Annotated in this window: 42 protein-coding genes and 1 pseudogene (1 of these 43 running past the window's edge); 11 read left to right on the forward strand and 32 right to left on the reverse strand. The window is 59.9% G+C overall.

Features of this window, described 5'->3' with window-relative positions:
• Together V8V93_RS15990 and V8V93_RS15995 are read right to left on the reverse strand one after the other, a co-directional pair.
• Positions 1–217, reverse strand: the 5' portion of a protein-coding gene (locus tag V8V93_RS15990; RefSeq protein WP_338667603.1) for an ECF transporter S component. It extends 377 nt beyond the left edge of the window; only the first 217 of its 594 coding nucleotides appear in the window; the start codon lies at positions 215–217; its stop codon lies beyond the left edge, outside the window.
• A 3-nt stretch (positions 218–220) separates the two neighbouring features.
• Positions 221–649 carry a PPC domain-containing DNA-binding protein gene (locus V8V93_RS15995; RefSeq protein ID WP_338667604.1) on the reverse strand — a complete coding sequence of 143 codons (429 nt, stop codon included), beginning with the start codon at positions 647–649 and terminating at the stop codon, positions 221–223.
• 560 nt (positions 650–1,209) lie between these two features.
• On the opposite strand from V8V93_RS15995, the gene V8V93_RS16000 reads away from it, so the two are divergent.
• Complete coding sequence (locus V8V93_RS16000; RefSeq protein ID WP_338667605.1) at positions 1,210–4,302, forward strand: VCBS domain-containing protein; 3,093 nt, start codon at positions 1,210–1,212, stop codon at positions 4,300–4,302.
• Positions 4,303–4,449: 147 nt separating this feature from the next.
• Here the strand turns inward: V8V93_RS16000 and V8V93_RS16005 are convergent, their stop codons facing one another.
• The 5 genes from V8V93_RS16005 to V8V93_RS16025 all read right to left on the reverse strand — a co-directional run bounded on the left by V8V93_RS16005 (position 4,450) and on the right by V8V93_RS16025 (position 10,215).
• Positions 4,450–6,063 (reverse strand): NADP-dependent glyceraldehyde-3-phosphate dehydrogenase, encoded by a 1,614-nt coding sequence (locus tag V8V93_RS16005; RefSeq protein WP_338667606.1) that lies wholly within the window; start codon positions 6,061–6,063, stop codon positions 4,450–4,452.
• 163 nt (positions 6,064–6,226) lie between these two features.
• The gene (gene ybaK / locus V8V93_RS16010; protein ID WP_338667608.1) at positions 6,227–6,691 is read right to left on the reverse strand and encodes a Cys-tRNA(Pro) deacylase; all 465 of its coding nucleotides are present in this window, start codon (positions 6,689–6,691) and stop codon (positions 6,227–6,229) included.
• A 53-nt stretch (positions 6,692–6,744) separates the two neighbouring features.
• Positions 6,745–8,319: a DHA2 family efflux MFS transporter permease subunit gene (locus tag V8V93_RS16015; RefSeq protein WP_338667609.1), complete on the reverse strand. Its 1,575-nt coding sequence runs from the start codon at positions 8,317–8,319 to the stop codon at positions 6,745–6,747.
• 2 nt (positions 8,320–8,321) lie between these two features.
• Complete coding sequence (locus tag V8V93_RS16020; RefSeq protein WP_338667610.1) at positions 8,322–9,557, reverse strand: HlyD family secretion protein; 1,236 nt, start codon at positions 9,555–9,557, stop codon at positions 8,322–8,324.
• A gap of 88 nt (positions 9,558–9,645) precedes the next feature.
• Positions 9,646–10,215: a TetR/AcrR family transcriptional regulator gene (locus tag V8V93_RS16025; protein WP_338667611.1), complete on the reverse strand. Its 570-nt coding sequence runs from the start codon at positions 10,213–10,215 to the stop codon at positions 9,646–9,648.
• A gap of 288 nt (positions 10,216–10,503) precedes the next feature.
• Between V8V93_RS16025 and V8V93_RS16030 the strand changes: the two genes are divergently transcribed.
• The gene (locus V8V93_RS16030; protein ID WP_338667612.1) at positions 10,504–11,916 is read left to right on the forward strand and encodes a sensor histidine kinase; all 1,413 of its coding nucleotides are present in this window, start codon (positions 10,504–10,506) and stop codon (positions 11,914–11,916) included.
• Positions 11,913–13,244, forward strand: coding sequence for a sigma-54-dependent transcriptional regulator (locus V8V93_RS16035; RefSeq protein WP_338667613.1), 1,332 nt, complete (start codon positions 11,913–11,915; stop codon positions 13,242–13,244). The genes V8V93_RS16030 and V8V93_RS16035 overlap by 4 nt, the downstream gene beginning before the upstream one ends.
• A 4-nt stretch (positions 13,245–13,248) precedes the next feature.
• Here V8V93_RS16035 and V8V93_RS16040 read toward each other — a convergent pair whose 3' ends face one another.
• Positions 13,249–15,318, reverse strand: coding sequence for a S16 family serine protease (locus V8V93_RS16040; RefSeq protein ID WP_338667614.1), 2,070 nt, complete (start codon positions 15,316–15,318; stop codon positions 13,249–13,251).
• 563 nt (positions 15,319–15,881) lie between these two features.
• Between V8V93_RS16040 and V8V93_RS16045 the strand changes: the two genes are divergently transcribed.
• From V8V93_RS16045 to nhaB, 3 genes are all read left to right on the forward strand, one after another.
• Positions 15,882–16,490 (forward strand): universal stress protein, encoded by a 609-nt coding sequence (locus V8V93_RS16045; protein ID WP_338667615.1) that lies wholly within the window; start codon positions 15,882–15,884, stop codon positions 16,488–16,490.
• 45 nt (positions 16,491–16,535) lie between these two features.
• Positions 16,536–18,335 carry an SLC13 family permease gene (locus V8V93_RS16050; protein ID WP_338667617.1) on the forward strand — a complete coding sequence of 600 codons (1,800 nt, stop codon included), beginning with the start codon at positions 16,536–16,538 and terminating at the stop codon, positions 18,333–18,335.
• Positions 18,336–18,516: 181 nt separating this feature from the next.
• A complete protein-coding gene (nhaB, locus tag V8V93_RS16055; RefSeq protein ID WP_338667618.1) occupies positions 18,517–20,139 on the forward strand; it encodes a sodium/proton antiporter NhaB in 1,623 nt (540 codons plus the stop codon).
• A 110-nt stretch (positions 20,140–20,249) separates the two neighbouring features.
• Here the strand turns inward: nhaB and V8V93_RS16060 are convergent, their stop codons facing one another.
• Entirely contained in the window at positions 20,250–20,714 is a 465-nt protein-coding gene (locus V8V93_RS16060) for a methylglyoxal synthase (protein ID WP_338667619.1), read from the reverse strand.
• A gap of 264 nt (positions 20,715–20,978) precedes the next feature.
• Here V8V93_RS16060 and V8V93_RS16065 point away from each other — a divergent pair, with 264 nt between their 5' ends.
• Positions 20,979–21,512, forward strand: coding sequence for a ferritin-like domain-containing protein (locus V8V93_RS16065; protein WP_338667621.1), 534 nt, complete (start codon positions 20,979–20,981; stop codon positions 21,510–21,512).
• Positions 21,513–21,593: 81 nt separating this feature from the next.
• Here the strand turns inward: V8V93_RS16065 and V8V93_RS16070 are convergent, their stop codons facing one another.
• Complete coding sequence (locus tag V8V93_RS16070) at positions 21,594–22,958, reverse strand: NAD-dependent succinate-semialdehyde dehydrogenase (protein ID WP_338667623.1); 1,365 nt, start codon at positions 22,956–22,958, stop codon at positions 21,594–21,596.
• A gap of 333 nt (positions 22,959–23,291) precedes the next feature.
• Between V8V93_RS16070 and galE the strand changes: the two genes are divergently transcribed.
• Entirely contained in the window at positions 23,292–24,317 is a 1,026-nt protein-coding gene (gene galE / locus V8V93_RS16075) for a UDP-glucose 4-epimerase GalE (RefSeq protein ID WP_338667624.1), read from the forward strand.
• 32 nt (positions 24,318–24,349) lie between these two features.
• A complete protein-coding gene (locus V8V93_RS16080; protein ID WP_338667625.1) occupies positions 24,350–25,504 on the forward strand; it encodes a glycosyltransferase in 1,155 nt (384 codons plus the stop codon).
• A 31-nt stretch (positions 25,505–25,535) separates the two neighbouring features.
• Here V8V93_RS16080 and V8V93_RS16085 read toward each other — a convergent pair whose 3' ends face one another.
• From V8V93_RS16085 to V8V93_RS16125, 9 genes are all read right to left on the reverse strand, one after another.
• Positions 25,536–26,648 (reverse strand): glycosyltransferase, encoded by a 1,113-nt coding sequence (locus tag V8V93_RS16085; protein ID WP_338667626.1) that lies wholly within the window; start codon positions 26,646–26,648, stop codon positions 25,536–25,538.
• 174 nt (positions 26,649–26,822) lie between these two features.
• Positions 26,823–27,776 (reverse strand): hypothetical protein, encoded by a 954-nt coding sequence (locus tag V8V93_RS16090; protein WP_338667627.1) that lies wholly within the window; start codon positions 27,774–27,776, stop codon positions 26,823–26,825.
• A 2-nt stretch (positions 27,777–27,778) separates the two neighbouring features.
• Entirely contained in the window at positions 27,779–28,900 is a 1,122-nt protein-coding gene (locus tag V8V93_RS16095; protein WP_338667628.1) for a polysaccharide pyruvyl transferase family protein, read from the reverse strand.
• 158 nt (positions 28,901–29,058) lie between these two features.
• Positions 29,059–30,822 carry a thiamine pyrophosphate-binding protein gene (locus V8V93_RS16100; protein WP_338667629.1) on the reverse strand — a complete coding sequence of 588 codons (1,764 nt, stop codon included), beginning with the start codon at positions 30,820–30,822 and terminating at the stop codon, positions 29,059–29,061.
• A gap of 6 nt (positions 30,823–30,828) precedes the next feature.
• Positions 30,829–32,370 carry a lipopolysaccharide biosynthesis protein gene (locus tag V8V93_RS16105; protein WP_338667630.1) on the reverse strand — a complete coding sequence of 514 codons (1,542 nt, stop codon included), beginning with the start codon at positions 32,368–32,370 and terminating at the stop codon, positions 30,829–30,831.
• A gap of 25 nt (positions 32,371–32,395) precedes the next feature.
• On the reverse strand, positions 32,396–33,490 hold the full coding sequence (locus tag V8V93_RS16110; protein WP_338667631.1) for an NAD-dependent epimerase/dehydratase family protein: 1,095 nt from the start codon (positions 33,488–33,490) through the stop codon (positions 32,396–32,398).
• Between the two features lie 458 nt (positions 33,491–33,948).
• Positions 33,949–35,088, reverse strand: coding sequence for a glycosyltransferase (locus V8V93_RS16115; RefSeq protein ID WP_338667632.1), 1,140 nt, complete (start codon positions 35,086–35,088; stop codon positions 33,949–33,951).
• 132 nt (positions 35,089–35,220) lie between these two features.
• Entirely contained in the window at positions 35,221–37,131 is a 1,911-nt protein-coding gene (locus V8V93_RS16120) for a DUF4091 domain-containing protein (RefSeq protein WP_338667633.1), read from the reverse strand.
• A 349-nt stretch (positions 37,132–37,480) separates the two neighbouring features.
• A complete protein-coding gene (locus V8V93_RS16125) occupies positions 37,481–38,608 on the reverse strand; it encodes a glycosyltransferase family 4 protein (protein WP_338667634.1) in 1,128 nt (375 codons plus the stop codon).
• Between the two features lie 133 nt (positions 38,609–38,741).
• Between V8V93_RS16125 and V8V93_RS16130 the strand changes: the two are divergent.
• Together V8V93_RS16130 and V8V93_RS16135 are read left to right on the forward strand one after the other, a co-directional pair.
• Positions 38,742–39,409: pseudogene (locus V8V93_RS16130) on the forward strand (transposase); the annotation flags it as partial.
• Positions 39,410–39,680: 271 nt separating this feature from the next.
• Entirely contained in the window at positions 39,681–39,995 is a 315-nt protein-coding gene (locus V8V93_RS16135) for a hypothetical protein (protein ID WP_338667635.1), read from the forward strand.
• Positions 39,996–40,808: 813 nt separating this feature from the next.
• Here V8V93_RS16135 and V8V93_RS19510 read toward each other — a convergent pair.
• The 13 genes from V8V93_RS19510 to xrtA all read right to left on the reverse strand — a co-directional run bounded on the left by V8V93_RS19510 (position 40,809) and on the right by xrtA (position 57,479).
• The gene (locus V8V93_RS19510; RefSeq protein ID WP_422394422.1) at positions 40,809–40,964 is read right to left on the reverse strand and encodes a glycosyltransferase; all 156 of its coding nucleotides are present in this window, start codon (positions 40,962–40,964) and stop codon (positions 40,809–40,811) included.
• A gap of 91 nt (positions 40,965–41,055) precedes the next feature.
• On the reverse strand, positions 41,056–42,240 hold the full coding sequence (locus V8V93_RS16140) for a glycosyltransferase (protein ID WP_338670200.1): 1,185 nt from the start codon (positions 42,238–42,240) through the stop codon (positions 41,056–41,058).
• 14 nt (positions 42,241–42,254) lie between these two features.
• The gene (locus V8V93_RS16145; RefSeq protein ID WP_338667636.1) at positions 42,255–43,031 is read right to left on the reverse strand and encodes a glycosyltransferase family protein; all 777 of its coding nucleotides are present in this window, start codon (positions 43,029–43,031) and stop codon (positions 42,255–42,257) included.
• 238 nt (positions 43,032–43,269) lie between these two features.
• On the reverse strand, positions 43,270–44,508 hold the full coding sequence (locus V8V93_RS16150; protein ID WP_338667637.1) for a glycosyltransferase family 4 protein: 1,239 nt from the start codon (positions 44,506–44,508) through the stop codon (positions 43,270–43,272).
• Positions 44,505–45,647 (reverse strand): glycosyltransferase family 4 protein, encoded by a 1,143-nt coding sequence (locus V8V93_RS16155; RefSeq protein WP_338667638.1) that lies wholly within the window; start codon positions 45,645–45,647, stop codon positions 44,505–44,507. Before V8V93_RS16155 ends, V8V93_RS16150 begins: the two co-directional genes overlap by 4 nt.
• 55 nt (positions 45,648–45,702) lie before the next feature.
• A complete protein-coding gene (locus V8V93_RS16160) occupies positions 45,703–47,013 on the reverse strand; it encodes an O-antigen ligase family protein (protein ID WP_338667639.1) in 1,311 nt (436 codons plus the stop codon).
• A complete protein-coding gene (locus tag V8V93_RS16165) occupies positions 47,010–48,224 on the reverse strand; it encodes a glycosyltransferase (protein WP_338667640.1) in 1,215 nt (404 codons plus the stop codon). The genes V8V93_RS16160 and V8V93_RS16165 overlap by 4 nt, the downstream gene beginning before the upstream one ends.
• Before the next feature lies 1 nt (position 48,225).
• Positions 48,226–51,030 carry an SIS domain-containing protein gene (locus V8V93_RS16170; protein ID WP_338667641.1) on the reverse strand — a complete coding sequence of 935 codons (2,805 nt, stop codon included), beginning with the start codon at positions 51,028–51,030 and terminating at the stop codon, positions 48,226–48,228.
• Between the two features lie 53 nt (positions 51,031–51,083).
• Positions 51,084–52,487 (reverse strand): mannose-1-phosphate guanylyltransferase/mannose-6-phosphate isomerase, encoded by a 1,404-nt coding sequence (locus V8V93_RS16175; RefSeq protein WP_338667642.1) that lies wholly within the window; start codon positions 52,485–52,487, stop codon positions 51,084–51,086.
• Between the two features lie 59 nt (positions 52,488–52,546).
• Entirely contained in the window at positions 52,547–53,908 is a 1,362-nt protein-coding gene (gene prsR / locus V8V93_RS16180; protein WP_338667643.1) for a PEP-CTERM-box response regulator transcription factor, read from the reverse strand.
• 24 nt (positions 53,909–53,932) lie between these two features.
• The gene (prsK, locus tag V8V93_RS16185) at positions 53,933–55,993 is read right to left on the reverse strand and encodes an XrtA/PEP-CTERM system histidine kinase PrsK (protein ID WP_338667644.1); all 2,061 of its coding nucleotides are present in this window, start codon (positions 55,991–55,993) and stop codon (positions 53,933–53,935) included.
• A gap of 3 nt (positions 55,994–55,996) precedes the next feature.
• Entirely contained in the window at positions 55,997–56,638 is a 642-nt protein-coding gene (locus V8V93_RS16190; RefSeq protein WP_338667645.1) for an exosortase C-terminal domain/associated protein EpsI, read from the reverse strand.
• Complete coding sequence (gene xrtA / locus V8V93_RS16195) at positions 56,628–57,479, reverse strand: exosortase A (protein ID WP_338667646.1); 852 nt, start codon at positions 57,477–57,479, stop codon at positions 56,628–56,630. The genes V8V93_RS16190 and xrtA overlap by 11 nt, the downstream gene beginning before the upstream one ends.
• Positions 57,480–57,671: the final 192 nt, after the last annotated feature.

Genomic DNA, 57,671 nt, shown 5'->3' on the forward strand with positions numbered 1-57,671 from the left:
TCACGCCCCAGATCAGGTTGGTCAAAAGCCCGGTCAGGCCGCCCGCCCAGGGCCCGGCCAGCACGCCGACCAGGACCGTGCCGATGGAATCGAGAAAGACCGGCAGCTTGAGCAGGGAGACGAGTTGCCCCACCACGATATTCAGGACGATGGACACGGCGATCAGGACGAAGGTGAACGTGCTGAATTCCTTCTTCAGTTGCTCGGAAATACTCATACCCTACTCCTCTTCCGGTTTCATGGTTTCCACGGCCAGCTCCGGGTACCCGGTCTGCGGGTCGAACGGCCGCGAGAAGCGCACGCCCGGTAGCAGGCCGACCACGAGCTCCGCCGTGGTGTAGGCCCGGCAGCCCTCCATCAGGTGCCCCCCGGTGGTCCTGCCCGTGCCGTCCGAGACGGCGATGTGGCAGTGCGCCCCATCCGGCGACAGCACGCCGGTCAGCGATACGATCTCGAAATGCCCCGTGAGGGTGGCCGACTCCGGCCGATCGGCGAAACGGATGACCGCCGTGGTCAGGCTGCCCACGCAGGCCAGGACGCAGCCCGCCGCGGCTCCGCTCTCCGCGAACAGCCGCTCCAGCTCCGCGAGCAGGTCCTGCCCCGGTGTAAGCCGCGCCGCTACCGTGGCCATCGTCGTCGCAAACCCCATCGTCGCCCCCTCCAAACGGTTCGATTGAACCGGCCCGCCGGGGCTGCGCCCGGCAGAGCCGTATGACAACCCCTTACTATTTCAACAGTGAATCCTGTCAATATATTTTATCTATTTCAAGTTTGGCACTACCCCAGCCAATCTCACGACGCCGAAAAACGCCGCTTTCTCAAGGGCCGAAAGTGGAGAAATCGAAAGGCGTTTTTCCCGATACGACACGTTATATTCCGTATTGGGAAAATACGGTTGTAAATTCAATGTGATAATTATTATCAACTAGACACGGGACAGTGCAAAACTCATTTTTCCCATTTTTGTTTTCCACAACAAAATGTTTAAAGGGCTGTTTAATCCCCACCTTCAAAGGCTGAAATGGCGGTTTCGGAGACCGCCCTCCCCCTTCTCTCCGCGGCGTAATTAATGCAGTTATCCACAACATAACATACCAGTATATAATATTTAATAACTGTGTTCCCCCTCACAGGCATCACGTATATTAAAGTGGACCAGAAAATTAAGCACGAGCTTGACATATTTTCACACCTTCAAGGGAGGACATCATGACCGCCACCAGCACCACCCAAGCCCCTGTCATCCAGGTATCACTGCCTGGTGCGGGCCGGTCCGTGTCGTATCGACTGACGCCGGACGCATTGGTACGGTTCACCTTTGATCTCGCGGATGCGGAATTCATCGGTAACGGCAATAACCTTGAACTCGTCGTGGAAGACGGCGGGACGATCATTCTGCAGGACTACCTGCCCCTGGCCGAAGCGAACACCCTGCCCGTATTCGAGATGCTCGACGGCCAGCAGGTGGAAGGCGGGGTCTATCTCTTCGCCTTCGAGGGCAACCAGCCCGTGACCGAACAGGACATCGAGACCGCGGCGGCCGGAGCCACCTCCGGTTCGGGCGCCGGTGAATACACCGACGACCCCGGCACCCTGTTCGACGGCCTCAACGCCTTGGGCCCGCAGGTCGACGCGTACGACGGGCACCTCTTTCCGACCATTGACCCCATCGTCACCGACCTTCCCGAAGCGGCGGCGATTCCCCCGGTGGCCGTGGGCGATGTCAGCCGCATCGTCGAGAGCGGCACCAACCGCTCCGGGGGCGAAAACGGACACTATGACGCAGGCCAGGGGCTGTTCAGCTCCGTGACCGGCAACCTGCTGCTCAACGACTATGACGACGACAATGTGGACTACCCCGAAACGGGCGGGGCCGACACCGAGCTGTCCGTCCTGACCATCGACTTCCCCGGCCAGGACTTCACCGGGAACAACCCCGGCCCCGAAGAGGTTTCCGGCACCGGCACCCAGGTCAACGGCCAATACGGCACCCTGACCGTGCACGCCGACGGCTCCTATGAATATGCATTGGACGAGACCCTGGCCGACCCCTTGCGCGAAGGCCAGGAAGTGACCGAACAGTTCCTGTATACGGCTGTGGCCCCGGACGGCAACGAGAGCAATACCGCCACCCTGACCATCACCGTGGTCGGGACCAACGACCCGCCCGAGGCCCTCGACGACGTCTCCGCCGATGTCGTCGAGCAGGGCTCCGAAGTGGCCGGCATCGCCATAGCGGCGGGCAACGTCCTGCACAACGACGCCGACATCGACAACGTGGGCTACGAGGACCTGGCCCCGGCCTACAAGGACCAGCTCCCCACCGACCCGGACGGGCTTATCGAACTGGGCGTGACCAGTATCTACAGCTACGGCACCAGCCAGTATGCGGGCACCCCGGACGGCAACGGCAACTTCACCGTGAACGGCACCTACGGCACGCTGACCATCAATGCAGACGGCGCCTACGAATACGCCCTGGACCAGGACAAGGCCGATCCCCTGAACATAGGGGACAACCCGACCGAGGACTTCGGCTACTCCATGTGGGACGGCGAGAAGTACGACTACGCCTACCTGCGCATCCCGGTGCTCGGCTCCAATGACGCGCCCGTGGCCGACGCGGACGTGAACGCTTTCACCGAAGCGGTGGACGACGCGGCCCCTGCGGACGTGCTCGGCGCGGTGCTGGCCAACGACACCGACGTGGACAACACGGCCGCCGAGCTGTCCGTCGCGGACATCCGGTACTCGGGCGACGGCACCCCGCCCGTGCGGGTCAGCGAAGCCTACACCGCCGACCACGTAATCGAGGGCCGGTACGGCACCCTGTACCTGAACAACGACGGAACCTACCACTACGTCGAGGACAAGACGGCCACCGATCCGCTGAACACGAACAACGCGGCCGTGACCGACGTGTTCACCTATGACGTGACGGACAACCAGGCGGGCGGCGCGCTCAGCGACACCGCCACCCTGACCATCACCATCGACCCGGCCAACGACTCCCCGGTCGCGGTCCATGACGGCTCGCACGGGATCTTCATCACCAACACCGTGGAAACCGTCATCGACGACTGGAGCGGCGTGTCCGGCTCGGTCATCTACCGTCCGGGCTACACCGTGACCGCCGAGTCCTTCGACGCGAACGGCGACCCGATCAACGACGTCCAGTTCACCACCTGGGGCAACGACCAGCACTTGGGCATCCACACCAACGGCACGAGCGACAGCCAGAAGGTCGACGACCTCGACGGCCGCGAGCAGATCACCTTCGAGTTCGACGATCCGCAGAGTTCGTTCAGCACCGAGTTCATCGCCCAGGGCAACAACCACGTCAACGCCTGGGTCTACCCCATCGGCGGCGGGGTTCCGGTCATGTTCGAGAACGTGGGCAACGCGGTCCACATCACCCCGGGCTTCGACTTCGACACTATCGTCTTCATCCCGGACGGTTCCTTCGGCATGGAAAGCCTGACCACGGTCACCGGCGGCGAAAACCTGCTCATGGGTACGGCCGGAGGCAACGTGCTGGCCAATGACTACGACGTGGACAACGTGACCTTCGACGACGCGACGGCAAGCGGCGACATGGGCGCCATGGAGTTGTCCGTGTCCGACATCGACTCCGGCAACGTGCCCGGCAACGCCCCGAGCACGGGCACCGACCTGGACGGCGACTACTACACCGTGGACGGCGAGTTCGGCTCGCTGAAGATCTACGAGACCGGCGAGTGGTCATACACCCCGCACGAGGCCGTTGGCGGCGAAGGCGGCTGGCAGAACCTGGACCACAGCGCCACCGACACCTTCGTGTACACCGTGTCCGACGGCCTGGGCGGGACCGACACCGCCGCCATCGAGGTCTCCCTGAACGTGAACACGACCAGCGCCACCGGCGGGACCGGCACCCTGTCCGGCACCGACGGCAGCGACGTCCTCTTCCCGGCGGACGGCGACTCCGTCTCCTCAGGAGCGGGCAACGACGTCATCGTCATCGTCATCGACCCGGTCTACCTGGGCGGCGGCGCGGCCACGATCGACGTCACCGACTTCAGCGACCACGACCGCCTGGCGCTCGGCAACATGGAAGGAGCGAGCGTGGCGATAACCTCCAACAGCAATGATGTCAGCCTGGTCTTCTCCGACATCGACGGCAGCGACGACATCACGGTCAACCTCCTGGGGGTTGCCCCGGTGCACGACGCGGTGGATCAGACGGTGGGAATCACCTCCAGCGCCGATCTGAACCAGCTCATCCAGACCATCATCGACTCCGGCAACGCCAGCATGGCTTAGTCGTTCCGGACAGGTCCCCCCTGTCGATGCATGGAGAGCAATCCGGATGAGCCCGCATCCGGGCGAAGACCCCGTAAAAGAGAGGCTTGGAAGTCCCCCTTCCAAGCCTCTCGATTCGTTGTGGCGTTGCCCGGACGGGCCGTCCGTTTACATGATGAAGTCCGTGCTCAGGAAGTTCGACTTGTGTGTGCGGGCGATGTCCGAGAGCAGGGTCTTGTTGCGCGGGGTGCCCTTGGCCGCCACCAGGGTGCGGATGGAGAAGCAGCGCAGGGCGTCGCCCACGGACAGGGTGCCCTCGGCCGAGTCCTTGCGCCCGGTGAACGGGAAGACGTCCGGCCCGCGCTGGCACAGGCAGTTGACGTTCACCCGGCAGACCTGGTTGACCATGGGGTCCACCAGGGAGGCCACCTCGGCCGCGTCGTCGCTGAAAATGGACATCTGCTGCCCGTAGCGGGACTCGATGATATAGCGGATGGGGGTCTCCACGTCCTTGAACGGCACGATGGGCACCACCGGGCCGAACTGCTCCTCGTGATAGACCTTCATCTCCCCATTCACGGGATAGAGCACCGCGGGATGGAACAGGGACCGGTCCACGGCTCCGCCGCCGGGGTTGACCACCCTGGCGCCGTGCGCCTCGGCGTCGGCCACCAGGTCGGTCAGGTACTCGATCTTGCCCGGCTCGGGCAGGGGCGTGATGCGCACGCCCTCGTCCCAGGGCATGCCGATGGTCATGGTCTTGAGCCCTTCGTTGAAGCGGCGGATGAACTCGTCGACCACGTTTTCATGGACAAAGAGGATCTTGAGGGCCGTGCACCGCTGGCCGCTGAAGGACAAGCTGCCGGACACGGCCTCGGACACGGCCAGGTCCATGTCCGCAGACTCCATGACCACGGCCGCGTTCTTGGCCCCCAGGCCGAGGATGCAGCGCAGCCGGTTGGGGCTGGGGTGCAGCAGCCGCATGGCGTTGGCCGCCTCGCTGGAGCCGATGAAGGCCAGGACGTTGATCACACCGGATTCGAGGATGGGCTTGACCAGCCTGCGGTTGCCGAAGACCAGGTTGACCACGCCCGCCGGGAAGCAGTCGCGGAAGGCCTCCATGAGCGGCGCGAAGAGCAGCTTGCCGTGCCTGGGCGGCTTGATGATCACCGGGTTGCCCATGAGCAGGGCCGGGATGAGCGTGGCAAAGGTCTCGTTCAGCGGATAGTTGTACGGGCCCATGCACAGGGTCGGCCCGAGGGGCGCGCGGCGGATTTGGGCGTAAATCCCGGATTCGATGACGAAACGCGACGAGGCGCGGTCCAAGTCCTTGAGGGCGTCGATGGAGTCGCGGATGTACTCGATGGTCCGGTCGAACTCCACGCAGCACTCCTTGTAGGGCTTGCCGATCTCCCAGACCATGAGGCGGACCACTTCATCGCGCGCCTCGATCATGCGGTGGGTGAAGTCCTCCACGTGCTTGATGCGCGCGTCCACGGACAGGGTCGGCCACAGCCCCATGCCGTTGTTCCAGGCCCTCTTGGTAGAGGCCACGGCGGCCGCCCCGGCCGCCTCGTCCATGACCGGGCAGGAGCCGAGATGCTTGGGGGCATAAACGCCGTCAACGGCGGTCTCTATGGCGGATTCGATCCGTTGCAGCTCGCCTTCCCAAGGTTCGAGGCGGCCGTCGAGCAGGTACTCGGAGACCTCCAGGGGGGTGTCGATGCGGAACGGGTCGGGGATGGCGGATTCTTCGGAAAACAGCGTGTTCGATGAGCTCATGATGTCTCTGACTTCCAGGTTTGCCAGGACATTTAATTATGTCCGGATGGACACAATATGAAAGGCGGGCACGGATGACAACCGCTTTTTCGGACCCCCAAAAAGGTGCCGGGGAGAAAGACCGGCAGAGGCCCGGAGCGCCCCGGACCGGCTGGGAGCGGGGCTAGCGGGCCACGGGCGCAAAGGACGCCCGGGTCAGCGCGGCCAGGTCGGCCGGAGCGAGTTCGATGTCCAGGCCCCGTCGGCCACCACTGACGAACAGGGTTCCGAGCCCCTCGGCGGACGCGTCGACCACCGTGGGCAGCCGCTTCTTCTGGCCCAGCGGGGAGACCCCGCCGACCACGTAGCCGGTGGTCCGCTCGACCACCTTGACGTCGGCCATGGCCGCCTTCTTGGCCTTCAGGGCCTTGGCCATGGCCTTGAGGTCGAGCTTGAGCAGGACCGGGACCACGGCCACGGCCAGGCTGCCACCCGCGTCCACCACCAGGGTTTTGAAGACCCGCTCGGGCGGGACGCCGAGCTTTTCCGCCGCCTCCACCCCGAAGGACGGGGCCGCGGGATCGTGATCGTATTCGTGGACCGTGTACTTGATCTTGGCCTTCTTGGCCGCGTTGATTGCGGGAGTCATGTGCAGTTACCTAGCGGAAGCGGGATGTGCGGGCAAGGGGCGCTTGGGCGGCTTCATCGGCTTCCCTTTCCCGTCAGCACGAGAATGGCCGCCCTGCCGGGCAAGAAAAACACCATGGGCACCAGGACGAAGAACAGGCAGCCGAAGACGAAGGAGATGTCGTTGTAGGCCAGCATGGTGGCCTGGCGCATGACCTTGTGCTCCAGCAGGCCGAGGGCCAGCGGAAGGGCCTGAGTCGCCCCCACGCCCTTGGCCAGCAGGGCCTGGACCGACTGGGCCAGGTAATCCTGGGTGACCTGGCTCAGTTCGCTGATGTGGGAAGTCAGATAAACGCGGTGAATGGCCTCGCCCCGGTCCAGGAGCACGGCGGCCAGGCTGTAGCCGATATTGCCGCCCACCCGCCGGGCCAGGGTGTATATGGATGAGGCGTCCGTGATCATGCTCTTATCCACCGAAATGAGCGACACCGTGGACAGGGGCACGAACATGAACGGCATGCCGATGCCCATGACGATCAAGGGCGGGATGAGATCCAGGTATCCGGCCGACGTCGAGAGCTGCATGAGCTGGTAATAGGAAAAGACGATAACGCAAATCCCCCCCAACAGAAGGGGTTTGGCCCCGATCCGCTGGAAGGCCCAACCGGCCAGGGGCATGAACAGGAGCAGGGTCACCGCGCGCGGGGCCAGCACCAGGCCGGACTCGAAGGCCGGGTAGCCGAGGATGTTCTGGGTGAACTGAGGCAGGACGAAGGTCGTTCCGAACAGGGACACGCCGAAGACCAGGCCCATGACCGAGCCGAGCACAAGGTTGCTGTCCTTGAGCACGCGGAAATTGACCACCGGCTCCTTGCTGCGCAGTTCCCAGAAAACCAGGACGAACAGGGAGGCCACCGAGGCCACGGTCCACCAGACGATCATGGAGGAGTCGAACCACTGCTCGTCGTTGCCCCGCTCCAGGACCACCTGCATGCCGGTCAGGCAGACGGTCAACAGCCCGATGCCGAGCCAGTCCACGGACTGGATGCCGCGCCGCAGATACGGCGGATCGTGGACGAAACGCATGGTCAGGAGCATGCCCAGGGCGCAGACCGGCACGTTGATGTAGAAGATCCACGGCCAGCCCCAGGCGTCGGTCAGCCAACCGCCGCAGATGGGGCCCAATGCCGGAGCCAGCACCACGCCCATGCCGTACAGGGCCATGGCCGTGCCCTGCTGGCGAGGGGGAAAGGTCTCGCGCAGGATGGCCTGGGACACCGGAATGAGCGCCCCGCCGCCGATGCCCTGGATAACCCGGTAGATGATCATCTGGTTGAAAGTGGTGGCCGTTCCGCAAAAGATGGAGCCGACCGTGAACAGGGCGAACGAAGCCAGATAGAAGTTCTTGCGCCCGAGCAGCGCGCTCCACCAGCCGGACATGGTCACCATGATGATCTCGGCGATGGAGTAACTGGTGGCCACCCAGGTGATGGACGACAGGTCGGAGCCGAAGCTGCCCATCATGTGCGGCATGGACACGTTGACCACGCTGGTGTCCATGACGGACATGAAGGCGCCGAACACCACCGTGAAGGCGATGGTCCAGCGTTCGGCCGGAGACATTTCCTCCGGATCCTTGTACATGCTCATGGCTATTGCATCGCGGTTTCGCGGCCGGTCCGAGCCCCGGCGAGGCCGTCACCGGCGGGCCCGTCGGCCAGGTCCACGTTCGGGATGACGGACATGCCCGGGGCCAGGAGATAGCCACCCTCGCCGTTCGGATGGTTCAGGACAATCTTGACCGGCACGCGCTGGACCACCTTGATGAAGTTGCCGGTGGCGTTCTCGGGCGGCAGCAGAGTGAAGCGCGAGCCCGTGCCCCGCTGGATGGAGTCCACGTGCCCCTCGAAGGTCACTCCGGGGTAGGCGTCGACCTCGATGTCCACGGACTGGCCCGGCTTCATGCCGGAAATCTGGGTCTCCTTGAAATTGGCGACGACCCACACGTCGCGCCCGACCACGGCCAGGAGCTGCTGACCGACCTGGACATAGGTTCCCGGCTCCACGGCCTTCTTGGTCACGAAGCCCGCGCACGGGGCGGTGATACGGGTGTAGGACAGGTTCAGTTCGGCCTGGCGGACCTCGGCTTCGGCCTCGCGGGCCTCGGCCACGCGTTTGTCGACCACAGCCTGGGCCTGGCGCAGCCCGTCCTCGGCGGCCTGGGCCGAGGCCACGGCCTGACGGATCTGGGCCGACTGGGTGTCGATCTTCTTCCGGGCGGACAGGAGCTTGGCCTTGGAGACCGCAGCCTGGGCGCGTGCGTGGTCGTATTCCTGGCGGGACACGGCCCCTGCCTCGACCATTTCATCCATGCGCTTGAAGTCGTTCTCGTCGCGATTGTGTCCGGCGGCGTATTCGTCCACTCCCGCCCTGGCCTGGTCCAGCTCGGACCGATTGGAAGACAGGGCCGCGTTGCGCTGCACCACCAGGGAGCGGGCGGCCGCGACCTCGGCCTCGGCTTCCTGCCTGGCCGCGTCGGCGGACTGCAAGCGCGCCTTGGCCACGTCCAGGGCCACCTCGAAGGGGCGCCGGTCCACCTGGACCAACAGATCGCCCTTTTCCACCCACTGGTTGTCGTGCACCGGCACCTCGGCCACGTGACCGGCCACGCGCGGGCTCATGGAGACCACGTGGGCCTCGACAAAGGCGTCGTCCGTGGATTCGTGCGTCATGATCCGCACGTACAGGGGGTAACCCAGGACCACGGCCAGAACCAGGACCACCGGTCCCAGGACGAGCAGGGTCTTCCTGGACCCCAGGCTCTTGCGTTTTGCGGCCAGCCTCTTCAGCTTGGAGGCGGCGTCGTTGCTCATGTTTTCGTTACTCATTGATCTCCCTCAATAAAAAAAATGCTCACTGAAAATATCGTATCCTGCGGCGTCCCGGCAGGGCCGGGCATGGGCATCCGCCGCCGCGTCATTGTTTCTTGCCGAGCCCCCGAAGGACGAACTCGCTGGCGTGGCGGCAGACCTCGTCCAGCCCGGCAGCGCCGGGCGCGAACAGACAGACCGCCCGGACCAGGCCGGATATGTACCGGGCCGTCAGGGCGGGGTCCTCGTCCCGGAACAGCCCCTGCTCGATGCCGCTCCGGATAATCCCCTCGAACAGACTCCACAGGTCGGCGCGCAATTGCTTCCACTCGTCGGTCACCGGGCAGGTGACCACGAAGCCGAGCAGCTCCATGTTGAAGGCCCTGGCGTAAAAGTGCTCGGCCAGGATACGGACCACCCCTGCCAGCTGCCCGTCCGGGCCCAGTTCGGTCTCGTCCAGGAAGCTGCGCATGGAATCGATCAGACTGGAGAACTCCCGGAACAGGACCGCGAAATAGAGATCGTCCTTGCTCTTGAAGTAGAGGTACAGGGTTCCCTTGCCCACCGCCGCCGCGCGGGCCACGTCGCTCAACAGGACCTTGTGGAAGGGCTGCCGGGAAAAAAGCTCGGCCGCCGTGTCCAGAATGCGCTGTTCCTTTTCGCTGTCTTCTTTCATTGGGCTGGCTCCCGTTGGAATTTCAAAATGCGCGGGGCCCCCCGGCCATCGGCGGGGTCCTGCGGACGCTTCAGTACTGACCGGTCAGTATTGAGAGAGATGAACTACGCCCCAATTAGTTGCACTGTCAACTACTGACTCCGGGTTCTGAGATTTTTTCGCATTTCCCTGTCGGGCCCGCGCCGCACGGTGTGCGCCCGCCCCTCGCGCCCCGTCCCCCTTGCCTTTTCCGTGTCCGCGGCATAGTGTCAAAAACACATGCAAATCATGCGGATGAAGGGAAGCGGCATGGTCAGACCCAATCTGAGACATACCATCATACTCGGCATAGCCATCTTCACCCTGGCCTTCGGCAGCATCGCCCTGCTCTCCCTGTCCAACCTGAACAGGCTGCAGGAGGCGGTCCTTCTGGTGGAGCGGGCCGACGACCTGCGCAACCTGATTCTTGAAATCCGCCGCGAGGAAAAGAACTTCTTCCTCTACCAGGACGGTTCCCTGTTTTCCGTGGGCCGCGAGAACCTCAACCGGGCCGGAACCATCCTCGCCGAGTTGTCCGGCGAGGTCGTCCAGCTCCACGGCGAGACCCACGGCACCGCCCTGGCCCAGGGCATGAGCCGATACGGCGAACTGCTCGCCCGGCTCAGTTCCGATTCCGGCGACGTCGGCGAGAACAGCCCGGCGGCCCACGCCCTGCGCGAGACCGGCCAGAACCTGGTGGAGCACTCCAGGGCCATCGCCGAGTTGGAGCGGGACAACATCCTGAACATCAACCAGCGGCTGCGCATGACCCTGTTCATCTCCATGGGCGTGGTCGCCCTGGTGGTCCTGGCCCTGGTTTTCTTCGTGTCCAAGGCCATCCTCGGGCCGCTGACCCAGGTCCAGGCGGCCACGCGGCGCATCGCCCAAGGGACCTTCGTGCCCCTGGCCGTGCGCGAGGACGGCGACGAGATCCAGCAGGTCTTCGTGGCCCTCAACTCCATGGTGGAGGAGCTCAAGAAGCGCCAGACCCAACTGGTCCAGGCCCAGAAGCTCTCCTCCATCGGCACACTGGCCTCGGGCATCGCCCACCAGTTGAACAACCCCCTGAACAACATCTCCACCTCGGCCCAGATCCTGGCCGAGGAGACCGGCGGGCAGGACGAGTTCGCGGACAAGATGATGACCAACATCACCCAGGAGACCCTGCGCGCCCGGGACATCGTCAAGGGGCTGCTCGAATTTTCCCGGCACAAGGACTTCTCGCCCGCGCCGTGCAACCTCAAGGAGGTCCTGGAAAGCGCGGTACGCCTGGTCTCGGGCCAGCTCGGGCCACGCATAGGCGTGGACATCCGCGTGCCGGACGACGTAACCCTGTACCTCGACCGGCAGCGCTTCCAGGAGGCCCTGCTCAACCTGATCATCAACTCCATCCAGGCCATCGGTGACCGGGAGGGGACCATCAGGATAGCGACCTCGCGGGAGACGGACCACAAGGTCCTGACCATCTCCGACAACGGGCCGGGCATGCCCCCGGACACCCTGCAACGCATCTTCGACCCCTTCTTCTCCACCAAGGAAGTGGGCCAGGGCACGGGGCTCGGCCTGTACATCGTCTACGGCATCATCGAGGAGCACCGGGGCTCCATCCGGGTCGACTCCACCCCCGGCGAGGGGACCGCTTTCACCATCAAACTCCCCCTTGAGCCCGAGGAGAACGCATGACGGCCGCGTCCATTCTGGTCATTGAAGACGAACGCATCGCCCGCGAAAACCTGACCCACGTCCTGACCGGGAGCGGCTACGCCGTCACGGCCATTGCCTCCGCCGAGGAAGGGATGCGGGAGCTGGACAAGAAGGAATTCGACCTGGTCATCACCGACCTGATGCTGCCCGGCATGGACGGCATCCAGATGCTCGAACACATCCGCGCACACCATCCCCTGACCATCGTCATCGTGGTCACGGGCCACGCCACCGTGGCCAACGCGGTCAAGGCCATGCAGAAGGGGGCGCATTCCTACATCGCCAAGCCGCTCAAGCTCGACGAACTCCGGCTCCAGGTGGAGCGCGCCCTGGAGCAGCACGCCCTGTCCGTTGAGGTCCGGCGGCTGCGGGAGATCATCGCCCAGGGCAAGCGCGACCTGCCCCTGGTCGGCGAGAGCGACGCCTTCGTGCAGCTCAAGAAGGACGTCCGCCAACTGGCCCAGATGAACTGCAACGTGCTCATCCAGGGCGAGACCGGCACCGGCAAGGAACTGGTGGCCCAGGGCATCCACATGCTCTCCACCCGGTCGGGCGAGCGGTTCATGGCCATCAACTGCGGGACCTTCACGGCCGAGCTCATGGACAAGGAGCTGTTCGGCCACGAAAAGGAGGCCTTCACCGGGGCCAATCGGGGCCAGAAGGGCATCCTGGAAGCGGCCGACGGGGGCACGGTATTTTTCGACGAGATCGGCGAGCTGCCGCTGAACATGCAGGTCAAGCTGCTGCGGGTGCTGCAGGAGCGCAACTTCCTGCGCGTGGGCGGGACCAAGGAGATCCCGGTGGACATCCGGGTCATCGCGGCGACCAACTGCGACCTGCACGAACTGGTGGAAAAGGGCGAGTTCCGGCAGGACCTCTACTACCGCCTGAACGTGGTCACCCTGCACGCCCCGCCCCTGCGCGAACACCGCGAGGACATCCCCATCCTCATCGGCCATTTTCTGGAAAAGCACCGCCAGCCGGGCCAGACCATCAACTCCATCGATCAGGACACCCTGGACATCCTCATGTCCTATCCCTTCCCCGGCAACGTGCGCGAGCTGGAGAACATCGTCCAGCGGGCGCTGGCTCTGGGCCAGGGCACGACCTTCACGCCCGAACTGCTGCCCGCCGAGATCGCGGAGACCGAGACCAAGGCCCCGCTCCCCACCCTGGAAGACATGGAAAAATCCTACATCAGGAAGGTATTGGCCTCATCGGCCGGGAACAAGACGCAGGCCGCGCGCATCCTGGGCATCGACCGCGTCTCCCTGTGGCGCAAGATCAAACGCTACCACCTGGAGTAGCCGCTCACCCCTCGGACGGGGCCGCTTCGCCCAGGGCGATATCGGCGGCCTCCTCCATGGTCGACACGTAGCGGATGTCCAGCCCCTCGACCACCTCGTCCTCGATGGACTTGACCGCGGCCTCGCAGCCCTGCGGCAGGATCACTACGGGGATGCCCGCGCTCCGTGCCGCCATGAGCTTCTCGCGGATGCCGCCCACGGGCAGGACCTCGCCGAGCAGCGACAGCTCCCCGGTGGAGGCCACGTCCTGACGCACCGGCCGCCCGGTGAGCAGGGAGAGCAGCGCTATGGTGATGGCCACGCCCGCACTCGGCCCCTCCTTGGAAACCGCGCCCGCCGGGATGTGCACGTGGATGTCCGAGGTGGCGTAGAACTCCGGGTCGATGCCGAAACCGTCCGCGTGGCTGCGGCAGTAGCTCAGGGCCGTCTGGGCGGACTCGCGCAGGACCTCGCCCAAGGAGCCGGTCAGGATGAGCTGCTTGCTGCCCCGCATGCGGGCCGCCTCGATGAAGATGATCTCGCCCCCGATCTCGGTCCAGACCAGGCTGGTGGCCAGGCCGACCCTGGGCTTGGCCTGGGCCGGGGTGGAGGTGTAGGGCGGGGCGCCGAGCAACTCCTGCAACATGGGTTCGTCCACGGTGACCGCGCCCAGCCCCTCGGACAGGACCCGCTTGGCCAGCTTGCGGCACAGGGAGGCGACCTGCTGCCGGAGCTTGCGCAGCCCGGATTCGCGGGCATAGCCCTGGATCAGCCGGGCCACGGTCGCGTCCGGGATGGACACCAGCTTGTCGTCCAGGCCGTGCTGGGCCATGACCTCGGGGATGAGGTAGCGGGTTGCAATCTGCAACTTCTCCCCCGGCGTGTAGCTCGGAAATTCGATGACCTCCAACCGGTCGCGCAGCGGGGCCGGAAGGCGCTCCACCCCGTTGGCCGTGCAGATGAACAGGGCGCCCGACAGGTCGAACGGCAGCCCGAGGTAGTGATCCACGAAGGCGGTGTTCTGCTCGGCGTCGAGCATCTCCAGCAAGACCGAAGTGGCGTCGCCCTGAAAGTCCTGGACCGCCTTGTCCACCTCGTCGAGCATGATCACCGGGTTGCGGGTGCCGACCTTGCGGATGCCCTGGATAATCCGACCGGGCATGGCCCCCACGTAGGTCCGCCGGTGCCCGCGCAGCTCGGCCTCGTCGCGCAGCCCGGCCAGGGACAGGCGCATGAACTTGCGTCCCAGAGCCTCGGCGATAGCCTTGCCGATGGAGGTCTTGCCCATGCCCGGAGGGCCGGTGAAGCAAAGCACGAAGCCGCGCAGGTGCCGGGCCCGCAGGCTCTGTTCCCACAGTTCGGCCACGTACTGGCGCAGCTTGGTCAGGTTGACCGGCTTGCCCAGATACTGGTCCGCGCCCCGGCGCATGGCGTCCACGGCCGTCTTCACCGTTGCATAGCCGGTGATCATGATAACCTTGGTGTCGGGCCAGCGCTTGCGCAGGACCTGGAGCAGCTCCATGCCGTCCATGCCCTCCATCTTGAGGTCCGAGACCACGATGTTGGCGGGCTCGCGCTCCATGGCGGCAACCGCCTCCAGCCCGTTGCCCACGGCCTCCACCTCGTAGCCGTCGGCCTGGAAAACGATGGTCAGGTTCTCGCGGGCGATGAGCTCGTCGTCCACCAGCAGGATGCGCGGGTTGCGCCGCGAGCACAGGCTCTTGACGGCCAGAAACTCGAGGATACGGTCCTTGACCCGTTGCAATCCGTAATGGCGGGCATTGAGCACTTCCTCGGCCCGGGTGATGTCCAGATTGTCGCGGGTGGCCGTATTCCACGGCAGCGAGAGGATGACTTCCAGAAAATTCAGGCTGATGGCGTATTCCGGCGAGGCCGGGTCCAGATTGTCCATGCGGTCGCATTCGACCCTGGCCGCGTCCAGGATTTCAGGGGGAAGCCCGGCGGATTCCACCTGCTCGCGCAGGGAATCGTGGGCCGGTGCGGGGGGCGGCGAGGGCCGCGACTCGGGAGTTTCCGCCGGTACGGGCTCCGCTTCTCCGGTAATGGAAGACCTTCGTTTGCCGAACCAGCCCATGACCGTTGCCTCCTGCTGGCCTGTGAGAAAGAGATATATCTCCTTTTCACAAGCATTGAAGTCATATTGCCCTATAATACCTATCTATCACGCTACTTTGAACTTGTTAAGGTTGCAATACGCAACGTCGGTTAATTTCGCCCCGCCCAGGGCCGTCTTCTCTTTTTTTTCGGCCGATATTTCTTGCAAAATTCCCCATAACCGTACGGTATTCCATATTTTCAACACCACAACCCCAAAACCGGCGGCGACCCGGCCCTGAGCAAAAGAACCCCTTTTCCATAGCTAAGTCCCTACTTTCTCCCCTTGCCCACGCCACCGTTGCAAAGTGCATCACACATCAAAACCACCGAATCGCGTCATATGGCGATCTTTCCGCCGGGAATCAGGCTGCCAGCGTTGCATTTAGCATCACACTGAGTGTCACTACAAGGTTTGTTTTTTGATTAATCCTTGTTTTTCAATGTGTTAACAAAGTTACCCCACTTGGCATGTGTTTTGATTCACAAGCCTGTATACAGGGGCGAAAAAGCAATCTCCAAACCTGCAGCAAGGAGTGAGACATGGCCCTCTTCAATTCGGTCAAGAAAGTGGTGGACAAGCATTATGCGGCCCAGGCCGCGGCAAACTGCAACACGTGCAGTGTGGGCACGTGGGTCGTCTGCCATGAAAATCATTTATTGGAGAAATCGGGAGGCTCTTCGATGAAGGCATTTTTCAAGCGTATCACCGGCACCCGCCGCGAAACCGTCACCCCCGCGCCTGCCGCCGCCACGGCAGCCGCCGAATGCGTCTGTAGCGAAAAGCAGCAGTGCAAGATCCTCATCGTCTGCAAGGGGCAGAAATTTTCCCAGGGCATCGCGGACTACGCGGTGGACATGGCCTGCAAGACCCGCAGCTCCCTGGTGGCCCTGAACATCGACGAGTCCGGCAAGGACTTCGACGGATTCCGCAGCCAGGCCGAACGCAATATCGAGTACTTCAACGCCAAGGCGGCCGACGCAGGACTGACCTTCCGGCACGAGATCCAGCAGGGGGACGAGAACGCCATCGTCGCCCGGATGCACGAAAAGGACCCCAGCTTCCGTTACGTCATGGACGACTCCGCAGCCGTCTGCAAGAACAGGAGCAGCATTCCCGTGTACACCCGAGCTACGTTGCGGGCGAAATAAGCCCCGCCCGCAACGTAGAAACCTCACGTTTCCCAAGGACGCAAAATGACCCCAGAAATCATAACGGTTCTGGCCGTTCTCGTATTCGCCGTACTCCTCTTCATCTTCGAATGGGTCCGGGTGGACGTGGTCGGCATCATCATGATGGTGCTCCTGCCCCTGCTTGGCCTGGTCACTCCGAAACAGGCCATCAGCGGATTGAGCAGTAACGCCGTCGTCTCCATCATCGCCGTCATCATCATCGGCGCCGGGCTGGACAAGACCGGCGTGATGAACTCCATGGCCCGCGTCATCCTGCGCTTCGCCGGCAAGAGCGAATCACGGATCATGACGCTCATTGCGGGCACCGTGGCCATCATCTCCGGCTTCATGCAGAACATCGGGGCCGCGGCCCTGTTCCTGCCCGCGGCCAAACGCATCGGCAACCAGACCGGCGTGCCCGTCGGCCGACTGCTCATGCCCATGGGCTTCTGCGCCATCATCGGCGGCTGCCTGACCCTGGTCGGCTCCAGCCCGCTCATCCTGCTCAACGACCTGATGGTCGTGGGCGGCAAGAAGTACGACGCCTTCGGCCTGTTCAGCGTGACCCCCGTGGGCCTGCTGCTCATCGCCGCGGCGCTGCTCTACTTCATCCTGCTCGGCCGGTTCATCCTGCCCACCCGATCCGAGGACGAGAGCTCCGGCCCCATGTCCTCGATCCTCACGGGCACCTATAACAACGTCGGCTCCCTGTTCGAGCTGGCCGTGCCCGCCGACTGGACGAACGACGCCCCGCTCAAGGCCCTGGACCTGCGGCCCATCTACTTCTGCACCCTGGTGGCCATCTGCCGGGAGAACGGCAAGCAGCACATCTTCGCGCCCCTGCCCGATGAGACCGTCCGGCCCGGCGACGAGATCGTGGTCGTGGGCCCGCAGGAGTTCGTGGAGCACATGGCCGAGGACCTCGGCTGGGAACTCAGGCCCGAACTGACCACCTTCGCCGAGGAGCTGTCCCCGAACAACGCGGGCATCATGGAGGGCATCGTCACGCCCCGCTCCGAGTTCATGGGCAAGACCATCGCCGAACTGCGCATCCGCGAACGGTTCCAGGTCTCCCCCCTGGCCATCTTCCGGGGTGAAAAGATCTTCGTCAGCGGGCTCTCCGACATCATCATCGAATCCGGAGACGCCCTGCTCCTGCACGGCCGCTGGGAGATGTTCCACATGCTGAAGGGGTTGCCCGACCTGGTCTTCACCGAGACCGTCAAGGGCGAGTTGCTGCGCACGGAAAAGGCCAAGATCGCGCTCATGTGGCTGGCCGTGTCCCTGGTCATGATCCTCGGCTTCCACGTGCAGTTGTCCATCGCGCTGCTGACCGGCGCGCTGGGCATGGTCCTGACCAAGGTCCTGACCATCGACGAGGCCTACCAGTCCGTGGACTGGATGACGGTCTTCCTGCTCGGCGGACTTATCCCCCTGGGCATGGCCTTCGAAAACACGGGCGCGGCCAAGTTCATCGCGGACACCATCATGGCCGCCCTGGGCACGCCGTCGGCCCTGGTCCTGCTCACGGTCATCGGCATCCTGACGTCCTTCTTCACCCTGGTGGCCTCCAACGTGGGCGCCACCGTGCTCCTTGTCCCGCTGTCCATGAACATGGCGCTCAATGCGGGCGTGGACCCCAGGGTGGCCGCCCTGACCGTGGCCGTGGCCGCGTCCAACACCTTTGTCCTGCCCACCCACCAGGTCAACGCGCTGATCATGCGTCCGGGCGGGTACCGGACTATAGATTATGTCAAAAGCGGGGCCGGGATGACCGTGCTATACATGGTTGTCATGATATCCGCCTTAATGCTATTCTATTAATCGCCGACGGGGCGCCGGTAGCGGTTACCGGCGCCCTTTTTTTGGCAATTGAGGAAACAGACCCCTATAACCCCTAGCCCGCAAAGGATTTTTTCATCGACGCTACGCCTCGGCCCGGCTGAACTTTTGTTCGCCGACACGGCCGCTCGGGGCGTTTCGCCGTATTGAAGGAGAGAAACGAATGAAGACACCGTTGTCGAAAACCTTTGTCGAAACATTCCTCGGGAACGCCCCGGGATGGTACAAGCTGACCATCATCGGCTTTCTCGTGCTCAACCCCGTGCTCATTCTCACGGTCGGCACGTTTATAGCCGGATGGGCACTCATCGCGGAATTCATCTTCACCCTGGCCATGGCGCTCAAGTGTTACCCGCTGCCCGCAGGCGGCCTGCTGGCGCTAGAAGCCGTGATCCTGGGCATGACCTCGCCCGAGACCGTGTATCACGAAGCCCTGAAAAACTTCGAAGTCATCCTGCTGCTGATCTTCATGGTCGCGGGCATCTACTTCATGAAGGACTTCCTGCAGTTCACCTTCACCCGCATCCTGGTGCGCGTCCGCTCCAAGAAGGTCATCGCCCTGCTGTTCTGCCTGGCCGGCGCCTTCCTGTCCGCCTTCCTGGACGCCCTGACCGTGACCGCCGTCATCATGGCCGTGGCCTTCGGCTTCTACAACGTCTACCACCGCTTCGCGTCCGGCACGGGCGCCGCGGACTCCCACGACCTGGTCAACGACGAGAGCGTCAAGGAGACCAGCCGTGAGGAACTGCTCGAGTTCCGGGGCTTTTTGCGCAACCTGATGATGCACGGCGCGGTGGGCACCGCGCTCGGCGGCGTCTGCACCCTGGTGGGCGAGCCGCAGAACCTGCTGGTGGGCGGCGAGATGGGCTGGCACTTCGTGCCCTTCTTCCTGCACGCCATGCCCGTGACCCTGCCGGTCCTGGCCGTCGGCCTGCTGACCTGCCTGGCCGTGGAGCAATTCCACATCTTCGGCTACGGCTTCCAGATGCCCGGCAACATCCGCTCCTTCCTGCTCGAAACCGCCGTGCAGATGGAGGAAAAACAGGGCCAGAAGGGCAAGCTCAAGCTGGTCATCCAGGCCTGCACCGGCATCTGGCTGGTCCTCGCCCTGGCCTTCCACCTGGCCGCCGTCGGCCTCATCGGCCTGTCGGTCATCATCCTGCTGACCGCCTTCACCGGCATCACCGAAGAACATCAGCTCGGCCACGCCTTCGAAGAGGCCCTGCCCTTCACCGCCCTGCTGGTGGTCTTCTTCTCCGTGGTCGCGGTCATCCACTCCCAGGAGCTGTTCGCCCCGATCATCGAGTTCGTGCTGAGCCTGAAGGGCCAGGACCAGTTGGCGGCCTACTACATCGCCAACGGCCTGCTCTCCTCCATCTCGGACAACGTCTTTGTGGCCACGGTCTACATCTCCGAAACCAAGCTGCACTTCATCCACGTGCTGGGCTCCATTCCCCATATCGGCATGACCGGCCAGGCGCTCATGGACAAGCTGACGGATCCCCACATCGCGCGGGCCGACGTGCTCGCAACGCTCCCCCAGGATGCGGCCATGCGCGTCAAGGAGACGATGGAACACCTGGACAAGCTGGCCGTGGCCATCAACACCGGGACCAACATCCCGTCCGTGGCCACCCCCAACGGCCAGGCCGCCTTCCTGTTCCTGCTGACCAGCGCGCTCGCGCCGGTCATCCGCCTCTCCTACGGAAGAATGGTCATGTTGGCGCTGCCGTACACCATCACCATGTCCCTGACCGGGCTGATGGCCGTGTACGTCTTCCTCTAAGCACCTAGAAAACATAGCCTTCCAACAAGCAAGGGCTCCCGAGACCATCTCGGGAGCCCTTTTTTTGTCTCGGTGCGGCCGCGGGTTCCGGCGGTCGGCCTCCCCTTCGCCTACTTCAGCTCGCGGTCGGCGTACTCGAAATAGCGCCCCGGCTTGATGCAGAACTCGTGGTTGAAGAAGGTCGACGAGATCAGGAACTCGGCCGAAGAACGGTTGGAGGCCGTGGGGATGTTGTAGAGCACGGCCAGGCGCAGCAGGGCCTTGACGTCCACATCGTGGGGCTGGGGCTCCATGGGATCCCAGAAAAAGAACAGGATGTCCACCTTGCCGTTGCTGATCAGGGCCCCGAGTTGCTGGTCGCCGCCCAGGGGGCCGGACTTGAGCCGCTGGACGCGCTTGTGCTCCCGGCCCGCGACCTCGCCCTCGGCCAGAAGGTCCTCCACCAGGCGCCCGGTGGTCCCGGTGGCGATCAGGCTGTGCGGGGCCAGGGCCTCGCGGTTGCAGTCGATGAAATCGAGCAGTTCGTCCTTGCAGTTGTCGTGGGCGACCACCGCGATATTCTTGATCCTGTCCATGTCGTCTCCTGGCTTGAGGTTGGGCTCGGCCGTACCGACGGCCGCTCCCCGTCAATACCATCAGCGGATGCGGGGAACAAGCCGGAGGGGCCGCCCGGAGACAGTCTCGAATTGCGCGGAACCGTCTTGACGAGAACCAGGCGGATAGTTACCATTCACGCAATCTGGGTATACCGTGCGTATAACCAATTGAGACAATGTAACAACTATGTCGCACGGAGCCGCATGTTGGCGGCCCGTCACGGCGATGCAAAGGAGAGAATCATGGCTACCAAGGAAGAAAGGCGTGAGAAAGTCATCGAGGTATTGAACCAGGCCCGATCCATGGAATTGCAGGCCATTCACCTGTACATGAACCAGCACTACAACCTGGATGACATGGACTACGGCGAGCTGGCCTCCAACATGAAGCTCATTGCCATCGACGAGATGCGCCACGCCGAGCAATTCGCCGAACGGATCAAGGAACTGGGCGGCGAGCCCACGGACAAGAAGTCCAAGAAGGTGGAACGCGGCCAGAAGATCGACGTCATCTACGGCTACGACTCCACCGAGGAGGACGACACCATCGACGCCTACAACCAGTTCCTGCTGGTCTGCAGGGAGAACGGCGACTCCATCAGCGAAAAACTGTTCGAGACCATCATCGACGAGGAGCAGGCCCACTTCAACTACTTCGACGCCATCAAGGGCCACATCGAGAAGTTGGGCAACACCTTCCTGTCCCGCATCGCCGGCACCCCCTCTTCCACCGGCCTGGCCGACCAGGGCTTTGTCATCAACGCCCAGAACGCCTAGGACCGCGCCCACCCTCAACACATGAAAAAGGCCCGGCCAGTGTACACTGGCCGGGCCTTTCCGTTTGATTCAGTGCAGCCGTCAGTCGCGGATGACCGACTTGATGTTCACGAACTCGCGGATGCCGAAGGAGGAGAGTTCGCGGCCGAAGCCGGAGCGGCGGATGCCGCCGAAGGGCATGAGCGGATCGCTACGAACCAGGCCGTTGACGACCACCTCTCCCGCCTCGATGCGCCGGGCCAGTTCCAGGCCGCGCGTACCGTCGGTCGTCCAGACCGAGCCCCCCAGGCCGAACGGGGTGTCGTTGGCCATGGCCACGGCACGGTCCTCGTCCCCGGCCCGGAAGACCAGGGCCACGGGACCGAAGAGCTCCTCGCGGCAGACCTCGGCGTCAAAGGGCGCGTCCGCGATGATGGTCGGAGGGTAGAAGGCGGCCTCGCCCTCGGGCAGGACCCCGCCCTTGACGATCCTGCCGCCCGCGGCCGTGCAGCGCTCCACCTGGCTGTGCAGATCGGCGCGCAGGCCGACGGAGGACATGGGGCCGATCACGGTGTCCTCGTCCATGGGGTCGCCCATCTTGAGACCGTCCATCTCCCGGCCCAGGGCGGCCAGAAACTCGTCGTAGACCTCGTCCATCACGATAAACCGCTTGGCCGCGATGCAGGTCTGGCCTGCGTTGGCGCAGCGGGACATGGCTCCGACCTTGGCGGCCTTGGCGATGTCCGCGTCGGCCAGGACCACGAACGGGTCGCTGCCGCCCAGCTCCATGACGCACTTCTTGAGGCGCGCCCCGGCCGCGGACGCGACCTTGCTCCCGGCCCCTTCGCTGCCGGTCAGGCTCGCGCCGATGACCGAATCGAAGTCCAGCACGGACTCCACCTGGCGTGCCCCGATGAGCAGAGTGCGGAAGACGTTGTCCGGGAAGGCGGACTCGCGGAAGGCGGCCTCGATGGCCAAGGCGCACTGGGGCACATTGGAGGCGTGCTTCAGGACCACGGTGTTGCCGGCCATGAGCGTGGGCGCCGCCACGCGCAGTACCTGCCAGAAGGGGAAGTTCCACGGCATGACCGCGAGCACCGTGCCCATGGGGGCGAAGTCCACATAGGCCTCCTGTCCGCAACCGGCCACCGGCTCGGACGTGAGCATGGCCTCACCGTTTTGCGCATAAAATTCGCACACGCCCGCGCACTTGAGGGCTTCGGCCCGGCCGAAGCTCACGGGCTTGCCCATCTCTTCGGCCATGATCGCGGCGTACTCGTCCGCCCGGGCCCGGAGCACCCCGGCCAGGCTGAGCAGGCACTCGGCGCGGCGGGCGAAGTCGGTATTCTTCCAGGAAGCGTACCCTTCGGCCGCCGCGCGCACGGCATCGGCGGTCTGTTCGGGCGTGAACTCGTCAAATTGCATCGTGACCTTGCCGGTCAACGGATTGAGGCTCTGCAGGGACATTTTCTTCTCCGAAAATAGGCTTGAAACACTCCGGGACAGGGCTGCGGAGTGCGATAACCGGTTTCCAATCATGCGGATTGCCGCCGGGTCGAATAGACCGTCCAGCTCAAATTCCGGGCTTATGTCAGATTACCGGGGTTGTCCAGCATCAAGTCCACGCGAGCATGACTCTCCGGGAGAAACACCATGTCAAGGATGCGTTTCAACTGCCATTTGGGCTGGACAAAAGGGGTGGATTCGTTGAGTCTGTATACGCTGAGATTATCGGCCGAGAGCACCCGGCCGGTCAGACCGTCTGCTTGGACGGTGGACTAGACAGACAAGGATTCTGCCATGAATATCCAAAAAGTATTGGTCTCCGGAGGCGCCGGATATATCGGTACCCACACCTGCATTGAGCTCATTGCCGCCGGGTACGGCGTGATCTGCGCGGACAATTTCTGCAACAGTTCGCCCGTGGCCATGGAGCGGGTGGAGCGGATCACGGGCACCGCCATTCCGGTGCACCGCATGGACTTCTGCAACCTGGACGAGGTGGAAGCCCTGTTTCGCGAGGAAACCATTGACGCGGCCATCCACTTCGCCGGGCATAAGGCCGTGGGCGAGTCCGTGCAAAAGCCGCTCAAGTACTACGAAAACAACCTGCTCAGCCTGATCAACCTGTGCAAGGCCATGGGCGCGGGAAAGGCCAAGAACATCGTCTTCAGCTCTTCGGCCACGGTCTACGGCCTGTCCGACAGGCTCCCCCTGACCGAGGAGACCCCGACCAGCGCCTACAACCCCTACGGCCGGACCAAGCTGTACATCGAAGAGATATTGAAGGACCTGCACGCGGCCGAGCCGGACTGGAACATGTCGATCCTGCGCTATTTCAATCCGGTGGGCGCGCACCCCTCGGGGCTCATCGGCGAGGACCCGGCGGACATCCCCAACAACCTCATGCCGTACATCGCCCAGGTGGCCGTGGGGCGGCTCAAGAAACTCAGCATCTTCGGCGACGACTACGACACCCCGGACGGCACGGGCGTGCGCGACTTCATCCACGTGGTGGACCTGGCCCGGGGCCACGTGGCCGCCCTGCGCAAGCTTGAGGAGGAGCCCGGCTACATGGTCCACAACCTGGGCACGGGCAAGGGGTGCAGCGTGCTCGAACTGGTCCACGCCTTCGAGCGGGTCAACGGCGTGCCCATCCCCTATGAGATTGTCGGCCGCCGCGCCGGCGACGTGGCCGCCAACTACGCTGCCACGGACAAGGCCCGACGCGAGCTGGGCTGGGAGGCCACCCACACCATCGAGGACATGGTCCGCGACACCTGGCACTGGCAGTCCGAAAACCCCAAGGGATACGCGGAAGACTAAGCCAGCGATCGACAGCGCATACGAGGCTCCCCATGACCATCCTGGCCGCACTCTCCCTGCTGCTCCTGGCGTACACCATCGCCGGGTACCCGCTGGTCCAGGCGTGCCTGGCCCGGCTCCGGCCCAGGCCCGTGGACGCGGCCGACCCGGCCGATACGGGCGATCCGGTGTCGGTCATCATCTGCGCCCGCGACGAGGGGCCGCGCATTGCGGCGCGCATCGCCAACCTCCTGGCCATGGACTACCCGGCCGAGCGCCTGGAGGTCATCGTGGTCTCGGACGGCTCCGTGGACGGCACGGACCAGGCGGTTCTCGGTTACGGCGATCCGCGCGTCCGGCTGATCCGCCAGGACCACCCCATGGGCAAAGCCGCCGCCCTCAACGCGGGCGTAGCCGCCGCTGCCCACGAACTGCTGCTCCTGGGCGATGCCCGGCAGACCTTCGCCCCGGACGTGGCCCGCCTGCTCCTGTCCCATTTTCACGATCCCTCGGTGGGCGCGGTCTCGGGACGCCTGGAGATACGGCCCGAGCACGGCTCGGGTGCGGCTTCGGGTGTGGGGTCATCCTACTGGAGTCTCGAGGTCCGGCTGCGCGCCGCCGAATCTGCCGGCGGCTCGGTCATCGGCGTGACCGGGGCCATCTACGCCCTACGCAAGGCCTGCTTCGCCCCCCTGCCCGAAGGCACGGTCCTGGATGACGTGCTCATCCCCATGCGTGCGGCCCTCAAGGGATACCGCATCCTCTACGACACACGGGCCGTGGCCGTGGACGCCAAGCCGGTCTCGGACGCGGGCGAGACGACCCGCAAGGTGCGCACCCTGTACGGCAACCTGCAACTCCTGCGCCTGGCCCCGGAGCTCTTTCTCCCATGGAAAAATCCGCTCTGGTTCCGATTCATCTCGCACAAAATCCTGCGTCTCTTCCTGCCGCTCTTCTTTGCTGGCGCGCTGGTCTTCAGCCTTGCGGCCGGTGGATGGCTGAGCGGGTTCGGCGCGCTCCAGGCGATGGGCTGGCTCGCCGCCTGGTACGCCTGGAAAACAAAGAACGGCTCCCGGCCTGGCAAAGCCCTGTCCGCCCTGCTGCTCCTCAACCTGGCCGTGATCCGGGCCTGGGTTCGCTTCCTGCACAATGACGAACAGGTCTGGACCGCGGCATCGTCCAACCATCCCGGCGACCGGGAGGGTTGAACCCCACGCACCGTCCCGATGCCTGATGCCGCTACTTGGCGGCCAAAATGTCGTGGTACAGGGTCTCGTAGGTGGTGACCATCTTTTGCAGCGAGTACTCCGCAAGGGCATGGCCACGTCCCCTTTCCCCCATGATCCGCCTGAGATCGGCCGAATCGGCCAGATGGCAAAGCGCTTCGCCCAGAGCCTCGCTGTCCGCCGGGGGCACCAGCAGGGCGGTGTCACGGTCCACCAGGACCTCGGGGACGCCGCCCACCGTGGTGGCGACAATGGGCAGTTTCGCCAGCATGGCCTCAATCATGCCCAAAGGGAGCCCCTCCCACAGGGAGGGGAGCACGTAGATGTCGAAGGCCGGGAGGATTCGCGAAACGTCGCTGCGGTAGCCGGGGAACAGGAACACATCATCCACCCCCAGGGTCCGTGTCCGGGTCGCAAGATCGTCCCGCAGCGGGCCCTCGCCGATGACCAGGAAACGTGCGTCCGGGAACCGCTCCTTGACCGCCGGGGCGGCCGCGACCAGGTATTGCAGCCCCTTCTGCTCGTTGAGGCGCAGGGCGGTCCCGATGACCAGCTTGCCCTCCAGGCCGAACTCGCGCTTTAGGGTTTCCCCGTCCTCCGGGTGGTCGAACAGGCGCACGTCTATGCCGTTATGGATGACCAGGGAGCGCTCGGCGGGCAGGCCGACCGGGTCCGCCCAATATTGTTGCAGGTGGCGGCTGACCATGACCATGGCGTCGGTGAACCGGGCGAACAACCTGCCGATGTGCTGATGCTTCCGGCTCATGGACAGGATGCTGGAATGCTCGGTGTAGACCTTGGCCAGCCCGCGTTTGCCCAGGCAGCCGAGGGTGGTATAAAAGAAAGGCTTGTAGTCGTGGCTGTGCACCACATCGATACCGTGTTCGTTGATCACCTTGCGGATGGCCAGGGCCAACCCGGGATGAAACCCTTCCCCGTAGCCGAGGTCCAGCACGGTTGCCCCGGATGCTTCCAGCTTGTCCCGGATGACGTCGGGCGTGCTCAGGCACAAAATGAAATATTCGAACCGCTCCCTGTCACCCTGGCGGACAAGGTCCAGCATGACGTTCTCAAGCCCGCCAAACCCGTTGCCGATGATAACGTGCATGACGCGGAGTTTCTTCATAGCCGATCCAGATTCCTTTGCCTGCGTTTCCACTGGGGTATAAGCGCCTTACGATTAGCCCCCAAGGGTGCTCCGGGAGTTGCCACTGCTCGAAAACGGTCGGGATACTCCCGGCCCCGAATCAAATCTCGCGTGACGTGACACAGCGCGACTTGCAATCGGAAACCATTCATTTTAGGGCTGTCCCAATATTCTGGACCAGGCGGCCCTACACGCTTCCTCACCATACTGTTCCGAAGCGATTTTCATTACCACATGAGGATCAACATAGTCGATGGACTTGATGACGTCTTGCAATTCTCCGGGCTTATAGACAGAAACAAAGGGATGCCTTTGCTGGCAGGTCCTGGCAAATGCGCCATCCCTCAGTATGATATTGGCCCCAAACGAAATAGCATGATAAAATGCGCCGCTCACTATCATCGTTTCGTCCAAATGCGGAAGAATAACAAATTTTGATCGCGATATATGATCGTTCAATTCATCATCACTGACAAATTCATTTCTCCACTCGACGTCCAAATCCCTCTCAACAATGGCTGCATTAATCCTTTTCTTTAAATCAGCATCATCACATCTTCCTAACAGAATCAACTTCTTATCGCTCGGCCATTCTCCCAACAAACGATCAATCCCTTTGTACTTTTTGATTACCCCGAAATACAACATATCAATATCGCGTATCGTATCTGCGGGCTTTTCTCCTGAATACAAATGATGTGGTATTATTGTCGAATTGTGTACCCGATCGTTTTCCGCATGGGTGACGACGACATCAGACACGGCCGTCAGTATCTTAACCAGAGTATTATATAATTTGGTTGCCCGCACCAAATCATGCGGCTTCAGATTATGCCTGACCCATATCATCTTCTTCGTCTTTATCTTCAACGCCGACAGAATAATGATGCATTTAACAAATGCCACCCAGGGATTAACATCTAAAAAGCCAACATTATCTTCAAGCCAACTTATAACACATATGCCGGAACGGAATTTGAAAGATTTCAGTGCCACTTTCCACGGCAAAACGTCGAAGCCCAGACTGACAAAACATTCGCTCAATCTATGCAGATATTTATTTTTATCCGAATTGGAACATGCTGGATACAAATACAGCTCATTCATATTCAAAAGCCTTCATCCGCTTGGTGTCGTTCACCACTCAAAGCGTCGCGCAAGAAATTGAATGAGATATTTCTCTTTACATTCAACTTGTTATCGACCGATTCCCAATCTACTTCTTCCAACCACAGGTTCGGGTCAACATCATCCAGACTTGCGATCATCCTATTTTCCAGCCCCACCATCTTCAGGACTGAATTGAAACGAGCCAATCCTCTCATTCTATTTCCATATACTATAAATGGCTTATGGAATAGAATCGAAAAAATGCAACCGTGAAATGAATCGGTGATAACAAACTTTGCGTGGTTAAATCCCTCAATCCAGGATTGCACAGAAGGGTAAACCATATCTTCAATACGCTCGCTATCAGTATTTATCGAACCAACTTTAAACACATCATATGAAAGATCTTTCGATACAATATCTACTAATTTATTTTTTTCATCACTTTCATCCAGTATATATGTCAACAGTTCACCACTATAGTCAGCAGCATTACTGTTATCCAATAAGCTTAGATAACGAGTCTTGTCTAAAAGAGCTGTGGGATCCAAAACATGTGTAGCATCTCTATTTAGATATTTCCTACAAAGCTCAACACCGGAGTCTTCTCTAACGGATACAGCTCTAAACTTTGCCAGTTGTTCCCTGAACTTTAAAGTTTCAGCTTCTGTATAATCCCATGTTTCAACACCGAATGATGGCGCGTATGAAAAAAATATTGGATCTCCAGTTTCGACAAACCCGAAAAAAGCATAATCTATATATCTAAATAAGCGAGCGCGCCAAACTTGATCACTACCAACGACATACGCATCATAATTATTTTTTGTAACCCTTAAAAAATCTTTCTTTGTGCTTAGGGGCTTAGTCTTAGGATTTATTTTTTCCTCGACAAATTCATGCAACTTTTTATATTCACTCTCCCGTTTGGCAAATTTGCCCATAAACTTGGATAGAATATACTTTTTGATCAGGCGCTTCCACCCCTTCACACTTCCTGTCTTTATATAAAGCAATTCTGGACTATGTCCCAAATCACTTAACGTAGTCATTAATGCATACGCTTGGAGGATTCCCCCGTAATTTTGACCAATATTATATGTTAAAAGAGCTATTCTCATCTGCATACCCTTATATATTACATGATAAATTACCGATGATTACGACAAATCCTACTTTAAAACATTATCATCTAGTTCATGTTTGCAGCTTACCAACATCTGATCAATCAGCAAGAATCCCTGCTCCCAAAAGGATACTCATCCACCAGTACTATTACTTATTTGCCTAAAAGTTTTTTCACAAACCTCACTCCGGAATCCCCAAGAAGGTTCTTAGCAATTTCTTTGGCTTGACCTTCCGCCGTAGTTTCAAGATTCTTCAATATTTTCAATGCGTCGCTTTCATCCTGCGAATCCGTGAAGACCTCCAGGAGCATCGGCCTGCTCGTGAGCTCCGGCGTCAAAAAGCGTTCAATCACGGAGACGAATTCCTCTTTGTTCGAAGCGCAGAGATATTCAAACCCGAGCGCCGAAGCATAGCCCTTGACCAACTCCGGCGATTTGTTCCCGAAGTGTCCGGCCGCCGCGACATAGAGGTCCGCGTCCTCCCCCATCAGCCGTTGACCTGGATGCGTATAGAGGCGAAACTCCGTCCCGCGCCCATTGTTCACGAGGAGAATCCGCACGTTGTTGCCGACATGGCGATTGCCCAACGAATTCATGTCATAGAAAAAGGTCAGATCACCCATGACCCCGAAGTGGAGGACTTCCGGATTCACCAGGGAGGCGCCGATAAGGGTCGAGAGTGCGCCGTCGATTCCGCGACACCCGACATTGGCGCTCGTCACCACGGAACGGGGCACATCGAAAAAGGTCCACGAACGCATGGTGTTGCTGACGCCAAAGTGCAAAACACAATGTTCGGGAATCCGCGGCGCGACGTTTTTCGCAATCCAGCCGTTGGATAACGGCATTTCCGGAATTTTGGCATACAGCCGGGCGTATTCGGCGAGGCACGCATTCAAATACTCATCTTCCGCCATCGACTCGGAAACAGGATTCTTAGCGTAATGATCAAAGAAGGCCTGCTCATCCATATCGAAAATGTAGCGCAAATTGCGGAAGGTGTCCCGCACCTCGCCGTCCAGGCTCACGCGCCAGGCTTCCCGCAGGCTCATCATACGTCCGTAGGTATAATAGTCTCCCGACAACTCGCCGACATGGATCAACAGGTCCGGGAAGCAGAGCGGCGATGCATATTGGTCCTGCCCCGCGACGAGTGCAAACAGAACACGATATTTACCTTTGTATCCACTGCTATGATCGCAAAATACGATCGCATCATTGCGTGCGCAAAACGCATCGACGGCCTTTGTTTGCGCCTCAGTCCACGGAGCATGCGAGCAAACATAGATCGCAATTCGTTTTGCATCCTTGGGAAGTTGCGGAAACTCATCGTTACAGGTGATGCGGTTGATAACACGAACAGCCGGAAGCTCCTTGACGGGGAAATCTCCCCGGAGAGTCGCCAGATTTATGTGAACGGGACCGCCTCCGTTCCGGTGCAATTCCAATATCGCCGTATTCATTTTCAATTCCGCAAAGCGGAAATCCGCGTCGTCCTTGATGTGCGGAAGTTCAATCTTATACCGCACGGTATCCTTTGGCGAAATACTCCGATCAACGACTTGGGGCTCAAGATTCCCGATACCGTAATAACTGACGAAAAAGGTCACAGCCAGAATAGGCAATTTACGATAAAATGCTTCCGACAGTCCGGAAAAATAATTACGCGACGCTGTTGCACCGGTGCAGGTAAGGACCACCGGTTCTCCTGACTCTCCCGCCAATCCACAAGCCATGTAGGCCGCCGAGCGTTCATCCACGCAAGAGTACATCTCAAACCATGGATCGTGCTGGCAGCTCCCAACTAATGCCATATTGGTTGTTCCCGGGGAAGCAACCACTTTGCGAATACCGTGGGCCTTCAAGAGCGCGACAAGAATCTGGACATTTTTATCGTCAGAATAATACGTTTCCATAGTGTATTATACCTTCAAAAATTTGTTTTTAACTTGTTGAAGTTTTCCTAAAGCGAAAACTCGCTCATCCTTGGTCAACCCCCAAAAGAAAACGATGCCAACCGTTGTGGGAACACTAACAGCCGTCATCAATACAACCCGCAAAAAAGACGGCGAGATCGGCAACAAAAAGACCAATAGCGGTAGGACAAAAGCCAAAATCGAAACGGGAACTATTTTATAAAAAACTTCTTTCACATATAGAATAGGGCTGAATGCCATCATCCCCTTTAGCAAAACTACCCGTATTATAATCAACAGTATACGAATAACGAATTGCACACAATACGCTGTCGCTGGCGGGTATCCGAGGGAAAAAAACCCCCACGTGATGATAAAGACAAAAATACTTACGCTATTTACGGCCAGGGCATAACGACGGATATTCCCCGTCGCCATCGCCCCCGTGAATAAGACTCCACCGAGTACCTGCGGTAACATCGCCAACAAAGTCAGTCGCACGAAAAGCGTCGCATGCGCGGGAACTTCTCCCAACCAAACCCGCAACACCGTATCCGCCTCAAGGAACAAAGGAACCACAAACATCAACGCCAAAAAATACGCAAGCTTGCTCCCGCGGCAAATCAGCTGAAACATATAATCCTTGTTGTCGGCCGCATAGGATTTAATGATCTGCGGATTCAGCGACATCGTAAAATTACCAATGAAACGCGACAGGGATGTCTGCACCTGCATTGCGATCCCCCGGGCCGCATTGAGCGCGACCCCAAAAAACATATTCGTCAGGATATTTATGCCCTGCGAATTTATCATCCCGACAGAATTGCTGAAGAAAGCCCACCCGGCGAAGCCAAACATCTCCTTTATCAAGCCTTTGTCCCACACAAAACGTAAGCGGCTCGCCTTAAAGTGCATCCGACAATAGATGCTAACAGTCAGCTGAATGACAATGGTAACGCACGTCGACAATAACGCATACGTCTTCAACTTATCGAACGAAGATGCCATCAATAAAAAAACTATCCCTAGTTTCAGCACTACGTCCAGGATGCTCACGTAGGCAAATGTCTTCATATGTTCGTGTGCGATAATCATCGCGTTATACGCAACGCTGATTAACCCGACCCCAAAGCTGCCGGCGGAGCAGATCAAGACCCAGTTCGCGGCATCCATGCGCTCTGCGGGGATGTTCAGCTTCGCATTCACGAACCAGCCGCCCCCCACCAAGACAAGGGAGACAAGGATTGCCGCAAGTATCAACTGAATCAAAACGCTTGTCGAAAAAACCGTGTTCAGGCGATGCTTGTCCCCCCGCCCAAGCTCAAACGTGAGGAATCGGCTGATCGCCCCCGACAGCGCCCCGGAAATGCTCGCGAACATCCCTACCACGCCGCCGACGACATTAAAAATACCGAAGTCGTCGACCCCCAACGTCGCCAAAACCACCCGGCTCGTGTAAAGGCTGACCAGCAAAGTCACGATCGACCGCAAATACAAAAAGATCGTATTCTTGGCGATTCGGCTACTATTTCCTGCATTAGAGGACATGATATTTCAGCTACTTAAAATAAGATTAATGGAATAAATGCCGAACTTTTCTGAGCAACTTCACAACGAACGAAAGCCGGAATCGTTCCAGCGCATATACTATTCTCAACTTTAATGAAGGGATTTCACTCAAAGGAGTATACTCTCCTGCCGCGCGGTCATTCATTGCCTCAAGTGTCCAATTTATACCACGAAAAGACGGGCTCTTTAAAAATACCCCGAGACAATGACGCAATCCTTCCTCTGTTTTCCTGAAAGCATCCACATCAACAAATTGTTTTACTTTACTGTTATCAAACCGACGATTAAAATAGCGGCTATATATCACCTGGTATTTGCTGATATACAAATTTGATGATTTTTTGGTCATAACAACTTTGGGGCGGGCTCCAAGATGCGTCTCCAAGACATCCAAATAAAGCTCCAAGATCTCATCCCAACGGAAGGCCTCCTCCGATGTAATCTGGAAAATCTCCCCCAGCGCTTTGGCGTTTCCCACAATAGATGCAATGCCTTTGGCAACATCCAACCCATACGTCATTGCTGTCAGTTTATCTGCAATATCATCCGAAAACACAATGCTGCGCCCGTGCAATACACGATAAAGCCACGACTCTTTCTCTAGCACGCCTAACTGCAAACGCGTTTCGCTAAAGGTGATACTCGGACGAATCACAGTCCAGTTCCGATATCCTGAATCACACAGAAGATCCTCCTGCCGCGCTTTGGCTAGAGCATACTCATCTGTTTTTAAATAAACCTCGTCTGTCGAAACATCCAATAACCGTGGCGTATTCTCCGTTATCGGAACATCGGATTCGGAATAAACACGAGCGGAGCTTATAAAAACATACTGCGATGTTGCGCCGAGCAACAAATCGATCCGGGATTTGAATTCGCCAGTCTTGTAAACCATAAAATCAATTATCACATCCCAGGAATCTTTCAGAATTTCAACAAGAAAGCCATTGTCCCGAGCATTTCCCTGCAAATATCGGATTCTTCCATGATCTGAATGCTTAGATCTAGATGTCACGAAAATTTCAGTAGCTTTTCCGTCAAGGAGCTCCACCAAATGAGTTCCCATCGCCCCTGTTCCACCTAAAATTAAAACATTCATACTAATTGATCCTTTTACATGAGTCCTCATCTTGAATGGTCAGAGATATGGCAGGAGCTCGTTGTGATAAGACTTGTGAGGTGGTTTACATCAGGAATTTTTTACAGGCGAGTCGTTGACGCGGGCGAACAATCTGTCGATCCAGGGATGCAGCCTGCCCATGGGCAGGATAGTGAAATGCTCGGGTAGCCCTGACCAGCCCGTTTCCATCGGCAGCCAAGGGTTGTATAGAAACAGGATTTGCAGTCATGGCTGTGAAAACCCCGTGACATGTTCATTGAAGGTCTTCCGGATGCCCAAGGCAACCCCGCAGCCGAGATCCGGAAGCCGCCGAAACCGTTGCCGATGTTAATACGCATGATGCGAAATTTCTTCATGGCCGATTCAATCCTTTGCCTACGCATTTCATTGGCTATCTGGCATCGTTCATCGTTTCTCCCAATCAATGGCTGATGCAGCTAGAGTCGGGATATCAAATCGAAGTAGCGGCGGGCCGCATTCTCGACGCCGTGACGCTCCAGGACCATTTCCCTGGCATGTTCCGCCCTCCCTGCGGCCCCATCTTGATCCTTGAGCACCATCAATATCTTTTCGGCCACCTCCCCGGTATCCTTGCATTTTGCAAGCAGACCGTTGACATTGTCCCCTATGTAGTCGGGTGCCGTGTAAAACTCGGTACAAACCACGGGCCGGGAAAAAAACATGGCCTCGGCCAGAACCATGGGGGATGCTTCACCGTGAGTCGAGGTCAAGGCGAACATCCTGCAGCGGGAAAGGTAGGCATAGGGATTGGCCACATACCCGACCAGATCCACCTTGTCGGCAATTCCCCTGTCGTCAATCATAGCCTGGAGGTCGTTGCGTTTCGGGCCGTCGCCGAGAATGACCAGCCGGGCGTCCGGAACATCCTTTCTGACGATGTCAAAGGCACCGATCAATGTCGGGAAATCCTTCATGATGTCCAACCGGCCGATGGACAGAATGGTGTTGTTGTCGGGAGTGAGCCAGGGGTGACCCGGATCATCCTTGGCCAGATCCGACAGTCTGTCGTCCACCGCCGGGTTGTAGTACAAATCGAATTTCTGTCCATAATAGGCCTCGCAGCCTGGGATGAGGCGCGGGGCCACGGTGATTCGGGTATCCGAACACCGGGCGACCCCCACCAGCAGCGAAGAGAGAAACTTCCCCTTGTAGCCTTTCTCGCGGTCGAACCCCGGCGACTGGTTGTGAACGGACAAAACCCATCTGGGCCGCTTCGACTTGGGATACAGGCTCAGCAGCAGCCCGGCTACCAGGTTGGGCAAATGCCAGAAGGAAAAGAGGATGTCCGGTCTGAATCGGTCCACATATCCCTTCAATTTGTACACATTCTTCGGGAGGTAGCGGTTGGCCATCATGTCGATGCCGGGCGCGTCGAACAGTTCCGCCTTGTCGCCGAGGCGCTCTCTGCTCAGGATGCTGTTTTCCTCCAACCGCTGGCCGGAAACGCAAAAGTCCACTCTATCGTGCAATTGATCGATAATATGTTCGATGACCCGCTCGATTCCGCCCTGACCTATCGTCGGAAGATAAAACAGCACTCGCTTCTTTTTTTTCATACAATCCTCGAATTCCCTGATACGACACACAGCAGCTGTAATTCAAATCCCGCCGCACTTCGCGCCAATCAATTCCTTTTGCTCATGGCTATCTGCGCCAATTCCCTGCGGGCATGCTCCCAGTCATCCGGGTCAACGGACCAGCTGATACCCTTTATGGATATATGTAGGGTCATTCTTGTTCGAAACGCCAAGCTCCCACAGACTTTCAGGAACCATCTTTTTGACCAGTGCTTCCACAGCCTGAGGATCGACCTCGTGAGCCATCCTGAGGTATTCGTAATCCTGCAGACCGCGCCGCCATAGTTTCAGACGCAGGCTGGCGATAGGGCCAAGAAGACCGTAGCTGTCCTCCGGATAGACGGTATCCGTTCCCGGATAAAACAAGAGGCCGTCACCGTTGCCATACCCATTACCCCATTCGCCGTATTTGGAATGGATACTTCCTTTTTTTCGACCAAAGGTACATGCCTCACGAAATACGTTGGTCTGATATCTTACCGTACTGGGATTATGATAGTTGGTACCAGCCCAGAAAAACCATCTATCTATGTTGTGTTTAAACTGTATCCAGCCATTCACTCGTAGGGCGACACCATCATCCTCGATCATAAAAGTGCCGCTTGAAGGACGCCAACCATTGCAGGTCATCACTTTGCCCTTCTCGGCCTTCAACTTGGCCAGCGCCTTTTGATATACATCTTTTTGTCCCCACCCTTCCAAGGCGATATCGACATCCGACATATATTGCTGCTTGACTGGGAGCGGAACAGTGCAAAAAGTCTTCAAACGGTGTCCCGAACCCGGATTGGTCTTTATCCACTGCGCCCATTGCTCGACCTCAGCAAAAGCCTTTTTCCCGTGGGGCTCGTCCTTCAAATAAATGAAATACTCCACGTCCGGGTAGCTCTTCTCCATAGAATCAACGACATGGTTGGAGAGCTTCCACATGGCTTCCTTGCTCTTCTGAGCCGAACTGCGCAGCATTCTCCAAATACCATAGGTACCTACGGAATAGATGTCGGACGGGACGCCGTAACCGGGGCCCTCGTAATCATGCTTATGGGTAAACAACTCTCCATCGAACACCTTGCCCATCCGGGAAAACCGTTCCTTGCTGAAAAGTTCCACCCCCTGCGTAATCATGTGGACCCTATGCCGCTTGGCCATCTGCATGTATCGGTACCAAGCCGTGTCCATGGTCTTCCGAATCGCTGGGGTCACACTGCCCGCGTCCCTCCACTTGATCCCGGTAAACCGATAGTAGATGTCCTCCGTATTCATCCAGACCATGGTCTTGGCATTGAACTTGTCAGGCATGTCCAAGGGCAACACCTCCAGTTCGATGGGCAGTTCGAGAGGGCTGCCGCCCCCCTCCGCCACGGTCAGAGTCCCCTTGTAGATACCCGGCTTGGCGTCACGCGGAACATAGATGTCCGTCCAGATGCTTTGATTCTCGCCCTTGGGGATGGAGAAGGAACCTACGGCTTCGATGGGCACGGCGATGTCGGGATAAAATTTGAAGGCGTTGGGGCGATCCTTGAACTCGCCGTGGGATTTTGCCTTGGACCAGGACAGGGTGTACGGCAATTGCAGCTTCTCGGGCACATGCCGCTCATCATAGGTGGGGGAATAGGCCAACTGCGACAACCCGACAATCTGGAGATAACGGACGAAAAACAACTCGATGTTCCTGCCGCGATAGTCGAAGACTCCATCGCCTTCAGCCTTACGCGACGAAATTTTGCCGTCGTCGGATACCAGGTCGCTGACGGAGACCCGCACGTCCTGGGCCTTGCTCGAAGCACTCTCGATCACCGTGTTGAAATTGACCACTTCGTTCCGGGCGGCGAACAGGTGGATGGTCCTGCCGTCCCATACGCTGTTCGCCACGTCCGCTCCCTTGGATGCGCGCAACTCATCCTTGACGACCTTGTCCTCGCCGTTATTGACCCAAACGGCCGTTATGGACCCGGCGCGGGCATTGACGCCCCACGCAACGATAAACAGGATCGCAAGAACCGCATAATACAATTTCTTCATAAGCCCCACCTTTCTCCGCCGTTGAGAGAATCAAGCCAAATCTTCGGGCATAGTTGAAATAAGGAACCCACCCTGAGTGCTTTTCCCGCCCGATACAACATCGGCTCCAACATGTCCTCTCGTTTCGTTTACAATAGTGTCCAGCCATTAAGAAAATTATTTCAAATTGATAGATGACATACTGATGCCCAAACACAAGCGCAACAGCCCACCCTTCATCGCCCCTGCCCCATGAATACCCACGAGAGAAATACGCCCCTTAAACGGCGCGGCCTGTCGAGATCGTGCCGTTTGCCAAAAAGAACCGACAAAGACCGCCAGAGCGGACGGTCATCGGCTATCGCTCCTCTCATTCAGGGCCCCCGCTGAATTGTTCCCCTGCGAGCACGGCCCGAACCGTGCCCTGGATTTTTTCATCGAACAGGCTCCGGCTAAACAGGTCATGGGCGAGCGTGGACGAATTCCCGCCCATCTCATTGACCTTGTCGCGGTCATGTACAAGTGCCATTATACGGTCTCCCCATGCCTCCATGGGAGCGTCGTACGGCATCAAGTAGCCGTTCCAACCATCCTTCACAATATCGACGAGCCCCCCGACGCTCCTGGCTATGACGGGCAGCCCGCAAGCCATGGCCTCGGTCACCACCAACCCGAGTTGGTCGCGCCTGGTTGGAAAGACGAACACATCCGCCTGCCGGAAAAGCGCGGGCATCTCATCATACGGGATATTCGTACGTCTCTTCACTCCAGGCGGAAATGCCCGGCCATCGAGACCGGCATCGGAAGAAACAATGGTCAGCGTGCACCAGGGAGACAGTGTCTCTTCAAACAGCCGGAGGAGTTCCTCCCCCCCCTTGCGGGTGAAATCATTCCCCACGAAAAGCAGTCGAAGGGGCTGATCTGCAGGCGAATAACCTTCCTTGGGTTTCCACCGGTCCAAATCCAATGGGGGGTAGCAGGTCACGATTCTCTCAGGGACGACACGAAAATCTTCGGCAAGCGACCGGGCGCACCAATCGGTTCGGGGAAAACACGCTTTGAGTTTGCGGAATATGGGACCGAACATCCCCTTATAGAGCAGAAAAAGAACATTTTTCTTGAATTGCTCCTTCAGGGACGATCGCTCCAAGGCGATAAGGGAACGTGCCGCGACCGGGGTGGAATCGAGACAGACCAGTGTGGGAATGCTTCCCGCATATTTCCGAACAGGCCACAACATCTCGAAGCTACCCACCAGGATCACGTCATAACTGGAAAAATCCACGTCTTTCACCTTTTGAGAAATAACCCATGCCGCCTCCAATATGCTGCTGAGACGAAGCAGCCGGGGAAGCGGATACGTGGCGTAATCCGTGACATCGAAATAGACGGCATCGACCTCCAGAAGCTCCATGTCTTCGAGAGTCCTCTTGAGCTTGGCACTGATCACCTTGCCGCCGAGCAAATTCGTCAACAGGCAAAGCATTCTTTTAGGCATCAATATATCCTCCCTAACCCGAGCGATTCTCCAGTCTGACACAACATCAAAGCTGGCATATCCCATTGTTTTTGTTTATAATCACATCCAGCCACTATATCATGAACGTTTCACCCATTTAGTAGAGGGCTGGATGTCCAAACGCAAACGCAATAGAGCAATATTCATCGACGATGTCCAGGTCACCAGCGACGGCCTGACAGGCCGGGCCTAGCTCAACCTCTTTGCTCGCTACCTTCGTGGCATTGACCTTTTCCCCCACACCAACCGCCTTTTCGGCTCCGTACGCAAGAACCCCAAAGGCACACCCATCGACGAAATCTTCCAGCAGGTTTTCTGCTTTTCTTTGACGGCACAAGTCGCCATCTCGCCCACTTCGACATCCTGGCCCAGGATCCCGGTTATGCCGCCGCCATCGAATCGAACATGGAGGCCATGGCCTCCTCGCACACCGTCAAACGATTCAACCGGGCTTTCTCCCAGCAACGGACCTACCTGTCCCGACGCCTGCTTCAGCAGCTTTTCCTCTGGCGGCTCAGGAGTGCCCGCCCCGAAGTGATCGAGCTGAACATCGACACCATGGTCATGGACAACGACCAAGCGGCAAAGCGCCATGGTGTCAAGCCCACTTACAAGAAGGTCAAGGGCTTCCAGCCTCTCCAAATGACCTGGGGCCGCTCCATCATCGACGCCGTTTTTCGCGGCGGCGACAAGCGCTCGAACAACGGCGACACTGCCGAAAAAATGATCCGCCATGTAGTACGCATGATCCGCACACGATACAGCCAGCCTATGATCATCACTTTGGCAAGACCGACGAGAACATCTGGCAGTGCTTCGAGTTCGGCGACCGCCGCCAGTCCTGGGACCGCTTCTACATGGCCATCTTCTGGCGTCCCCTGCTGGAGGAGAAGCAGCTCCTGCTTCCCGTAGCGCGGCCCGGAACGCCGGCCTACACCAACCTTGGCATGGGTGAGCCATCGACCAGCAACTGCGTGAAGCCGGTCTTGATTACCAGGCCGAGACCAATGCCGTCATCCACTCCTACCATCAGCGCGGGGCGGATGAACCTGTGCACAGGGCCTTCAATGAATTTGGCTCCAAAGAACTGCCGTTTACGCATTTCATTCACAACACCGCCTTCTACTACATCATGCTCCTGGACTTCTTCCTGTTCGAAGCGTTCAAAGAGGATGTCAGCTCCCCGGTGGTCCCGGCGAAGGCTTTCCAGACAACGCTTCGCCGCAGGCTGGTGGACGTGGCAGCCAAGGTGGTGTCCCACGCAGGCAAGACCGTACTCAAAGTCACGGCTGTAGCCATGGAATCTTTGCATTTCAAAGAGCTATGGGAGCGATGTTTGTGCGCACCCCGTTTCGCCTGGGGCTGAACCGAGCCCTTGCCCCGTGAACATCGACGGGAGAAGCGTGTCCTCCGACGCTGCCAAAAGGGCCTGATTCGCCCTCTTCATACTGCTTTTGTCCTCATTGCCATCAAATCCAGGCTCGGACCGGCTCCTTTTCGCGTCACTTGCGCCGGTTTTTGCTCCGGATAAGTCTTGCAGCGGTAGAAGCGCCCGATTTAGGTCCTCCCAACAACCGTCAAACCAATACGACCGGGATTTCTGTCAGCCAACCGCCCCCGGCACCACCCATCGCAATGCGAATGCTGCATCAGATTCAAATCTGCCCTCTATCCGATGCAGAAACATTTCCGCACGCCTTGGCCCTCCACCCAAAAAATTGCACGCTCCCAGGCTCAAAAAATGAAATTTTGAAACCGCCTCGGGGCAATACTCCTTGGTCCGAAGCAACTGTTCGCTGGCGCGGCGGCCACAACATGCCCGAGAGTCATCGTGATCAGGAAACGGGGGAAGGTGCGCAACGTTCACATGGACTATGGAAGATTCATCGCCTTGAATGATCGGCGCACCATTGCCCGCCCCGGTGGCGGAGAGGAAAAAGGCGATGATAAGCCCCAACGGGACAACCAAGTCATACTCGACCGGGGTCGGCAGCCAGACCGACAAGACGATGATGAGTCAGGTGATGGCCATTCCGGTGAGGCTGCCCCATCCCATCCAGGCAAGGCTTCGCTTGATATACTGCGCCACTATTCACTCTCTCCGCTATACCCATTAAATCGGATGCCCCCGGGCCAGGATTCGTCGGGCAGCACCTCCTCCAACATCTTCCGAAAGCATTCAACGTACCTTTTTTCCCAGTACGGTTTGCACCCGAAGTTTTCCGACTTCTCCCATCCTGTGACGCAATTCGCCGTCACCCAGTAGTGTCCGCAGCTTATCGGCCAGATCCTCAGCGCTCTCGGGCTCCACGAGGAACCCAGCTTCACCGTCCACGGTGACGTTATGGATACCGCCCAAGTGATGATCTGGCCGACGAAATCAGCCCCACCCTGCCATGCCATATTCCCATTAATAGGCCGCAAGCTCATTGTTTATTTACCGTTGCTGGATCAATTTCGAAACCATTGAGTAACAGGCCGTGAGTCGGTGCATTGGGATCGCTGACAATATCAATCATTTTCGCAAAATTCACGACATACATTTCATCAGAAAAATTTGTCTTTATGAATTTGCGACCAGCCTCTCCCATGTGCTTTTGCATCAATGGATCGGAAAGCAACTTTTTCATACTTTCCGCCAGCGCAACATAGTCTTCTGAAGGAACAACGAAACCGTTGACCCCATCCTTTATTATGTTGGGAGTCCCTCCGACATTCGTCCCTATACAAGGCTTCCCGGTTGCCATCGCTTCCAAAAAAACCCTTGCGACTCCTTCCGTTCTTGAAGGCAGCACTAAAGCCGTACATTTTCCTATATACTGAGCGACTTCCTCGTAATTAACAGGATTGTGTATCTCAACATTTCCTATTTCGGCTGCTCTGGCTACCCAACTACTTCTTTCTGGCTCTCTACAATGCCCCATAACAAGCAATCTTGTTGTAGGGAAATCTTTTTGAATCAACGAAAATGCTTTCAATAAAATATCAACACCTTTCAGATAAAATGGAAACCCCAAGCAATACAGGTAATTATCATCTTCATTAGATGGCAAAAAAATACTTGTTGGAACGTAGTCATGGAACATGACTATTTTCTTATTCTTTATAACAGAATACCACTCTTCAAACTGCTCATTATCCAATAATTTAACGCAATCTGATGACATAAGAGAAATATTACCTATTAAATTGTATAACTTTCTCTTTATCAACCCAACACGCTTACCACTGAGGCGGGCAGCTTTTGCATCTTTGATATGTCCATTGACTTCGACGATAAGTTTTGCACCAGTAAAGAACTTAACGACTGCACCAATTATCCCCAATGTCAGCGGGTCATAACTGATAATAACGTCCACTTTCTCCCGCCTTGCCAAGCGGATCCCGCGAAACATCATTCCAAAAACTCGCCATATCTTCAGCTTCCAGGTCCAAGGAACAACTTGAGGCTGGACGTGCAGAGTGGCGGAAGCAAACTTGTCCCCATCAAAAGCAAGGTCACCCGTCACGAGAATATGAAATTCATAGTCCTCCGGCATGCCTTCATACCGGGAACGGAAATGCGGCGCGCCCAGTGATCCTTTGGGTGGGAGTATGTCCAATATCTTCATCACGGCGTTCTCCGTCAGCGCTTCTCTTTCAGCAAGTGCAGGATGTGCCCCCGCAGGCATTCCACGTGTTTTTTCAAGGAATACTTTTCCCAGACTTCGGCGTGGGCGGCCTTGCCGACCTTCCGACGCAATTCCGGCTCCAGAACAAGACGGGTCACGACGCGTTCGAACTCGTCGACCGTATTCACGAAAAACCCGGTCTCGCCGTCCCGGACCACGAGCTTTTCCGAGGCCGTGGGGTGGACCACGGCGGGCAGCCCGGCGGCCATGTAGCTCAGGACCTTGTTGGGATCCTTGAAGTGCTGCAAATTGGAGGTGTCCCGCCAACGAAAGGCGATGTCGGCCAACAGCATCTCACGGGGCCACGTCTCGTTGTCGAAGGTCCGGTATTCGATCCAGTCATGCTCGCCCTTTTGGTCCGTATCGTAGACCACCCGGCAGCCGTGCCTGTCCTTCAGGCGGCGCAACGCGGGCAGGATCGCTTCGTTCTGCGGCTGGTTCAGCGAGACCCCGGTCCAGTAGAGGACGACCCCGCGCGTGGCGTCGGTCGCTTCCTTGAAGTGAAGCTCGTTGTCGCCGTTGTATATCTGCCGGGGCACTTCGAGGGGCCGCATGCCCGCCCTGGCCACGACGTCAGCCAGCAGCGGGGTGGCGATGAAACAGCCGTCGACCAGGGAAAACCGTTTGGCCGCAGACCATTCCGTGGAAAAATACCGCAGCCTTTTCGCCAGCCGCAACACGGCGTTGTCTTCATATACGGACGGGTAGATAAACGTATCGTGATAATCCAAAATCAAAATCCGGCCGGCCGCCTTCAGCGCCTTGAGCAAACTCAATTCCGGAATATATTTGATGAATACGAGAATATCGTAGGACAACAGTTCCTGAAGATCAAAAGGTTCCCAATCGAAGCATCCGCATTCGAAACCATCATGCCGTGCGAGCTCGTCGGCCACCTTCACGCCAGCCTGAAAGAAAGAGTTGGAGGTGGTCTCCGGACCAAAGCCGACTCGGACAACGGATTTTTCATCAGCCACGGGCTGCTCCTTTTTTCAACATGCCGACTGCGACGGCCTCGTGCATCCGTCCGACCACGGCGTCCCAGGAATAACGGGACAGGGCCAGTTTGCGCCCTTCCGCGCCCAGCCGCCGCCGGACGTCCTCGTCGCCCATCAACTCCAGGCAACGCCGAGCAAAGGGCGCGGCCTCGTCCTCAATACACAGGTGGCGGCTGTTCTCGCACAGGATGCCCTCGCAGCCCAGCGTGGTGGAAAGCACGGCCTTCCCCATGGCAAAGGCCTCGAATATCTTGAGCCGGGTCCCGCCGCCGTAGCGCAGGGGCACGACCACCACCGAGGCCTCGCGGACAAAGGGGCGCACGTCGTCCACCGTACCGGTGACTATCACCCCAGCCGCCGGGGCGTGCAGGGCCTGAACGTCCGGGTGGGGGCTGCGCCCGACTATGGTGATGCGGGCCTCGGGCCGGACGGCCCGGATGGCGGGCAGGATGTCGCGGACGAACCACTTCATGCCGTCGATGTTCGGCATCCAGTCCATGGAACCGACGAAGACCAAGTTGTCCGCCCGTCCCGCAGGATCCTCGGTCGGGGTGTAAAAATCCACGTCCACGCCGTTTTCCACCAGCACCGACTTACCCGCTCCGCTCAGGCGGTCGATCTCCCCGCCGTCCTCGCCGGACACGGTCAGGACCATGTCCGCCTCGCGGAAGGCCCGCGTCTCCAAGCGGCGCATGTTCCGGGCGTGCAGCCCCAGGGCCAGACGACGCGGCAGGGAACGCTCCAGGTCACGCATGCGTTCCGCTATCTGGTACTCCACATTGTGGGCGTTCAGGGTCGTAAAGGGCGCGCCATGGCCGTTGCCCAGGCTGCCCAGAATGCCCGCAAGGTGGATGGTGTCCACGTGCACCAGGTCGTAGTTCGGGGCGAGTTCCCGGAGCCGTGCCTCGAAATCCGCCCTGGCGTACTTGACCGTGGAAACCGGCAATCCCCGGACCAAGGCGGCCAGCAGGTCGGACGGCGCGGCGGGCCGGTTGAGGTCGGGGTTCTCCACGCCGAAAACATCTCTCACGCCCAGGGTGGCCGCCGCTTCGCGCCATCCGGCCTCCACTGCGGGATCGATGAAATGCAGCACATCCACGTCATAGCGGTCCATAAACCCGGAAAGAATATTCCAGGTCCGGATCTTGGCCCCGGTATCCAGCGGATACGGCGGACGGGCCGTGGCGAACAGCACGCTTCCCCGGCTCATGCGCCCGCCCTCTCCATGACTTCGCGCATGGCATCCGCGATGCGCCGCACGCAGGATTCCGGGTTGAAGCGATCCCTGTCGACCAGGCATCGCTCGCGCATGGCGTGCAGCCTGTCCGGGGCGTCCAGCAGACGCTCCACCGACTCGACCAGCGTGGGCACGTCGTTTCGCTCCATGACGACGCCGGTCTCGCCGTGGGTGACGATCTCGGGGATCCCCATGGAGTCCGAGACCACGGCGGGCAGCCCGCAGGCCTGAGCCTCCTTCAAGACGTTGGGATAGGCGTCGTGCCGGGCGGGGTGGAGAATGAGGGAGGCGGAGAGGTACTCCTCCATCAGCGTCCCGAAGGGGACCAGGCCCAGGTGACGTGCCCCCTCCGGCAGGGGCTCGTCCGCCGCCACGCCCACCAGCACCAGCTCCAGTCCGGGCCGGCGGCGGCGAAGCTCCTTGAAGGCCTCGAAAACCAGGTCCCCGCCCTTGCGGTAAAATTCCGTTGCCGCGAAGAGCAGCTTTTCCTTGCGGCCGGCCAGGACCCGGTCCGCGTCCGGGTAGGGAATCTTGCACGCGGTGGGGGCCACCATGACCCTTTCCGGCGGCAGGCCGTAATCCTCGATCATGGACCGGCGGGTGCACTCGCTGTAGGTGAAGACCATGTCCTTGGCCTGCATGGAGGCCCTTTCGAGCTCGTAGAACCGCTCCCTGAGCCGGGAGAAACGCCTCGGCATCCAGTCAGGCCAGAGACGCTCGACCATGGCCACGTTCTGGTCATGGTAGGAAAAATGGACCATGCCCTGTGCCTTCACCGGGCCGAAGAGGCATCCCACCTGAAAAGTCGCGCCGATGCCGACGGTGCGGTCCAGGGCTTTCTGGAAGCGCCGGGTCCTGGCCTTGAACGCCGCCGGGAACTTGGCGGCCCATTCCAGTTGGCGATGGTACTCCCGGCGCAGGTCCATGGGCCGGGCCAGAAGTGCCTTGGCCAGGCAGGCGCAACCGATCCGCTTCTTCACGAAAGGCGTGTCCGCGTTGACCATGGCCACGTTGAAGGACTCCCCCAGCCCGGCGTACAGCCAGTTCTTGCTGGTTCCGGCCTGGAGGTTCGGGCTGGCCCACTGATCAAGGATAAACAACGGCGGCTTCACGACAGCCCCTCCCCGCTCCCTGGCGACATCCGCCCTTCGATGCTTCGGCAAGGGCTCATTTCGGTTTCCTCATGGTGTACCGCCTTCTCCCGGCAAGGGGGGCACCCTCCGACAGGACCGGGGTTTCCTTCGAGACCGGGACATCCCGGACAGGGACCTCCGCCGGCCGGGGGGTCTCCATGGCCAGGACCCGCTCGCGGATCATGGCGATGGTCAACACGAAATACAGGACGATGTGGTAGCCCCAAGAGAGAAACATGCCCCCCGCCAGAAAACTTACCAGGGATAATCTCATTCCCTGGCCCAGCCAGTCACTCTCGTCCGCGGGCTTGGCCAGCTTGTACGCGGAAAAAATCATGCCCAAGAAGGCAATCAGACCGGGAAGCCCCAACTCGACGGCGATTTCCAGATAGGTGTTGTGAGCCTTTCGCCATGCACTTCCTCCGTTGACGCTTCCTTCCGCCACTCGGAATGTCCCAAGCCCCGTACCCAGTATTGGATTCTCCATGAAAAGAACCAGCCCGTTCTCCCAGATGTCCAACCGCCCGCCCTTGGCCGTCACGTTGTAATCATCCTCCAGATTGAAAATGGAGTTGAACCGCTCCAACCTCTCCGAGGGAATGACCGCCAGGACGATTGCCAATCCCAAAAAACCCAGCAGACAAAGCCGCGCGATTCCCTTGACCCCTTTGGAAAGCCCCCAGATCGAAAGGGTTACGCTTCCGGCCACCAATCCACCGCGGGATTGGGTTAGAATAATGACTCCCACCCCCATGACTGTGAACAAATATAAGCACCACCGGTAGAACACCCTGATGTGCTTGGCGGACGGGAGGATAAGAGCGAGTATCATGATGAAAAAGAGTGCCGTGTCGTTGGGATCGTAAGAAAGATTCGCCGCAACCCTGGTGTGCTCAACATAAATCGGAGAGATATAGCAGCCCACCTCCAGGACGAAAGCACTTAATACAATCCCAACCAAACAATATGTTAAATCTGCTCTCCGGTTCACCTGGCAATTGAGCACCACCAGAATGATGCCGAAATATACGCAAAATTCCTTGAATTTGTACAGGGATGCCGACCGATAGACACTCATGACGATACTCAGGAACATTATTGCCAACAGGAAGGCGAACCACTTGAATGTCATGGAATGCCAAAACAACGCCAGGCGAGGTTTAGTAAGTCCTCGATTCAGGAGTGTAGCCAGAGTAATGACAATCACGAACAGGAAAAGCGGTCGCACAGGCGCAAGCCATGGGAATATCTCATGGACCCGTCCGAACAGGAAAAACGGCATGACCGCTACCAGCCAATCCATCAACCGTGGCCGCCGTTTAACGGCCCCCAACGCCTGATTCATCGTCCGGCCTCCCGTAATTTCACGCCGCCGGATACCTCGCCGTAAAAGGCTACGTGCCGTCGGGCCCAGTCACGGGTCCCGAATTTTCGACCGGTCTGTTCAAAGGCAGCCCGGCCGTGACGCTGCCTGAGATCGCCGTCGAGGGCGTATGCGGCATACCCTGCCCATAGTGACGGCAGATCGCCAGTCGGATAAAGGGTCCCGTTGGAACCGCTTTCGACCACGTCAACATTGCCGCCAACGGCGGGGGCCACCACGGGAAGGCCGTAGGAGCGCGCTTCCAACAGGCACATGGGCGTGCCCTCCCAGGTGGATGTCTGGACCAGGAGGTCCGCCCCACGGTAGACCGTATCCATGTCCGAAACAAAACCGGTAAAGACCACCCGATGGCGGATGCCGAGGGATTCGGCCAGGGCCTCCATGTCGGCCCGCAGCTCGCCGTTGCCGACAATGAGGTGATTCGTGTTCGAACCGGGAGCCTCCATCATTTCCCGCCGGATCATCTCCAGGTACAAGGGATAATTTTTCTGCGGGCAGATCCTGCCCACGTTGATGACCACCAGCCCTTCAGTGGCAAGACCGTACCGCTCGACCAGTTCCTGGCGGGCCCGTGCCCTGCCGGATTCCAGGGCCGCGAACTCCGTCTCGGGCAACTCGATGGCATTGATGATGGACGCGGTCCTGACCTTTCCCGGATTGGGGAAGGAACTGGCCAAAATCTCCCGGGAACAGCCGATGACGCCGTCGGACAGGCGCAGACCGATCAACTGGCAGTGCCTGATAAACCAGGGCATGGCCCCGGAGGGCAGGACAAGACCGTGCAGGGTGTAGACGACTGAGCCGTCGAGCAAGCCCAGCAGGCGCATGAGCACTGCGTAGTACAGGGACTTGTAGCAATGGCAGTGAACAATCCGGACGCCCTGTTCGCGGAAGCTGGCGGCCAGCCGGAACAGGAGCTGCGGGGAAAACCGGCTGTGGGTACGGAAAACATGGGCGAACCGGCCTGCGTCACCAAGGGAATTCATCAGGTTGTCGTTCCGCCGCGCACCGGCCCGCTCCTCGACCACCACGTAGAGTAGACACTCCAGGCCCAGCCCACGAAGGTTGCGGCACAACTCCACCGCGACCTTTTCCCGGCCGCCGAAGTCGCCGGAAAAAGAGACTTGGGCGATGGCACCCGCCTGAGAACTATGCTGGGTCGGATCGGCCATGCTACCCCTGGGGCCTGCTGATGCCGACGGTGACGGTTTTGGCCTGGTGGCGGATGGTGTCGATGGGGCGGGTCATTTCCTCGATGGCCTTGTTCAGGATGGTCAGGATGTCGGCCAGGCGGGCCTCGGCGGCCTGGATGTCCTGGGACTGGTTGACCAGCCAGAGCATGTAGTTGGCCAGGGATGCGGGCACGCGGGCGGGCAGGGCTGAGTCCGTGGCGCCCGAGGCGATGCGGTCGACGCATTCGTTCAGGGCGATGAGCAGGGCGCCCCGGTCGAAGGTGGTCGTGTCTTCGAGCATCTCCGCGATGCGCACCCGCGCCTTGCGGAACGGCTCGGCGTGGCTGTCGATGGCCTTGGCCGCGGACACGCCCCACCAGTGCCCGGCCACGGTCTCCAGCACGAAATCCAGGCCGCCGCCCGCGCGGGGGACCTTGACCGTGGCCTCGGCCACGCGGTCGAAGCGGTCCTCGTCCTCGGCGCAGAACACGATGGGCGAGCCGTTGTGGGCCTTGAAGATCGTCGTCTCCTTGACCGTGTCCATGACGACCATCTCGGGCAGGTCCGAGGCCATGACCAGGGTCAGGGGCTCGGTGGACAAGTCGATGTGCTTCTTGTCCTCCGTGATGTCGCACGGAATGGATTTATAGCATAATTCCGACAGCTTGATACGGACTTCTTGGGCCGCTATGCAGTTGGCGCCGTTGCCGACCAGGGCCCAGTAGCGGTGCACGGGCGCGTACTTGCGGGCGACTTCCGCGATCGATTCCTTGTTCTCCAGGACCTTGTCGATCTTGTCTGGAAGTCCTTCCAACGCCTCTATTTCATGGAGGATGTACGGCTTATCCATGCTCCCCAGGATGTCGGCCAGCCAGAGCGAGAGCAGCTTGCCCGCCGCTATCTGGGAGTAGAACGCCTTGGTCGAGGCCACGGCCATCTCCACGTCCCGGCCGTTGCTCGTGTAGATGTGCGAGTCCGATTTCTGGACCAGGGGCGAGTTGCGCCGGTTGACGATGCAGTTGACCCACGCGCCCCGGTCGCGGCACAGGTCCACCACCCGGTTCGTGTCCGTGGTCGTGCCCGACTGCGACACCGGGATCAGGAACACGTCGTCCATGCGCTCGTCGCCCATGAAGCCGATGAGTTCGCTGCCGGTGTAGGACTCGATGGACATGCCCGTGTCCGCCAGGGTGCGGCGCAGGAGCTGGGCCACGGCCATGGCGGCCACGGCGGCCGTGCCCTGGCCCACGCAGATGATCCTCCGGATGGGCCGGGAGCCGTCCCGGAACCGCTCGACCAGGGCCGGGCCGCGCCCGAACCCCTCGGGCAGGAACTCCACCTCACCGTTTTTCTTGAGATATTTTCCGTGCAGGGTGTTGCGCACCGAGTCCGGGGCCTCGTGGATTTCCTTCTCGATGTAATGGGCGTACTCGCCCCGGAAGATGTCGCGCGAGAAGATCTCGATCTTCTCCTCGGCCAGCTCCACGGGCTCGCCGTTGTCCAGGTACCGGGCCACGGGCACGGCCCCCTCGGGGTCGGTGTCGCGCAGGACCACGGACACCCCGCCCTGCCGGTGCACGGCCACCGGGAAGGACGAGCGCGCCCGCGCGGCCATGCCGTAGGCCTCGCTCGCCACCAGCCAGCCGTCATTGGTCCGGCCGATGTAGAAGGACTGGCCCGAGCCCTTTTGCGCCAGGAACTGGGAGTCGAAATCGTTCAGGTTCTGCATGACCACGGCCAGGGACCCCTCGCAGCGCCGGAGCACGTTGCGGAACCGCTCCTCGGCGTCGCCCAAGTCCTCCACGCCCAGGTGGAAGAGCACGGGCAGGATCTTGGCGTCGGTCGAGATGGCCGGCGGGATGTGCGCGCCCTTGGCCAGGACCGTCTCCTCGACCAGGGTACGGTAGTTGTCCACGTCGCCGTTGAGCACGAACATGGTCTTTTCCAGGCCCGTGGACATGTCGCCCTCGACCAGCCCGTCCACCGGGTGGCAGTTGGGCACAGAGATGATCCCGTTGGAGGCCCAGCGGGTGTGGGCGATGATGTTGAGCGTTTGCAGGCCTGCGGACATGGCCCACAACAGTTCGTCATGCTTGATGAATTCTCTGAGCGCCGCGCCGTTGTCCCCGAGCTGGCCGACCAGTTGGGCGACCTTGTACAGGAAACGGCAGGCGGTCCGGCCGTCGTCCAGCTTGCGCACCAGCACCTGCCGGGTGTCCGCGTTGTTGATGGACGAGCGGTCGGCCAGCTCCTGTTTCTGCGTCGGGGTCAGACCGGCCTCCGGGTCCACGCCCGCGGGCAGGACAAAGGCCAGGGCCACGCCCGCCGAGTCGCGGCCGCGCACCTCAAGCTTGTCGATGGACTGGAGCACCTGCTCGGCCCCCCAGGCCAGGAAATGCCGGTCGCGAGCCTCGACGTCCGCGGCCAGATCGGCGGGCATGAGCGCCAGCGTCCGGTCCACGTTGACCAGCACCTCGCGCTCGATCTGCCACAGATAGTCGTCCAGCGCCTCGCGCAGCGACTCCAGCTCGTCCGTGCGCGGCCCCTGCTCCAGCTTCACGGCCGCCGCGTTGCGCAACGCCCGGATGGTGTCCCGGATGCTCGACAGCGCCCGCCGCGCCTCGCCGTCCTCCACCAGCCGCATGTGCAGCCCGAAGGACATGAGTTCGTAAAACCGCCCGGCCAACTCCCCGAGCGGCGTGGCCGCCGCCAGGAGATCCGGGGTCTCGCGCACCGCGGAAAAGGCGGAGTCGAGGCCGCCGAGCCAGGACACGTCCGGCACGGCCAGCCAAAGCCTGTTGCTCAAAAAACTCGCGATTCCGCACATGGTTTTCTCTCTCCTTGCTGCAACATACGGCGCTAGCGCTTGTATTTGTCCTCAAGACGGACGATGTCGTCCTCGCCCAGGTAGCTGCCAGTCTGGACCTCGATGAGTTCCAGGGGAATCTTGCCCGGATTTTCCAGGCGGTGAATGTTGCCCAGCGGGATGTACGTGGATTCGTCCTCGCAGAGGATGGATTCGTTCTCGCCGTTGACGATCCGGGCGGTTCCCTTGACCACTACCCAGTGCTCGGCCCGATGGAAATGCTTTTGCAGGGACAGGACCTCGCCCGGCTTGACGATGATCCGCTTGACCTGGAAGCGGTTGTCCGCCGAGATGGACTCGAAGCTGCCCCAGGGGCGGTACACGATCTTGTGCGCCTCGGTCTCAGGGCGGCCGGCCTCCTTGAGGCGATGGATGACCGACTTCATGTTGTCCAGCTTGTCGTTGGCGGCGACGAAGACCGCGTCCGGAGTCTCCACCACGGTGGTGTCGCGCAACCCCAGAGTAACCACCAGCCGGCTCGACGAGCGCACGTAGCAGTTGCCGGTGTCCTCGGCCACCACGTCGCCGAGCAGGCTGTTGCCCGCCTCGTCGCTGGGGTGCATGTCGTGCAGGCTCTTCCAGGATCCGAGGTCGCGCCAGTCCATGTCGATGGGAACCACCTCGATGTCACCCACCTTCTCCATGACCGCGTAGTCGATGGAATCCGACGGGCACTGCCCGAACTCCTCTTCGCCCAACCGAATGAAGTCCAGGTCCTGGTAGCTGTTCTCCACGGCGGTCCGGCAGTTCTTAAGAATGTCGGGGGCGTGGGCGGCCAGGGCATCCAGATAGCTTGAAGCCTTGAACAGGAAGATGCCGCTGTTCCAGAGATATTCACCCGATTTCAGGTATTCCTCGGCAACCTCGCGCTTCGGCTTCTCCACGAAGCTGTCCACGGCGGAGACGCCCCCGGCTGCGGATTGTCCCTTGCGGATATATCCGTACCCGGTATGGGGGTGGTCCGGGACCACGCCGAAGCAGACGAAATGTCCCTGCGCAGCGCGCTCATAGCCCAGAGCCACGGCGCGGGCAAAGGCCTCGCCGTCGGCGATGGAGTGGTCCGCGGGCATGATCAGCAGGACCGGGTCGCCGCCGTGTTCCATGAGGGCGGCCACGGCCGCGGCCGGGGCGGTGTTGCGCCCGAAGGGCTCCAGGACCATGCGCCCGGACGTGCCGAGCTTGCGTAACTGTTCGGCCACCAGGAAGCGGTGCTCGTTGTTGCAAACCACGATGGGTTCCTCGGCCTCGGGCAGGGACATGCACCGAGCCACGGCGTCGGCAAAGAGCACGCGCCCCTCGGAAACCTCGATGAACTGCTTGGGGTACAGGGTCCGGGACAGGGGCCACAGGCGGGTGCCTTCCCCACCGCAAAGTATGACTGGTTGTAAAGAGTTCAAGTTCCCTCCTCCACGTTACTGTTGAAAAACCTGCACGGAACGCTGTACGAGACGGCAGGTTAATCCCCTCGGATGCCGTGCCGCTTCATCAGATCGTAAAGCGTCGGGCGGCTCACGCCCAGTGCCCCCGCGGCCTTGGCCACGTTGCCGGAGTGGCGGTTCAGGGCGGATTCGACCATGTCCCGCTCCAGCAGGGAGCGGGCCTCTTTGAGGGAAATGTCATCGGCCCGCTGCCGGGCTCGTACAGCTTCATCCGGGCTCAACCCCAGGTCCTCAGGGGTAATCGTCGGACCATTGGCCATGATCACCGCCCGCTTGACGCGGTTTTCCAACTCCCGGATGTTGCCGGGCCATTCGTAGCCCCGAATGCTGTCCATGGCCTCGCGGCTGAAATTCTTGATGTCCTTGCGTGGGCCAATGTTGACGCTCTTGTTGAAGTAGTTGGCCAGCAGCTCGATGTCATCGCCGCGTTCCCGCAGGGGCGGCAGGGCGATGTTCATGACCCCGATGCGGTAGAACAGGTCCTCGCGAAGGGTTCCGTTGGCCATGGCCTCGTTGATGTCTATGTTGGTGGCCGTGATGATGCGCACGTCCACGCCGATGTCCTTGCGCCCGCCCACGCGGGTGATGACCATCTCCTGCAGAAAGCGCAGCAGCTTGACCTGCAACTGCATGGGCATCTCGCCCACCTCGTCGAGGAACAGCGTCCCCTTGTCCGCATACTCCACCTTGCCCTTGACCGTCTTGTTCGCGCCGGTAAAGGCCCCCTTCTCGTGACCGAACAGTTCGGATTCCAGCAGGTTTTCCGGGATGGCTCCGCAGTTGATGCAGACCATCTCCTTGTCCGCGCGCAGGCTTTTCTTGTGGATGGCGCGGGCAACCAATTCCTTGCCGGTCCCGGATTCGCCGGTAATCAGCACCGGCACGTCCGAGGAGGCCACGCGCTCTATCTGCGTGAATACCTGGCGGATGCCGGGGCACTCGCCGACGATGCCCAGTTCGTTGACCGACTGCTGGCGCAGATTGCGATTCTCGGTCTCCAGGGTCTGCAGGTACATGGCCCGGTCCACGATGACCTTGAGCTCGTTCAGGTCGATGGGCTTCTTGTAGTAGTCGTAGGCCCCGAGCTGCACGGCCTTGAGCGCCGCGTCGTGCTCCTCGTTGCCGGTGATGACGATGACCTTGGCCAGCGGATTGAGGCGCAGGATTTTGCCCAGCACCCGCAGCCCCTCCTCCACGCCGTTTTCAAAGGGCGGCAGGCCCAGGTCCAGGGTGACCACTTCGGGCTGATGCTTTTCGAACAGCGCGAGTCCTTCCGCGCCGTCGCAAGCGAAGAGCAGTTCGTAGTTGGAGCGCGACAGCCCCCACTTGAGCTGCCGGCGGACTTCTTCGTTGTCGTCTATGATGAGTAGTTTTTGCATAGGCACGTTATGGCTGATCGCCGCTTAGTCGTTAGCTCCGGAAGGATCGGGCAGCACCACGCTGAACACGGCCCCGCCGGCATCGCCGGACGTGGCATAGAGCCCCCCGCCGTGGGCCTCGACGATCCGCTTGCTCTGGTACAGGCCGATGCCCATGCCCTTCTTCTTGGTTGTCTTGAAGGGCACGAACAATCCCTCCCTGAGGATCTCCTCGTCGATGCCGCGGCCGTTGTCGATGACCCGGAACACCGGTCCGTTGTCGTATTCCACCAGGACGGTGAACCGGTTGCTCTCCCCGGCCTCCAGAGCGTTCAGGAAAAGATTGAGAGCCACCTTGCGCATCTGCTCCACGTCCACGCGGGCCCGGACTCCGCCGCCCTTGAATTCTATCTCGGCATCGGGCACCTGCCGGGCGGCGTCCCGGGCCATGTCCATGAGATCGATCTCCTCCAGCTTGAGGGAGTCGTTCTTGGGGATATTGGTCAGTTGCGCGATGAGCTCGTTCATACGGGCAACGATGTTGCCCAGGGAATCGAGCATGTCTTCCTGAAATTCCTTGTCGTTGATGAACTCCCGCGCGTTATCCACCAGCAGGGAGAGGGGATAGACCTGGTTCTTGAGGTCGTGCAGGACAAAGGCGGCCACCTTGCCGAACCCTTCCATGTCCCGAGCCTCGGCCAGTTCGTCGCCCAGGCGGATGTTCATGACCAGGGCGGCCACTTGACCGGCTACGGTCTCCATCAGTTCGCGGTCCTCTACGTCGTAGTGCTCCAGAGGATTGATGGGCGAGCCGAGCATAAGCAGCCCGTGCAGGACGTCGTCGGTCATTATCGGCAGGATGAAGCGAATCTTCCGATCCTTGAGGAAGGTGTCCACCTCCTCCTCGAACTCCATAGGCTCCGCCTTGAGGTCCAACAGGCCGGGCCTCTTGCCCAGCCGCTCCACCAGGACGGACTTGTGCGGCAAAGCCAGTCTGGACTCGTCCATCTCGTGGAACAGGACCGGGGAATAATCCCTGCTGTGACGGCCCTGAAGAAACATGGCCCCACCGCCGATGCCGAAAATCTCGCAATAGAAAATCAGTATGTTGCGGTACAGTTCGTCGCGGCTGCCCGAGTTGACCACGCGACTGGTGAACTTCTTCCACTCGTCGCGGTAGTCGTACTTGTCGCCGTAGAAATTGCGCTGGATGAACAACCGGATCTTCCGCCGGATGCCCTCGGACAGCATACAGGCGATCAGGGCCAGGCCGCCGAAGAAGGTTACGGTCATAAAGGCCACGGTGCTGAAGTCGCTGCCGAAGAGCTTGATGCCCTCGCCTATGACCCCCACGCCCAGCAGAAACAGGGCGAAGAACAGAAAGACGAAGGAGCGGAAGGCAATCTGGCGCGAGATGACGATGTGTTCGTCGCTCCCCCGGCTCAATTCGGAATACATGATCAGCAACATGCCGACGCCGGTGCCCCAGGCGCGCTGGAGCAGGTAGTCCATGTCCATGGACCGCAGCATCAGACTCTGGCTGAAATAGAGCATGTAGGTGGCGATGATCGCCCCGGCTCCGAGGATGGCGAACTTGATTTTCCACTTGATGCCGTGGCGAGCGCTGGTCACCGTCATCTCGAGGTTGAACAGGCTGACGGCCATGAACAACAGGATCTGGAGGTAGAAAAAGAAGGCCGGGGGCTCCAGGAACAGGACGCGGTCCATCTCGAAATCCGGGGAATAGAAGAACTCGGAGGCCGGGAAGACGACGGTCATGATCAGGGGGATGAAGGAGAAGATCAACAGGACCTTCTGCATGACCGGCATGCGTTTCAGGGAAAACTCTCGGTTGTAGGCCTGACTGAAGACCAGGAGCACGGGACACAGGGCGGCCTCGAGCCACAAGGCCGGACGCTTGTAGGCCAGGAAGGACGAAGCGTGCTCCATGGCCAGCAGGTCCAGGACGTTCAGGACGGCCAGGACCCACAGGGCCGCCGCCAGGGTCAGGCGGGAAAAGGACACCCCGTTGTGGACCATGGTGTACACCGGATACAGGACCAGAATGGCCGCCACCAGTATTTGGGTCACCATCATCGACGTCATCGTTTATCTCCGTGCCGCCGGGGCAGGCAGGAATGCCTCGACCTCCGGATAGGCGGCCTCGGCAAAGTCGTGCAGGGCCCGTTCGGCCATCCCGTCCCTGTCGGAAATCTCGGTGGACATGCGGACAAAGGCGCTGTCCCGCCTGCGGCTGGTCATGGAGCCCAGGATCTCGGCCAGCTTGAGGGAGTATTCATTGGTCACGACCTTGCCGCTGACCTGGAACCAGTAGAGCATGGTCACGGTCTTGTCGTCCTTGTCGTAGGCCGCCAGGACCGCCTTCATCTTCCGGCCGTCCAGGGTCACCGGCACGGTCTTGTCGACCCGCTGCAGCCAGCCGCCGCCGGGCAGGCAGTTGCGCGGGGAATGGATGGGACCGGCGTCCGGCCCTCCGTCGTGATATCCGAGGTACAGCTCGACCTCCCTGCCCCGGTCGTCCCGGTACAGCCTGGACACGTAGCCCGTGGCCTTGAGGTTCTTGAGAATGGCCGAACCGAAACGCCATTCGTGGATCATGTGCCACCGCCCGACCGTGGTCGGGAATTCGTCCAGGGAGCGGGTCAGGGGCACGGCCAGATCATTATGGAAATGGATGAACGCCCCGGCGCACAGGACGAGCACGCAGACAAGAAGTATCCTAGGCTTCACGGCGTTTCTCCCAGAGCTTGAGCACGAAACACGTCCCGCCCAGAAAGACCATGGCCATGGCGAAAACGGCCAGTCCGGCAAACTCGTGGAAAAAGCCCTCGGCCGCGGCCTGTCCGAAATGGCGCGCCAGCATGCCGGTGGCCACCACCCGAAGGATGTTGGTCAGGACGGCGAAGGGGATGGATGAAAGCACGAGCAACCAGCGGGTCCAGGGGGATTTGAGCATCAGGAAGGCCAGGGTAACGGCCAGGGCGATGAGAGAAACCAGGGAACGCAGCCCGCTGCACGCGTCGGCCACCTCGAGGACGATGTTGGGAAAGGCGATGATGTTGCCCTCCCGCCACACGGCGTAGCCCATTAATTTGAGCGAACCCACGGACACCTTGGCCACGAACAGCTTGAGCGGAAACGCCATGGCATCATAGAGGATATAGGGCAGCGGCACCATGAGGACCAGGTAGGCCAGGGGCAGCCGGAGTCGCTTGAAGACACCGGCTCCGAAGAGATAGAGGACGCATCCGGCCAGGACCACGATCAACGACAGACGCATGTTGAAGAATTCCGTCCCCAGCCAGGCGAAGACCAGTTGCGCCAGCCCCAGAAAAATGACCGGAAGCCCCCAATAGGAGGGTTTGACCTCGATCTCCTTGAGAATGTCCCAATCCCGCCAGACAAACCAGGCGGCAATGATTGGAATGAGAAACCCGTGGGAATAGTTGTCGTCCAGATACCAGTTGGCGACCATCCGCTGGATGATGGCCCAGTATACCGCCCCCAAAACAAGCGGCACGGCCGGCAGCCACCATTTGTACCTGTCCAGTGTCTCGCTAAGCGTCATCATGCTTCCGTCACCCGATCCCCCGGCTCAAGCCGGCTTTTCCGCACAAAAAAAGTGCTCGATCTTCTGCGTTGTCCAAACGATCTGCACTTGCTCGCCACCGACCCCAGTTTGCCTTTCGGGATTTCAGCTCCATCTCGAAGCCGGTCGGACGGGCATGCGCCCTGCCGCAAATCTGTCGCAAACGTGTGGTCA

The sequence above is a fragment of the Pseudodesulfovibrio sp. 5S69 genome (assembly GCF_037094465.1).
GTDB lineage: Bacteria > Desulfobacterota > Desulfovibrionia > Desulfovibrionales > Desulfovibrionaceae > Pseudodesulfovibrio > Pseudodesulfovibrio methanolicus.

What these genes read in the sequence shown, in the direction of transcription:
- V8V93_RS15995 (WP_338667604.1), bottom strand. Translation starts at nt 649, where the DNA reads ATGGGGTTTGCGACGACGATGGCCACGGTAGCGGCGCGGCTTACACCG.
- V8V93_RS16000 (WP_338667605.1), top strand. Translation starts at nt 1,210, where the DNA reads ATGACCGCCACCAGCACCACCCAAGCCCCTGTCATCCAGGTATCACTG.
- V8V93_RS16005 (WP_338667606.1), bottom strand. Translation starts at nt 6,063, where the DNA reads ATGAGCTCATCGAACACGCTGTTTTCCGAAGAATCCGCCATCCCCGAC.
- ybaK (WP_338667608.1), bottom strand. Translation starts at nt 6,691, where the DNA reads ATGACTCCCGCAATCAACGCGGCCAAGAAGGCCAAGATCAAGTACACG.
- V8V93_RS16015 (WP_338667609.1), bottom strand. Translation starts at nt 8,319, where the DNA reads ATGAGCATGTACAAGGATCCGGAGGAAATGTCTCCGGCCGAACGCTGG.
- V8V93_RS16020 (WP_338667610.1), bottom strand. Translation starts at nt 9,557, where the DNA reads ATGAGTAACGAAAACATGAGCAACGACGCCGCCTCCAAGCTGAAGAGG.
- V8V93_RS16025 (WP_338667611.1), bottom strand. Translation starts at nt 10,215, where the DNA reads ATGAAAGAAGACAGCGAAAAGGAACAGCGCATTCTGGACACGGCGGCC.
- V8V93_RS16030 (WP_338667612.1), top strand. Translation starts at nt 10,504, where the DNA reads ATGGTCAGACCCAATCTGAGACATACCATCATACTCGGCATAGCCATC.
- V8V93_RS16035 (WP_338667613.1), top strand. Translation starts at nt 11,913, where the DNA reads ATGACGGCCGCGTCCATTCTGGTCATTGAAGACGAACGCATCGCCCGC.
- V8V93_RS16040 (WP_338667614.1), bottom strand. Translation starts at nt 15,318, where the DNA reads ATGGGCTGGTTCGGCAAACGAAGGTCTTCCATTACCGGAGAAGCGGAG.
- V8V93_RS16045 (WP_338667615.1), top strand. Translation starts at nt 15,882, where the DNA reads ATGGCCCTCTTCAATTCGGTCAAGAAAGTGGTGGACAAGCATTATGCG.
- V8V93_RS16050 (WP_338667617.1), top strand. Translation starts at nt 16,536, where the DNA reads ATGACCCCAGAAATCATAACGGTTCTGGCCGTTCTCGTATTCGCCGTA.
- nhaB (WP_338667618.1), top strand. Translation starts at nt 18,517, where the DNA reads ATGAAGACACCGTTGTCGAAAACCTTTGTCGAAACATTCCTCGGGAAC.
- V8V93_RS16060 (WP_338667619.1), bottom strand. Translation starts at nt 20,714, where the DNA reads ATGGACAGGATCAAGAATATCGCGGTGGTCGCCCACGACAACTGCAAG.
- V8V93_RS16065 (WP_338667621.1), top strand. Translation starts at nt 20,979, where the DNA reads ATGGCTACCAAGGAAGAAAGGCGTGAGAAAGTCATCGAGGTATTGAAC.
- V8V93_RS16070 (WP_338667623.1), bottom strand. Translation starts at nt 22,958, where the DNA reads ATGTCCCTGCAGAGCCTCAATCCGTTGACCGGCAAGGTCACGATGCAA.
- galE (WP_338667624.1), top strand. Translation starts at nt 23,292, where the DNA reads ATGAATATCCAAAAAGTATTGGTCTCCGGAGGCGCCGGATATATCGGT.
- V8V93_RS16080 (WP_338667625.1), top strand. Translation starts at nt 24,350, where the DNA reads ATGACCATCCTGGCCGCACTCTCCCTGCTGCTCCTGGCGTACACCATC.
- V8V93_RS16085 (WP_338667626.1), bottom strand. Translation starts at nt 26,648, where the DNA reads ATGAAGAAACTCCGCGTCATGCACGTTATCATCGGCAACGGGTTTGGC.
- V8V93_RS16090 (WP_338667627.1), bottom strand. Translation starts at nt 27,776, where the DNA reads ATGAATGAGCTGTATTTGTATCCAGCATGTTCCAATTCGGATAAAAAT.
- V8V93_RS16095 (WP_338667628.1), bottom strand. Translation starts at nt 28,900, where the DNA reads ATGAGAATAGCTCTTTTAACATATAATATTGGTCAAAATTACGGGGGA.
- V8V93_RS16100 (WP_338667629.1), bottom strand. Translation starts at nt 30,822, where the DNA reads ATGGAAACGTATTATTCTGACGATAAAAATGTCCAGATTCTTGTCGCG.
- V8V93_RS16105 (WP_338667630.1), bottom strand. Translation starts at nt 32,370, where the DNA reads ATGTCCTCTAATGCAGGAAATAGTAGCCGAATCGCCAAGAATACGATC.
- V8V93_RS16110 (WP_338667631.1), bottom strand. Translation starts at nt 33,490, where the DNA reads ATGAATGTTTTAATTTTAGGTGGAACAGGGGCGATGGGAACTCATTTG.
- V8V93_RS16115 (WP_338667632.1), bottom strand. Translation starts at nt 35,088, where the DNA reads ATGAAAAAAAAGAAGCGAGTGCTGTTTTATCTTCCGACGATAGGTCAG.
- V8V93_RS16120 (WP_338667633.1), bottom strand. Translation starts at nt 37,131, where the DNA reads ATGAAGAAATTGTATTATGCGGTTCTTGCGATCCTGTTTATCGTTGCG.
- V8V93_RS16125 (WP_338667634.1), bottom strand. Translation starts at nt 38,608, where the DNA reads ATGCCTAAAAGAATGCTTTGCCTGTTGACGAATTTGCTCGGCGGCAAG.
- V8V93_RS16140 (WP_338670200.1), bottom strand. Translation starts at nt 42,240, where the DNA reads ATGAAGATATTGGACATACTCCCACCCAAAGGATCACTGGGCGCGCCG.
- V8V93_RS16150 (WP_338667637.1), bottom strand. Translation starts at nt 44,508, where the DNA reads ATGAGCCGGGGAAGCGTGCTGTTCGCCACGGCCCGTCCGCCGTATCCG.
- V8V93_RS16160 (WP_338667639.1), bottom strand. Translation starts at nt 47,013, where the DNA reads ATGAATCAGGCGTTGGGGGCCGTTAAACGGCGGCCACGGTTGATGGAT.
- V8V93_RS16165 (WP_338667640.1), bottom strand. Translation starts at nt 48,224, where the DNA reads ATGGCCGATCCGACCCAGCATAGTTCTCAGGCGGGTGCCATCGCCCAA.
- prsR (WP_338667643.1), bottom strand. Translation starts at nt 53,908, where the DNA reads ATGCAAAAACTACTCATCATAGACGACAACGAAGAAGTCCGCCGGCAG.
- prsK (WP_338667644.1), bottom strand. Translation starts at nt 55,993, where the DNA reads ATGACGTCGATGATGGTGACCCAAATACTGGTGGCGGCCATTCTGGTC.
- xrtA (WP_338667646.1), bottom strand. Translation starts at nt 57,479, where the DNA reads ATGATGACGCTTAGCGAGACACTGGACAGGTACAAATGGTGGCTGCCG.